Below are 56,608 nucleotides of genomic sequence, written 5' to 3'. Positions count from 1 at the left end.
CGCGCACCGGCACTCCGGCATCGCGCTGGCCGCCGCCGCCATCGAGGCGTACGAGGAGGAGGAGCGCGTCGAGCAGCAGCGGCTGCTGGCCACCGCCTCCGGTGGGCGTCCCCAGGTGCGGCACACCGGCGGCACGCCGTTGGACCTCAAACTGCGGGGCGTGGCGTACCGGATGCGGGTGGCGCGCACCGGCGCGCACCGGTTCCGGGTCGGCATCGAGGCGGGCGGCACGGTGCACACCGCCGACGTCGAGCTGGACCGCTTCGACCGGCACACCGGGCAGATCGTCGTCAACGGTGCCCGGCACCGCCTGCTCACCGGCACCCACGGCCCGGTGCACCTGGTCGAGGTCGACGGGGTGGCGCACCGGGTCAGCCGGGACGAGGGCGGTGTGCTGCGCTCGCCGATGCCGGCGCTCGTCGTCGCCACGCCGCTGACGGTCGGCACCGAGGTCGAGGCGGGCGCGCCGGTGCTGGTGCTGGAGGCGATGAAGATGGAGACGGTGCTGCGGGCGCCGTTCCGGGCCCGACTGAAGGAGTGCGCCGTCTCGGTCGGCAGCCAGGTGGAGGCCGGTGCGGCCCTGCTGCGGCTGGAGCCGCTGACCGACGGGGCCGCCGAGACGGTGCAGGTCCCGGTGGCCGCCGTCGAGTTGGACCTGCCCACCCGGCCCGCCGAGCTCCCGGCCCGTCGGCGCGTCCGGCGTGGCCACGAGGACCTGCGCGGCCTGCTGCTCGGCTTCGACGTCGACCCGCACGACGGCGGGCGGGTGCTCGACGAGTACCTGGCCGCGCGGCAGACCGCCGTCGAGGAGGGGTACCGGCCGCTGGCCGAGGAGCTCGACCTCGTCGACGTCTTCGCCGACCTGGCCGAGCTGAGCCGCAACCGGCCCACCGGCGAGGACGGCGAGGCCGCCCACGTGCACAGCGCCCGGGAGTACTTCCACACCTACCTGCAGAGCCTCGACGTCGAGCGGGCCGGGGTGCCGGACGCCTTCCAGGCCAAGCTGGCCCGGGCGCTCGGGCACTACGGCGTCGCCGAACTGGACCGCGCCCCCGCCCTGGAGGGCGCCGTCTTCCGCATCTTCCTGGCCCAGCAGCGGGCCGCCGCCGACGCCACGGTCATCGCGACGCTGCTGCGTACCTGGCTGCGGGAACCGCCACCGGACGAGGCGCTGCGCGAACCGACCGGCCTCGCGCTGGAGCGGCTGCTGGCCGCGACGCAGGTCCGTTACCCGGTGATCGCCGACCTCGCCCGTGGGGTGGCCTTCGCCTGGTTCGCCCAGCCGCTGCTGCGGCGCAACCGGGCCCGGGTCTACGCCGAGGTCCGCCGCCACCTGCGGCACCTGGACACGCAGCCGGACGCGCCGGACCGTGCCGAGCGCGTCGCCGCGATGGTCCGCAGCACCGAGCCGCTGGTCCGACTGCTCGGCCAGCGGTTGCAGCGCGGACGCCTGGACAACACCGTGATGCTCGAGGTGCTGACCCGGCGCTACTACGGCAACAAGGGGCTGACCGGGGTGACCGGGCGCGAGGCGGCCGGCTGCCGCTTCGTGGTGGCCGGGCGCGCGGACTCCCAACTGGTGTCGGCGGCCGTCGGCTTCGACGCGTTGGGTGACGCGCTGCGCGGGCTCGCCGAGCTGGCCGCCGACGGCTCCGCCGTCGACGCCGACATCTATCTGGCCTGGGAGAACCAGCCGGAGAGCTTCGACGAGATGGCGGCGGCGCTGCTGGCGGTCGTCACCGCGCACCCGTTGCCGCCGCAGGTCCGCCGGTTGACCGCCACGGTCGCCGGCAGCGACGGCGCGGTGATGCACCACCACTTCACGTTCCGGCCGTCCAGCGCCGGGATGGCCGAGGAGCGGCTGATCCGCGGTCTGCACCCGCACATCGCGCAGCGCATGCAGTTGGAGCGGCTGCACAAGTTCGACCTGACCCGGCTGCCGTCGGCGGACGAGGAGGTCTACCTCTTCCAGTGCGTGGCCCGGGAGAACCCGTCCGACGAGCGGCTGGTGGCGTTCGCGCAGATCCGCGACCTGACCGAGCTGCGGGAGCACGACGGTCGGCTGGTCGCGCTGCCCACCACCGAGGACACCGTGGCCGCCTGCCTCGACTCGATCCGCCGGGCGCAGTCCCGCCGGTCGTCGAAGAAGCGCTTCCACACCAACCGGATCGTCATCTACGTCTGGCCGCCGAGCAGCCTGACGCTGGAGGAGATGGAGAACCTCGCCGCCCGGATCCGCCCGACCACGGCCGGCGCGGGTCTGGAGGAGATCCTGTTCATCGGTCGGCAGCGCAACCGCCGTACCGGCGAGCTGACCAAGATCGCGGTGCGGATCTCCTTCGACGCGACCGGTGGTGCCGAGCTGACCGTGGGCGAGCCGCCGGTCGAGCCGGTCGAGCCGCTCGACGACTACCGGCTCAAGGTGCTGGGGGCGAGCAGCCGCAACACGGTCTACCCGTACGAGCTGACCCGCCTGCTCGGTGACTTCGTCGAGTACGACCTGGACGACGCGCACGTGCTGGTGCCGGTGGACCGGCCGAAGGGCCGCAACCGCGCGGCGATCGTGGCCGGAGTGGTCACCACCCCGACCTCCCGCCACCCGCAGGGCGTGACCCGGGTGGTGCTGCTCGGCGACCCGACCAAGTCACTGGGCGCGCTCTCCGAGCCGGAGTGCCGCCGGGTGATCGCCGCCCTGGACCTGGCCGAGCGGATGCGGGTCCCGTTGGAGTGGTACGCGCTCTCCGCCGGTGCCCGGATCTCGATGACCTCCGGCACCGAGAACATGGACTGGGTGGCCGCCGCGCTCAAGCGGATCGTCGAGTTCACCCAGGACGGCGGCGAGATCAACATCGTGGTCGCGGGCATCAACGTGGGCGCGCAGCCGTACTGGAACGCCGAGGCGACGATGCTCATGCACACCAAGGGTGTGCTGGTGATGACGCCGGACTCGGCGATGGTGCTGACCGGCAAGCAGTCGCTGGACTTCTCCGGCGGGGTGTCCGCCGAGGACAACTTCGGCATCGGCGGCTACGACCGGGTGATGGGCCCGAACGGGCAGGCGCAGTACTGGGCGCCGGACCTGCCCGCCGCGCGGGACGTGCTGATGTCGCACTACGAGCACACGTACGTCGCGCCGGGCGAGCAGGGGCCGCGACCGGGCACCACCACCGACCCGGTGGACCGGGACGTCTCCGACTTCCCGCACGTGGTGGCCGGTAGCGACTTCACCACCGTCGGCGAGATCTTCTCCCCGGTGGCGAACCCGGACCGCAAGAAGCCCTTCGACATCCGTACGGTGATGCGGGCGCTGTCCGACCAGGACCACCCGGTGCTGGAGCGGTGGGCCGGGATGGCCGACGCGGAGACCGCGGTGGTGCAGGACGTCCACCTCGGCGGCGTACCGGTCTGCCTGCTCGGCATCGAGTCGCGGGCCGTGCCGCGTCGGGGCTTCCCGCCCACCGACGGCCCGGACACCTACACGGCGGGCACGCTGTTCCCCCGCTCCTCGAAGAAGGCCGCGCGGGCGATCAACGCGGCCAGCGGCAACCGTCCGCTGGTGGTGCTGGCCAACCTGTCGGGCTTCGACGGGTCGCCCGAGTCGATGCGCAAGCTGCAACTGGAGTACGGCGCCGAGATCGGCCGGGCCATCGTGAACTTCCGCGGCCCGATCGTGTTCTGCGTCATCTCGCGGTACCACGGTGGCGCGTTCGTGGTGTTCTCCAAGGCGCTGAACCCCCGCATGACGGTGCTGGCGCTGGAGGGCTCGTACGCCTCGGTGCTCGGTGGTGCCCCGGCCGCCGCCGTGGTGTTCTCCCGCGACGTGGACGCCCGCACCGCGGCCGACCCCCGGGTACGGGACCTGGAGGCCCGCGTGGCGTCCGCGTCCGGTGCCGACCGGGCCACGCTCACCGCCGAACTCGACGAACTCCGCTCGTCGGTGCGGGCGGAGAAGCTCGGCGAGGTGGCCACGGAGTTCGACCGGGTGCACAACATCGCCCGGGCGGTCGAGGTGGGCTCGGTCGACGCGGTGATCCGCGCCGCCGAACTGCGCCCGCGCGTCATCGCGGCGATCGGCGCGGCGGCGACCGAGTAGGTCCGATCGTGGCGCGGACGCCGGTGGCCGGGTTCGGCCGTCGGCGTCCGCCCGTTCGTGGCGTCCACCCGTAGGATCCGGCGGTGACCTCCGTACGCGACCGACTCTCCCGGACCCAACGGGACCTGCTGGACCGGTGGCTCCCCGACGCGACGGTGATCCGGAACCTGGGCTGGGACCTGCTGCCGACCACCGTGCTGGAGGTCGTCCACGACGGGGCACGGTATGTGGTCAAGGCCGGTGGCCCCGAGGACCAGCACATCGCCCGTGAGCTGCGCGCCCACCACCACTGGCTGACCCCGTGGACCAGCCGGGACCGCGCGCCGGTGCTGGTGCACGGCGACGAGTCGGCCAAGCTGCTCGTCACCCGCCACCTCCCCGGTGAGCTGGTGCTCGACACCGCGCACGTCGACGATCCGGACGCCTACCGGCAGGCGGGCGAACTGCTGGCCCTGCTGCACGCACAGACCACGGTCACCGACGACGACTACGAGGCTTGCGAGAACGCCCGGACGGCGGCCTGGCTCGCCGGTCCGCACCGGATCGCACCGGCCACGGTGGAGCGGTTGCGCGCCGAGATCGCCACCTGGCCGACGCCACCGGCCACGCTGGTGCCCACGCACGGTGACTGGCAGCCCCGCAACTGGCTGGTCCACCAGGGACGGGTCAGCATCATCGACTTCGGTCGGGCCGCGTTGCGACCGGCGTACACCGATCTCGGGCGGCTGGCCGTGCAGGACTTCCGCCGCGACCCGACGCTGGAGCGGGCGTTCCTCGACGGGTACGGCACCGATCCGCGCGAGCCGGGAAGCTGGCGTCGGACCCGGGTCCGCGACGCGATCGCCACGGCGGGGTGGGCGTACCGGGTGGGCGACGAACGCTTCGAGGAGCAGGGACACCGGATGATCCGGGACGTGCTCGCGGCGACCGGGTGACCCTCGGCATGCCGCGTGAACCCCGGCCGGGCCGCCACCGCCTCTGGTACGCGCGTCCCGCCACCGACTGGCAGTCCCAGGCGTTGCCGATCGGCAACGGTCGGCTCGGCGCGATGCTGTTCGGCGGGCCGGAGCGGGAACGGATCCAGTTCAACGAGCAGAGCCTGTGGGGTGGGGCGAACGACTACGACAACGCCCTCGCCGGTCGGCCCGACGACGTCTTCGACCTGAGCGACACCGGCTTCGGCTGTTACCGGCCCTTCGGTGACCTGCTGCTCACCTTCGCCCTCCCGAGCGGCCCGGTCGCCGCCGACGTGGCGGGCCGGGGCGGTGACCGGGTCACCGACTACCACCGGAGCCTCGACCTGGAGACCGCGATCCACACCACCGGTTTCGTCGTCGCCGGGCGGCGGGTCCGGCGGGAGGCGTTCGCCAGCCGCGCCGCCGACGTGCTGGTGCTGCGTTACCAGGCCACACACGCCGGACCGCTGGACTGCGACATCGCCCTGACCAGTGCGCAGGACGCGCCGGTGACGGTCGACGCCGGCACGCGTACCGCCGTCTTCCGGGGCCGGTTGGGCAACGGCCTACGGTACGCGGCCGGGTTGCGGCTGGCCGACACCGACGGCGTGGTCAGCGCCGTGGGCGCGCGGCTGCGGGTACGGGCGGCGACCCGGATGACGCTGCTGCTGGACGCCCGCACCGACTACCGGATGGACGCCTGCGCCGGGTGGCGCGGCGGCGCGCCGGAACCGGTCGTCGAGGCCGCGCTCGACGCGGCGACGGCCCGGCCCTACCCGGCGTTGCGCGAGACGCACCGGGCCGACAGCACCGCCGTGGCGCGACGCATCTCGGTGGCCTGGGGACACCCCGACGAGGACCTCCTCGCGCTGCCGACGGACGTCCGGTTGGCCCGCTACCGCGCGGGCGGCGTGGACACCGCGCTCGAACAGACCATGTTCGTCCTCGGCCGCTACCTGCTGCACAGTTCCTCCCGGCCGGACGGGCTGCCCGCCAACCTCCAGGGCCTCTGGAACGACAGCGACCGGCCGCCGTGGGCCTGCGACTACCACACGAACATCAACGTGCAGATGAACTACTGGGCGGCCGAGACGACCGACCTCGGCGACAGCCATCGTGCGCTGGTCGAGTTCGTCCGCCAGGTGGCGGTGCCGAGCCGGGTCGCGACCCGGCACGCCTTCGGTGCCGACACCCGGGGCTGGACGGCCCGGACCAGCCAGAGCATCTTCGGCGGCAACGCCTGGGAGTGGAACACGGTCGCCAGCGCCTGGTACGCGCAGCACCTCTACGAGCACTGGGCCTTCGCCCCGGATCACGGCTTCCTGCGGGACACCGCGTACCCGATGATCAGGGAGATCTGCGAGTTCTGGCAGGACCGGCTGATCGAGCGGGACGGCCGGCTCGTCGCGCCGGACGGCTGGTCACCGGAGCACGGCCCACGCGAGCACGGCGTGACGTACGACCAGCAGATCGTCGCCGACCTCTTCGGCAACTACCTGGACTGTGCCGAGGCACTCGACGTCGACGCCGAGTACCGGACCGTCGTCGCCGACCTGCGGGCCCGGCTCGCGCCGCACCGGATCGGACGGTGGGGCCAACTCCAGGAGTGGCTGACCGACCGGGACGACCCGGACGACGTGCACCGGCACATCTCGCACCTGTTCGCGGTCTTCCCCGGTCGCCAGATCACTCCCACGGCGACACCGGACCTCGCGGCGGCGGCCCTGGTCTCGCTCACCGCCCGCTGCGGCGAGCGCGACGGCGTACCGTTCGACGAGTCCACCGTGCGGGGCGACAGCCGCCGCTCGTGGACGTGGCCGTGGCGGGCCGCCGTCTTCGCCCGGCTCGGCGAGGCGCAGCGGGCCCACCACATGATCCGTGGCCTGCTGCGCCACAACACGCTGGACAACCTGCTCTGCGACCACCCACCGATGCAGCTCGACGGCAACTTCGGCGTCACCGCCGCCGTCGTGGAGATGCTCCTGCAGAGCCACCAGGGCGTCGTCCACCTGCTGCCGGCACTGCCCCGGGAGTGGGCCGACGGGGCGTTCCGGGGCCTGCGCGCCCGGGGCGGCTACCGGGTCGACTGCTCCTGGCGGGACGCTCGGGTGGTCGACTTCACGATCGTGGCCGACCGGGCACCGCACCGCGACCCGGTCCGGGTCCGGGTCGACGGCGCGGACGTGTGGGTCACGCCGACGGCTCCCGGGGCCGGTCCTCCGCCGGGATCAGCCCCTCGCTGACCAGCTCGGTCCAGAGCGCGTCGGGCACCGGTGCGGCGAACCGGGCGGCGTTGTCGGCGACCTGCGTGGCGGTGTGCATCCCGACGACCACCGATGCGACGGCCGGGTGGCGGGCCACGAAGGCCATCGCCACCTGCGGCAGGGTCGTGCCGTGGCGTCGGCACACCCGGGCGATGCGGACGGCCCGGTCACGCAGCGGCGGCGGTACCGGGCCGTAGTCGTAGCTGTCGCCCGGCTCGGCGGTGGCCAGCACGCCGCTGTTGAAGACGGCGGCGGCCAGCACGGACACGCCGCGTTCCCGGCACCGGGGCAGCAGCCGCTCGGCCGCCGTCTGGTCCAGCAGCGTGTAGCGACCGGCGAGCATGACGGTGTCCACGTCGGTCTCGGCGACGAACCGCTCCAGCATCCGGGTCTGGTTCATGCCGACCCCGATCGCGCCCACCACCCCCTGGTCACGCAGCTCGTGCAGCGCCGGGTACGCCTCTGCGACGGCCTGCCGCCAGTGCGCGTCGGGGTCGTGCAGCAGCACCACGTCGACCCGGTCCAGACCGAGCCGGTCCAGACTGGCCGCCAGCGACCGGAGCACCCCGTCGGCGCTGAAGTCCCAGCGTCGGGTGTGGTGCGCGGGCACGTCGAATCCAGCGTCGTCGCGCAGGTGCGTGGTGGTGGGCGAGGGCACCAGCAGCCGACCGACCTTGGTGGAGACGGTGAACTGGTCGCGGGGACGCCCGGCCAGCGCGGCGCCCAGCCGACGCTCGGACAGTCCGAGACCGTAGTGCGGCGCGGTGTCGTAGTACCGGACACCCAGCTCCCAGGCGGTGTCCACCGCGCGTCGTGCCGTCTCGTCGTCCACCGCTCGGTAGAGGTTGCCGATCCCGGCCGCACCGAATCCGAGGGCGCTCACCGGGACCGCCGTACGTCCCAGTCGGGTGTGTCGCATCGCCGCCTCCTCACGAGGGCGTCGCCGTCGGCGACAGGTGGTCAGTTCTCGACGGCGGCGCGCAGCCGTAGGGAGTGCGTCCCACCGTCCACGGCGAGCACGGTCCCGGTGGTCGCGCCGGCCGACGGACCGGCCAGGTACGCGACGGCGGCGGCGACCTCGTCGGCGGTGACCAGCCGTCCGCTGGGCTGCCGGGCGCGCAGGGCGACCAGCTCGGCGGCCGGGTCGTCGGCGGCGTCGACCAGTCGGCGTACCCACGGGGTGTCGACGGTGCCGGGGTTCACGCAGTTGACCCGGATGTTCTCGCCGACGTGGTCGGCCGCCATGGCGAGGGTCAGCGCCTGGACGGCACCCTTCGTCGCGCCGTAGAGGGCCCGGTCGGGCAGGCCGGTGCTCGCCGCGATCGAGCCGATGTTGACGATCGCGGCGTGGGCGGAGTACCGCAGGTGGGGCAGGGCCGCCCGGGTGACCCGGACGATCCCGACCACGTTGACGTCGTACACCCGGTGCCACTGGTCGTCCGGATTGGCCTCGACCGTGCCCCGTGCGCCGATCCCGGCGTTGTTGACCAGCACGTCGATCCCGCCGAGCCGACTCGCGGCCTCGGTCACCGCCTCGGTCACCGAGGCCGCGTCGGTGACGTCGCAGCGAATCCCGAGCAGCGGCGCCGGTACGCCGGAGGGGTCCAGGTCGAGGCAGGCCACCGACGCACCCCGCTGCGCCAGCAGCCGGGCCGTGGCCAGGCCGATGCCCGAGCCGCCGCCGGTGACCACCCCGGCCAGCCCGGCGAACTCGCCGGTCACGACGCCTGCCCGACCGTCTGGCGCTGGGTGCCGAGACCGTCGACCTCGACCTCGATCACGTCGCCGGGACGCAGGTACGGCTTCGGCTCGGGCATTCCGAGCGCCACCCCGGCCGGGGTGCCGGTGTTGATCACGTCGCCCGGTTCGAGCACCATGAACTGGCTGACGTACCGGACCACCTCGGCGACCCCGAAGACCATGTTCTTGGTGCTGCCGTCCTGGCGGCGTATCCCGTTGACGCTCAACCGCAGGCCGAGTTGCTGCGGGTCGGGCACCTCGTCGGCGGTGACCAGCCACGGCCCGAGCGGGTTGAACGTCTCGCAGGACTTGCCCTTGTCCCACTGGCCACCGCGTTCGAGCTGGAACTCCCGCTCGGAGACGTCGTTGGAGACGGTGTACCCGGCGACACAGGCCATCGCCTCGTCGTCGCTGTCCAGATATCGCGCGGTGCGGCCGATGACGACAGCGAGTTCGACCTCCCAGTCGGTCTTGACGCTGCCGCGTGGGATCAGCACCTCGTCGTCCGGGCCGATGACGGTGTTGGGCGCCTTCATGAACAGGATCGGCTCGGTCGGCAGTCGCGCGCCGGTCTCGGCCGCATGGTCGGAGTAGTTCAGCCCGACACACACGATCTTGCCGGGGCGGGCGATCGGCGCTCCGATCCGTGGCGCGGGGTCCGCGAGCGCCGGAAGCCGTCCCTCGGCGAGCGCGGCGCGGACCCGGGCCGGGCCGTCACCGGCGAGGAAGGCTCCGTCGATCTCGGTCACCAGGCCGGAGAGGTCCCGCAACCGGCCGTTCCTTTCACGGACTGCGGGACGTTCCTGACCGACCGCGCCCACTCGAAGTAGCTTCACGCCGCACCCTTCGGACAGAGATCGACCTAGACGCATCGTTATAGAGGAGTCACGACGGTGTCGGCAAGGGGTCGCCGGCCCCGGCGACGCGGGTCAGCCGGTGAAGCGCCGCGCCAGCAGCGCGGCCATCGCCGGATCCGGCTCGACACAGGTCAGCGGTACGCCGAGTCGACGCAGCAACGCACTGCCCTTGCCGGTGCCCGCGCCCGCCTCCACCACGTCGGTCGGTGTGCGGGTGGCGTACCCGGTGATCAGGTCCAGCAGCGCGGCCGGATAGTCCGCCCGGCTCCGCTCGTACGCCTCGGCGACCTCACCGAAAACGGTCCGCTGTTCCCGTGACGTCGTCATGACGCCACCCTAGGGAAGAAGTCCGGCGGCCGTGGGGACCCGACGGGGCGTCGGAGCGGGCTGTCCCAAGGTGCCGTGCAGGCGGGCGGCGTCTTGGCGGGGCGGCAGGCCGAACTGGCGGCGGTACTCGCGGCTGAACTGGGACGGGCTGTCGTAGCCGACCTGGCGGCCGACGCCGGTGACGTCGTCGGGGCGGGTGGCGAGCAGCAGCCGGGCCTCCTGCAACCGGATCTGCTTCTGGAACTGGATCGGACTCATCGCGGTGACCGCCTGGAAGTTGCGGTAGAAGGCGGAGACGCTCATGCCGGAGAGCCGGGCGAGATCCTCGACCCGGAACGCTCGGGCGTAGTGCTCCCGGATCCACCGGACCGCGCGGGCGACGTGACTGAGGCTGCTGTCGGCGAGACCGAGCTGCCGCACGGTGGTCCCGTGCGCGCCGGTCACCAGTCGCCAGAGGATCTCCTGTTTGACCAGTGGCGCCAGCACCGTCGCGTCGCGTGGCCGGTCGAGCAGGCGGACCAGTCGGAGCACCGCGTCGAGCAGCTCCGGCGGCGCGTCGCTGACGGCCAGGCCGGACGGCGTACCGGCACCGACCGGCGGCAGGTCGCCGGTCGCTGCCCGCAACAGCACCTCGGCGACGGCCGCCGGACGCAGGACCAGGCCGACGCCGAGCGCCGGATGGTCGGCGTCGACCCCGAGGAACTGTCCGGTGACCGGCAGGTCCACCGAGGCGACGAGGTACTGCCCGGCGCGGTACTCGTACACCCGGTCGCCGGTCGCGAGTCGTTTCGCGCCCTGGGCGATGAGCGCCAGCACCGTGCCGGACATCGACGGCGACGGCGGTGCCGACCGGTCGACCCGCGAGATCAACAGGTCGTCGATGGCGGTGTGCTGGTCCGGGCGGGCGTGACGGTCGAGCAGGTCACGTAACTCATCGAGGCTCACCCGACCATTGGAACAGAAGACCGATCCTCGCCACAACAAGAGGATCAGGCAAGAGCACCGGAGCATCGTTCTATCGTCCCCGCTGTTCACGATGCTTATATGGGTGAGTCGATATCTCATCGACATCAGCTCACCGGGAGGAATCACCGATATGACCATCGACCACGGCTTCCACGCCACCATGACCGCGCACCCCGGCAAGGGCGACGAGGTGGTGGCGCTCCTGCTCGACGCCCCCGCGCTGACGCACCCGGACTGCGTCGTCTTCCTGGTCGGGCGCTCGGCCGGCGACCCCGACGTCGTCCACCTCACCGAGGGCTGGACCAGCCGGGCGGCGCACGCCGAGTTCTTCACCACCGCCCCGGCGCGCGACCTCGTCACGCGACTCGAACCACTGCTCGCCGCCGAGGCGACCTACACCGACGAGGTGCCGGTCGGCGGTCGCGCCGCCCTCTGAACCGACACCCACCCCGCCGACCCGAGGACCCGCCATGACCCTGCCCCGCCCCGCCCTCGACCCCGAACTGCGGGCCCTGCTCGCCGACCTGCCACTGGTGGCCCGACTCGACCACGACGTGCTCGCACAGATCCGGCCCTACGCCACCACCCCCGTGGAAACCCTGCTCGACGGCGGGTCCGTGGACCGGCAGGAGATCACCGTCCCGGCCGCCGACGGCACCCCGATCCCGCTGTGCGTGCTGCGTCCCGCCGGAAGCACCGGCGGCGCACCGGCACCGTGCGTCTACTGGATCCACGGCGGCGGGATGGTCATGGGCGACCGCTACGCCCAACTCGACATCCCGCTCGAATGGCTGGACCGCTTCGGTGCCGTGGTCGTCTCGGTGGACTACCGGTTGGCGCCCGAGGTGACCGGCACGACCCTGGTCGAGGACTGCTACCAGGGTCTGCTCTGGACCGCCGCGCACGCCGCCGACCTGCACGTCGACCCGGCCCGCCTGGTCGTCGCCGGAGCCAGCGCCGGTGGTGGCCTGGCCGCCGGGGTGACCCTGATGGCCCGTGACCTCGGCACCCCGCCGATCGCCGCCCAGGTGCTCATCGGACCGATGCTGGACCACCGCAACGACACCGTCTCCAGTCGGCAGTACACCGGTGGGCCCGACGTCTGGACCGGTGAGTCGAACGATTTCTGCTGGCGTTGCGTCCTGGGCGAGGACGGCGACCGGCCGGTGTCCGCGTACGTGTCCCCGGCGCTCGCCGACGACCTGTCCGGACTGCCCACCACCTACGTCGACGCCGGCTCGGCGGAGGTCTTCCGGGACGAGAGCGTCGACTACGCCAGCCGGATCTGGGCCGCCGGTGGGCAGGCCGAACTGCACGTCTGGGCGGGCGGCTGCCACGGCTTCGACGCGCTCGCGCCGCAGGCCGCCGTCTCCACCACCGCCCGGCGTGCCCGCACCGACTGGCTCGCCCGGGTGCTGACCTCCGACCACGGCACCAACGAAGGGACCCACTGACCATGCGTATCGCCATCGTCACCGGCGGCAGTTCCGGCATCGGCCAGAGCGCCGCGCTCCAGATCGCCCGACGCGGCACCGGCGTCATCCTGACGTACCAGCACAACCCGACCGGGGCGCACGACACGGTGGCGCGCATCGAACGCGACGGTGGCCGCGCGGTAGCGCTGCCACTCGACCTCGGCGACTCGACGCGCTTCCCGGCCTTCCACGACGCGGTGCTCGCCGCACTGCGTGACACCTGGCAGCGGGATACCTTCGACTACCTGGTCAACAACGCGGGGGCGAGCCGGACGGCGCCGTTCGAGGAGACCACCGAGGAGTTGTTCGACGACCTCATGCGGGTGCTGCTGCGCGGGCCGTACTTCCTCACCCGGACGCTGCTGCCCCGGCTGGCCGACGGCGGCGCGATCGTCAACGTCGCCAGCAACGCCGTCGGCTCCGGCCTGGAACCCGGCTACTCCGCGTACGGCACGATGAAGGGCGGCCTGGTGGTGCTGACCCGCTATCTGGCCAAGGAGTTGAGCGGGCGCGGCGTACGGGTCAACTCGGTCTCCCCCGGCTCCACCCGGACCCGCATCGCCGACGACGCCTTCGCCCGGCACCCGGAGGTGATCCCGCACCTGGCGGCCCGGACCGCACTCGGCCGGGTCGGCGAACCGGACGACATCGGGGCGACCATCGCCGCGCTGCTGGACGACGCGGGTCGGTGGATCACGGCCCAGGACATCGAGGTGTCCGGCGGTTATCGGCTCTGACGCGGGCGGCGGGGCGGACGGCTCGACCGTCCGCCCCGCATCATGGTGGCCGGGACGCGGGTTGGCGACGACGCGGCGTAACGGGCATGATCGTGTTTCGCTGCGAGGAACCGTCCGGGTCGCGAGATCGGGATGGGAGGAGGGACGCCGTCGATGACGCCGGCACAACTACGCGCGTACGTCGCGGTGGTGCGGTTGGGCTCGGTGAAGCAGGCCGCCGCGCAGCTCGACGTCTCCGAGTCGGCCGTCTCGCTGCACATCGCCCAACTGCGCAAGGAGTTCGGCGACAAGTTGTTCTCCCGCACCGCGGTCGGGCTCGCCTTCACGCCCGGTGGGCTGCGGCTGGCCAGCCGCGCCTCCGAGCTGCTCGGCCTCCAGGACCGCACGGTGGTCGAGGTGACCGCCGCGGCGCGGGGACGCCGGATGCTGCGGGTCGCCGCGTGCAGCCTCTTCGCCGAGCTCGCCGCGCCCGGTCTGATCAAGCTGTTCACCAGGCGCGCCGCCGACCTCGACGTGGAACTGAGCGTCCGCGACCCGGGTTCCTTCGAGACGCTGCTGCTGACCCGCGCCGTGGACATCGCGGTCGGACCGCAGCCGCCGGTCGTCGACCCGGCCATCACCTGTCGGCCGGTGATGAACTACCGGCTCGTGACCGTCGTCGGACCGGATCATCCGCTGGCCGGCGTCCGGGCGTCCGCGGCCCAACTGCGCGAGCAGACCTGGCTGCTCGGCCCCTCGGCCACCACCCAGTCGGGTGCGGTGCAGGCGATGCTGCGCCGACTCGCCGTACCCGAGGAGCGGCAGCAGATCTTCCAGAGCCACGCCGCCGCGCTCGGTGAGGCGAAACGGGGCAAGGGCGTCGCGCCCGCGCTGGCGTTCACCGTCGCGCCCGAGGTCCGCAGCGGTGACCTGCTGCTGCTGGCCGGACCGCACACCCCCGTCGAGGACGGCTGGCACTCGCTGTTGTTGTCCAGCCCGGGTACGCCCTCGGCCGCAGCCGAGCTGTGCCGGTTCGCCTCCACCTCCCGCGCCATCCAGGCGATGATGCGCGGCGCGGGCGTCAGCGTGGGTCACTTCAAGCCGGCGGTCCACGTCACGCTCTGGAGCTGACCGGCAGCGTCCAGCAGGTCCTGGAACGTCCCGGCTGGCAACAGCCGGTCGCAGTAGGGCAGCGCGGCGGCCATGCCGGCCACCCGGGGGGCGAAGCCGGGAACCCCGGCACGTGGGTTCAGCCACACGATCCGGTGCGCCCGGCGGCGCAGCCGGGCCATGGCGGCGGCGAGGTCGTCGGGCGGGTCGCTGTCCCAACCGTCCGACCCGATCACCACCACCGCACCCCGGGCGAGGTCGCCGTGGTGGGAGGCGAGCAGCGTACGCACGTTGGTGGCGATCCGGGTCCCGCCGAACCGGTCGGTCACCGCCGCCCCGGCCCGGTCCACCGCCTCCACCGGCGAGGAGTGCCGCAGCACGGTGGTGAGGCGGGTCAACGTCGTCGCGAACGCGAACACCTCGGCGTCGGCGACCGTGGCGAACGCCCGCATCAGGTGCAGGTAGGCGGTCGCCTGGGCGCGCATCGACTCGCTGACGTCGCAGAGCAGCACCACCCGGCGCGGTCGGCGGACCTGTCGCTCGCGGACCACCTCCACCGGCTCCCAGCCGGTGTGGCGGGCCCGGGCCACGGTCGGCCGCAGCGCGATCCGTCGACCCGCCGGGCTGACCCGGTGCCGCCGGGTGCGCCGGGTGGGCCAACGGTGCACGGCGGCCCGCAGCACTTCGCCGAGCAGCGCCACCTGCCGGTCGTCCAGGTCCTCGAACGGTCGGTCGGCGAGCCCGGCGAGGGCGGCCGGACGCCGCTCCGGCAGGCGCAGCGCCGCGTCGGACTCGGCCGTCTCGGCCACCGCCGGAGGCAGCGTCGCCCAGGGCAGCCCGCCGCCCGACCCCGCGCTGTCGGTGTCGGCGGGCAGCGGCACGTGCACCTCGTCGCGGCGGCCCGGCCCGCTCGCGGCCCGGGTCAGCGGCAACGGTGGGGCGTCGGCGAAGACCGCCTCGAAGACGGCGTCGAAGGTGGCCAGGTCGGCGTGCCGGCGCACCAGGCTGATCCGGGCAGACCAGTACAGCGTCGAGCGGTCCGCCGGGGGTGCGGCGACGAGCGCGCGGACGAGGTCGTCGACCTGGGTGAGCCCGGCCGGGACCCCGGCGCGACGCAGCCGGTCGGCCAGTGCCACGGCGAACGCGGCCCGGTCGACGCCGCGCAGCACCCCGGAGGTCACCTGCGGGCGATCAACCAGGCGATCACCGCGCCGACCACGACGAGACCGACCACCAGCGGCACCACGCGCTTGGTGATCGACCCTCCGGCGATGCTGAGCAGGTCCAGCGCCTCGTCGTCGTCGTCGGCACGGGCCGGTGCGGCGGCGCCCCGGGTCACCGGGTCGGTGGGTACCGATGCCGGTTCGGCGATCACGGTCTGCCGCGTGGTCGTGGCGTCCCCGGTGCTCGTCGTCCCGGCGGCGGGGGCAGCGGTCGCGGCCTGCAGGGGATCTCCGCCACCGGCGGTCGCCTCGGTGGAGACGGTCGCTGCGGCAGGGGTGAGGTCCACCGAGTTCGGGTGCGCCCCGGCGGTGACGGTCTCCCCCGCTGCCGGCGCGGCGGTCGCCGCTGCGGCACCGGTCGGGGCGGGCGCGGGGCGCGACGTGGCCGAGGCGGGCGCGGCGTCGGCCGCGACCGGCACGGCATCCACGGTGGCCGGTGCGGCGGCGGACGGTGCCTCGGTGGCGGCGGGTACGGTGGCGGCCTCCTCGGCCGCCAGCTTGGCCTCCAGGTTGGTGACGAACTGGGCGAGCAGCTTGCCCGACACCTCCTTGATCATGCCGCTGCCGAACTGGGCCAGCTTGCCCGAGATCCGCAGGTCGGTGTCGACGCTCACCAGGGTCCGGTCGCCGTCGGGCCGCAGGGCGGCGGTGACCACGGCGGCGGCGTTCGCCGCCGAGCGGGCGTCGCGGCCCTTGGCGTCGATCACCGCGCGGTACGCGGCGTCGTCCTTCTCGACGAACTGCGCGGTGCCGGCGAACTCGGAGACGACCGGGCCCACCTTGACCTTCACCTTGCCCTTGTGGACGTCGCCCTCGACGCCGGTGAGGCGGGCACCCGGCATGCAGGGCGCGATCCCCTCCAGGTCGGTGAGGACCGCCCAGGCCCGATCGATCGGGATGTTGACCACGAAATCATTGTTGAGCTTCACGACTGACTCTCCTGTTAGGTGCCGAGCACTGACCGTCCTGGCGGGTGCCGAGCGCGGCGGCCACGGTGGCACGGTCGTCGGGGGTCTTGGCGATGGTGCCGATGGTCTGTCGGACGTCGTCACCGGCGAGGTCTGCGGCACCGAGCACGGACAGCGCGGCCACCCAGTCGATGGCCTCGGCCATCCCGGGCGCCTTGTCCAGTTCCAGCCCGCGTACGGCGCCGACGAACTCGGTGGCGGTACGGATCAGCGGCTCGGCGGCGGTCGGCACCGCGCGGCGGACGATCTCCGCCGCCCGGTGCGGCTCCGGGAACTCGATCCAGTGGTACAGGCAGCGACGGCGCAGCGCGTCGTGCAGTTCGCGGCTCCGGTTGGAGGTGAGCACCACGATCGGCGGGGTGTGCGCGGTGAACGTGCCGAGTTCCGGGATGGTGACGCCGGCCTCGCCGAGGAACTCGAACAGCAACGCCTCGAACTCGTCGTCGGCCCGGTCGATCTCGTCGATCAGCAGCACCGGCGGCACCGGCCCCGGGTGGCGTACCGCCCGCAGGATCGGCCGTTCCTGGAGGAACTCGGCGCTGAACAGGTCCCCGTCGGCGAGCCGGGAACCCTGCGCCTCGGCGAGCCGGATGGCGAGCAGTTGGCGCTGGTAGTTCCATTCGTAGAGCGCCTCACCGGCGGTCAGGCCCTCGTAGCACTGCAACCGGATGAACGTGGTGTCCAGGGCGCGCGCCAGCGCCTTGGCGGCGGCGGTCTTGCCGACGCCGGGCTCCCCCTCCAGCAGCAGCGGCTTGCCGAGGCGTACCGCCAGGAACAGCGCCATCGCCAGGCCGTCGTCGGTCAGGTAGTCGACGGCGTCGAGGCGACGGGCGACGTCGGACGCGTCCTTCATCGGACCTCACCCGTCAGCAGCCGCTCGTAGTCGGCGCGGGTGTCCACGTCGATCGGCACCGGACCGCCCACCGGCAGCTCGGTCACCGGGTGGCGGCCGGAGTGCAGCAGCTTCCACACCGCCTTGTCGCCGCGCAGGTCGGCCAGGTCGGGGAAGACCGCACGGCCGAACCGGAACGGATGCCCCAGCCCGTCGGCGTACCGGCACACCCCGAGCGGCGTCGGCGTGGCGGCGAGCCGCCGCACGTCGTCGGCGCGTACGCCGGGCTGGTCGCCGAGGAGCAGCACGAGCGCGTCGGCGTGCGGGTCGACCGCCCGCACGGCGGTGCTGATCGACGAGCCGCAGCCGGTGCTGAAGGCCGCGTTCTCCACCACCTCGCACCCGGTCAGGTCGACCCGGTCCCGGACCCGGTCCGCCGCCCCGCCGAGGGTCACCAGGAGTTGCCCGAAGCCGCACGAGCGGGCCAGGTCCAGGGTGGCGTCGAGCAGGGTCCGCCCCCGGTACGGCAGCAGTTGCTTGGCCTCGCCGAGACGCACCGACGCGCCTGCCGCGAGGACCAGACCGGTCACGTTCACGGCTACCCGCCCGTGAACCGGGCGAGGCATCCGGGGCAGCAGAACCAGTGGTCCGCGCCGTCCACCCGGGCGTGCGGGGTGTCCGGACCGACGGTCACCGTCATCCCGCACACCGGGTCCACCGCCTGCTGCGGACGGACCACGGGCGCGCCCGCCGGGGGCCGCAGGTCGTCGCGCCGGACCGCGCGTACCACGTCGGCCATGATCGCCAGGGCGATCTCCGGCGAGGTACGCGCACCGATGTCCAACCCGGCCGGCGCGTGTACCCGGGCCCGTTCGTCGTCGGTCAGGGTCAGCTCGTCCAGCAGCGCGGCGGCCCGCTTACGGCTGGCGACCAGCGCGACGTGCGCCACGCCCGCGTCCAGCGCGGCCCGGATCGCCTCCGGATCGCCCTTGCCGAGACCGGCCACCACCACGGCGGTGGCACCGGAGTAGTCACCGGCCTCGGCGACCTCGAAGTCGAGGAACCGCGCCAGCGTGGCCACGGCCGCGCTGACCGGGGTGTCGCCGGCCACCCCCAGCACCGCCGCGGGCAGCATCGGCCGGAGGAAGATCTCGACCGCGCCGCCGGAGTGGCACGGGTTCACCACCACCCGCGCACCCGGGGTGTCGGGGAAGGTGTCCGTGCCGTCCGGCAGCACCCGCAGCAGCAGGGTGTTGCCGTCGCGCAGGGTGTCGAGCGCGGCGGCGCGCACCGAACTCTCGGCACACGCCCCGCCCACGAAGCCCTCGATCGAACCGTCCGGCAGGATCACCGCGTCGTCACCCGCCCGCGCCGACGTCGGTTCCTGCGCGCGGACCACGGTGGCGTGCACGAACGGCTCCCGGGCGGCGCTCAGCGCACGGGCGCGTTCCGCGATCGTCGTCGACACGTCGCCTCCTCAGATCGGCGGTCGGGCCTGGCCGCGCATGGCGTCCCAGACCCGCGACGGCGTCAGCGGCATGTCGGCGTGCCGGACACCGAACGGCTTGAGGGCGTCCACGACCGCGTTGACGATCGCCGGTGGCGAGCCGACGGTGGCCGACTCCCCCACGCCCTTGGCGCCGATCGGGTGGTGCGGCGACGGGGTGACCGTGTAGCCGGTCTCCCAGTCGGGCACCTCCAGCGCCGTCGGGATGAGGTAGTCCATCATGGACGCGCCGAGGCAGTTGCCGTCCTCGTCGAAGGCGATCATCTCCATCAGCGCCATGCCGACCCCGTCGGTCAGGCCGCCGTGCACCTGCCCCTCGATGATCATCGGGTTGATCCGGGTGCCGCAGTCGTCGACCGCGATGAACCGGCGCACCGTCACCTGGGCCGTGCCCGGGTCGATGTCCACCACGCAGATGTACGCCCCGTGCGGGTAGGTCAGGTTCGACGGGTTGTAGCAGATCTGCGCCTCCAGTCCGCCCTCGATCCCGTCGGGCAGGTCACCGGCGCCGTGCGCGCGCATGGCGATGTCCTGGATCGTGACGGACTTGCCCGGGTCGCCCTTGACGTGGAAGGCGCCCTTCTCCCAGTCGAGGTCGGCGACGGACACCTCCAGCATCGCCGAAGCGATGATCTTGGCCTTGTCCCGGACCTTGCGGGCGACCAGTGCGGCGGCGGCCCCGGACACCGGGGTCGAGCGGCTGCCGTACGTGCCGAGGCCGAACGGCGTGTTGTCGGTGTCGCCGTGCACCACGTCGATGTCGTCCGGCGGGATGCCGATCTCCTCGGCGATGATCTGCGCGAACGTGGTCTCGTGGCCCTGGCCCTGGGACTGCACGCTGAGCCGGACCACCGCCTTGCCGGTCGGGTGCACGCGCAGCTCGCAGCCGTCGGCCATGCCCAGCCCGAGGATGTCCATGTTCTTGCGGGGACCGGCGCCGACCGCCTCGGTGAAGAACGCGATGCCGATGCCCATCAGCTCGCCCCGGGCACGCTTCTCCTCCTGCTCACGGCGCAGCTCGGCGTAGCCGGCCATCTCCATGGCCAGCCGCATGGTCGGCTCGTAGTCGCCGGAGTCGTAGACCCAGCCGGTCTTCGTCGTGTACGGGAACTGCTCGGGCTGGATGAAGTTCTTCAGCCGCAGCTCGGCCGGGTCCATGCCCAACTCGTCGGCGAGGCAGTCGACGATCCGCTCGACCAGGTAGACGGCCTCGGTGATCCGGAACGAGCAGGCGTACGCGACACCGCCGGGCGCCTTGTTGGTGAAGGCCGCCGTCATCTTGCAGTAGGCGGCCTCGATGTCGTAGCTGCCGGTGAAGACGCCGAAGAACCCGGCCGGGTACTTGACCGGCGCGGCGGTGCCGTTGAAGGCGCCGTGGTCGGCCAGCACGTTGGTGCGGATGGCCAGGATCCTGCCGTCCCGGGTCGCCGCGATCTCGCCGCGCATGATGTAGTCACGGGCGAAACCGGTGCTGATCAGGTTCTCCGAGCGGTCCTCCATCCACTTCACCGGCTTGCCGGTGACGATCGAGGCGACGATGGCGCAGACGTACCCGGGGTAGATCGGCACCTTGTTGCCGAACCCGCCGCCGATGTCCGGCGCGATCACCTGGATCTTGTGCTCGGGCAGACCGGCCACGATGGCGTACAGGGTGCGGTGTGCGTGCGGCGCCTGGGTGGTGGACCAGAGGCGCAGCTTGCCCTCGATCGGGTCGAAGTCGGCGAGCGCGCCGCAGGTCTCCATCGGCGCCGGGTGCACCCGGGGGTAGACGATGTCCTCGCTGACCACCACGTCGGCGCGGGCGAACGCGGCCTCGGTGGCCGCCTCGTCGCCGGTCTCCCAGTCGAAGCAGTGGTTGTCCGTCTTGCCCTCGAGGTCGTCGCGGATCACCGGGGCGTCCGGCTCCAGCGCGCGGCGCACGTCGACGACCGGGTCGAGGATGTCGTACTCGACGTCGATCAGTTCCAGCGCGTCGCGGGCGGCGTACCGATCCTCGGCGACCACGAAGGCCACCTCCTGGCCCTGGAAGCGCACCTTGTCGGTGGCGAGCACCGCCTGCACGTCGTTGGAGAGCGTCGGCATCCAGGCCAGGTTCTGCTCGGCCAGCATCGCCCCGGTCACCACCGCCTTGACCCCGGGCGACGCCTCGGCGGCGCTGGTGTCGATGGAGACGATCCGGGCGTGCGCCACCGGCGAGCGCAGGATGGCCAGGTGCAGCATGCCGGGCAGTTGCACGTCGTCGACGTAGCGGCCCCGGCCCCGGACGAAGCGCGGGTCCTCCTTGCGCAGCATCCGGCCGTACCCGACCGGCTTCTGGTCGTTGTCGTGGAACGTCTCCACGGGCTCGTGCACGGTCGTCATGCGGGGCTCCCGGCAGGCTGGCCGGCGTCGGAGATCTCACCGGCGGCGGGTGATTCGGTGGTCTCGGCGACCTGGGCCGCGGCGGCCTGCTCGTGCACGGCGGCCCAGCGCACGGACCGGACGATGGTGGCGTACCCGGTGCAGCGGCAGATCTGGCCCGAGATCGCCTCGCGGATCTCCGACTCGCTCGGGTCGGGGTTGCGGTTGAGCAGCGCCCGCGCGGTCATCATCATGCCCGGCGTACAGAAACCGCACTGGAGGCCGTGGCACTGCATGAAGCCCTGCTGCACCGGGTCCAGCTCGGCGCCCTTCGCCAGCCCCTCGACGGTACGCACCTCGTGGCCGCCGGCCATCGCGGCGAGCACCGTGCACGACTTCACCGGCTCGCCGTCGAGCCAGACCACGCAGGTGCCGCAGTTGCTGGTGTCGCAGCCCCAGTGCGTGCCGGTCAGCCCCAGCACGTCCCGCAGGAAGTGCACGAGCAGCAGCCGACCCTCGATCTCCCGGGTGACCTCGACGCCGTTGACGGTCATGGTGACCTGCATGCTCAGCTCCTCGCCCGCTCGGCGGCCCGGCGCAGGGCCCGCTTGGTCAGCTCGGCGGCCAGATGCCGCTTGTAGTCGACACTGCCACGTTGGTCGGTGACCGGCTCGCACTGGCTCGCCGCGATCTCGCCGGCCCGCGCGAACACGCTCTCGGTGGGCTCCTGCCCGCGCAGCGCGGCGGAGACCTCCGGGATGCCGGTGGTGTTCGGGCCGACCGCGGCCAGCCCCACCCGGGCGTCGGCGATGACGCCGCCGTCCAGCCAGATCGCCGCGCCGGCCGAGACCACGGCCCAGTCGCCGGCCCGACGCTCGACCTTCTCGTACGCGCTGCCGCCGCCGGGGCGTACCGGCAGCCGGACCTCGATCAGCATCTCGGCCTCGCCGACCGCCGTCTCGTACGGTCCGACGTGGAACTCCTCCATCGACACGATCCGCTCGACGCCGCCGGGTCCCCGGATCACGCAGCTCGCGTCCAGCGTGGTGCAGACCGCCGACAGGTCCTCCGACGGGTCCGCCTGGCAGAGCGAGCCGCCCAGGGTGCCCCGGTTGCGCACGATCGGGTCGGCGATCACCCGCTCCGCGTCGGCGAAGATCGGGAACGCGGCGGCCAGCTCGGTGGACTCCAGCAGCTCGCGGTGCCGGGTGAGAGCGCCGATGCGCAACTCGTGGCGGCCGGGCCGGATGTAACCGAGTTCCGGGTGCAGATCGTTGATGTCGATCAGATAGTCGAAATTGGCCAGGCGCAGCTTCATCATCGGCAGCAGACTGTGCCCACCGGCGATCAGCCGAGCCGTTCCGCCCAGCCGTTCCAACAAACCTATTGCCTGGTCCACACTGGTGGCGCGCTCGTACTCGAACGGTGCCGGAACCTGCATGATGTCGCTCCTCCACGGTCCCGCCAGAATCTGGTCGGGGCCGTTTACAAAGTCAACGTCGACCTAAGCAATTGCTTAGGTCGGGTTGACGACGGCACCGGCGGCCACGGATGGTGCAGCCATGCGGGACATCGCGGACGGACTGACGCACTGGCGTACGGTCGGCGTCGCGTTCGCCGTGGCCACCGTCGTGCGTACCTGGCGCTCGGCGCCCCGGCAGCCCGGCGCCACCATGGCGGTCAACGCCGACGGCGAGGTGCTGGGCAGCGTCTCCGGCGGCTGTGTCGAGGGCGCGGTCTTCGAGTTGTGCCGGGAGGCCATCGAGACCGGCAAGGCGCGGACCGAGATCTACGGCGTCAGCGACGACGACGCCTTCGGGGTGGGTCTGACCTGCGGCGGCACCGTCGAGATCCTGGTACAGCCGCAGGCGGCGCTGACCGAGACCGACGCGGTCCTGGCGGCGATCACCGCCGGTCGGCCGGTGGCCACCGCGTCGACCGGGGACGCCCAGCTCGTCGTCTGGCCCGACCGGGTGGCCGGCAGCCTCGGCGATCCCGACCTGGACCGCGCGGTGGCGCAGCAGGCCGCCGGGATGCTGGCCCAGGGCAGCACCGGCACCGTCCACCTCGGTACGCACGGCGAGCAGCGCCGCGACGAGGTGTCGGTCTTCGTCCAGTCGTACGTGCCGCCGCCCCGGATGATCGTCTTCGGCGCGATCGACTACGCCGCCGCGGTCGCGCGGATCGGCCGGTTCCTCGGCCACCACGTGACGCTCTGCGACGCCCGTCCGGTGTTCGCCACCCGCAAACGCTTCCCCGACGTGGACGAACTCGTGGTGCGCTGGCCACACGAGTACCTCGCCGAGACCACTGTCGACGAGCGCACCGTGCTCTGCGTGCTGACCCACGACCCGAAGTTCGACGTCCCGCTGCTCCAGGTCGCCCTGCGCACACCCGCGCGCTACATCGGCGCGATGGGCAGCCGCCGTACCCACGACGACCGGATGCGCCGACTGCGCGAGGCGGGCGTGGACGAGGAGACCCTGGCCCGGCTCCGCTCGCCGATCGGACTCGACCTCGGTGCGCGTACCCCGGAGGAGACGGCGGTGGCCATCGCCGCCGAGATCATCGCCGAGTCCTGGGGCGGCTCGGGTCGTCCGTTGACCGCGCTGGACAGCCCGATCCACCGCGACTGAACCGCGCCGGTACCGCTCAGACGGTGACGACCACCTTGGCGCGGGCGTGCTCGCCCTCCAGATAACGCATCGCCTCGGGCACCTCGGCGAGCGGATAGGTGCGGTCCACGACCGGGGCGACCAGACCGGCCTCGACGAGGTCGCGCAGCCCGGCCAGCAGCTCACGGCTCTGCGGCGTCGTGAGCAGCACCATCCGTTCACCGACGACACGGGCCGCCACCTGTGCCCGGACGAGCAGCGCCATCGGCCCGACCAGGGCGGGCCGGCCCCGGAAGGTCCCACCGCCGGAGAGCACCAGCGTGCCTCCGGGGACCACGGCGCGTCGCAGGTCGGCCAGCGAGCGGTTACCGACCAGGTCGAGCAGGACGTCGTAGCGGCGATCCCCGTGGGCGAAGTCGTGGGTGGTGTAGTCGACGACGTGGTCCGCGCCGAGCGACCGGACCAGGTCGACGTTGCGGGTCCGGCACACCGCCGTCACGGTGGCCCCGAGCGCCTTGCCGATCTGGACGGCGAACGTCCCCACTCCGCCGGAGGCGCCGTTGACCAGCAGGTGCTGCCCGTCGCGCAGCCGCCCCACGTCACGTACGCCGAGCAGGGCGGTGTTGCCGGCCAGCGGCAGCGCGGCGGCCTCCGCGAAGCTGAGCGCGGCCGGTTTCGACTCGACCTGCGCGGCGGACACGCACAGGTACTCGGCGAACGCGCCGTGCAGGTCGCCGGTGTCGCCGTACACCTCGTCGCCGGGGCGGAACCGGACGACGTCAGCGCCGACCGCCTCGACGGTGCCCGCGAAGTCGGTGCCCCGAATGATCCGTCGGGGCCCGCGCAGCCCCATCATCTGCGGCGCGGCCAGCCGAGCCAGGTAGGGGTCGCCGCGCAGGACGTGCCAGTCCCGCGCGTTGAGCGAGGCCGCGTGCACCCGCACCAGCAGTTGGTCGGCGGCCGGGACCGGCCGGTCGACCTCCTGGAGCCGCAGCACGTCGGGTGAGCCGTATCGGTGCGCAACGATCGCCTTCATGACGCCATGGTGGCGTTCACGGCGGGGGCGACTCATCGGCACGTGGGCCGCGACCGCACCGGTCCCCGGCAGGAGGCGGCCCGACCGAAAGTACGACCCGGCCGCGACACGGGTGGCACGACGCCCGCTCCCGCTCAGCGCGGCAGGCCCCGCCACGGCGTGACCGGACCGCTGGGGCGGTCGCCCCGCAGGGTGATCCGGTGCACCACCCGGCGCGCGTCGCCGTAGTCGCGGTTGGCGTAGTGGGCGGTGCTGCGGTTGTCCCACATCGCCACGTCGCCGGTCCGCCAGCGGTGCCGCACCAGGTGCTCGGGCTTGGTGAGGTGGGCGTAGAGCAGATCCAGGATCGCGCGGCTCTCGGCCTCGGAGACGCCGACGACGTGCGAGGTGAAGCCCGGGTTGACGAAGATGCCCCGGCGGCCGGTCTCCGGGTGCACCCGCACCACCGGGTGCTCCACCGGATCGAGCCGGGTGACCACCTCGCCGTCCCAGACGCTGCCCCGACCGCCGCGCCGCTGGGCGAGGTAGTAGCCGAACTCGCGGTTGCCGTCGTGCACCGCGACCAACCCGTCCACCAGCCGCCGCACCGGCTCGGCGAGGGAGTCGTACGCGAGCTGACTGTCCGCCCAGGTCGTGTCACCCCCGGTCGGTGGAAGGGTGACCGCGCGCAGGATCGATCCCAGGGGCGGACGGGCGACGAACGTGACGTCGGTGTGCCAGACGTCGGCGAAGCCGTTGTCGGCGCTGTCCAGCGCGTAGACCTCCGGGTGCGCCTCGTCCACCCCGCCGACCACCGGGTGCGAGGCGGTCAGGTCCCCGAGTCGGCGACCGAGGCGTACCTGTCCGTCGTCGTCGAGGTGCTGGTCGGCGAAGAACAGCACCTTGCGATCCACCAGAGCCGCGCGTACCGCGGCGAGTTCGGCGTCGGTGGCCCGGTCGAGGTCCAGCCCGCGTACCTCCGCGCCGAAGTGCGGTCCGAGCGGGTCCAGAGCCAGGTCGACGAGGGTGTCGGTCATCGTGGTGTCCCTTCGGTTCGGACGGCGGCGGTACGGACGGCGTGGCCGATCGTGGCGCGCAGGGCGGCGTACTCCGGTGAGCCGCGCAGCTCGTCCGGCTCGACACCGGTACGCGGCAGGTCGACGTCCAGGTCGAGTGCGACGCGTCCCGGGCGGCTGGTCAGGACGACCACCCGGCTGCCGAGGAACACCGCCTCGTCCACGCTGTGGGTGACGAACACGCAGGTGCGGCCGGTGTCGGCGCTGACCGTCCGCAGGTCCTCCTGAAGCCGTTCGCGGGTCAACGCGTCGAGGGCCGCGAAGGGTTCGTCGAGCAGCAACAGGGGGTTCTCCACGGCCAGCGCCCGGGCGATGGCGACCCGCTGCTGCTGCCCTCCGGAGAGTTGCCAGGTGCGCCGGTGCGCCACGTTCGGCAGCCCGACCCGGTCCAGCAGCTCGGGCACCCGGCGGGTCCGCTCGGCGCGCGGCACGCCGGCGTACCGCAGCCCGAGACCGACGTTGCCACCGACCGTCCGCCAGGGCAGCAGCCGGGGCTGCTGGAACACCAGACCGGCGTTGCGGCCGGGCACCGGCGTCACGCCCGCCGCGGTGACCGTGCCGCTGGTCGGGCGCTCGAATCCGGCGATCAGCCGCAACAACGTGCTCTTGCCACATCCGGAGGCGCCGACGAGGACCAGGAAGCTGCCCGGCGGAACCCGGAGGTCCACCGGGCCCAGTGCGGTCACCGCGTCGGGGCCGGTGCCGTAGACGTGGGTGACGTCGCGGATCTCGACCGCGTCGTCAGGGCTGGAGGACACCCGGCAGTCCCCTGGTGTAGATCGCCTCGGCGAAGACCGACCGGTCCGGCACCGCGTCGATCTTGTGCTGCGCCTTGAGGAACACGGCGGCGGCGTACAGGTTGTCGGCGAGCCCGCCGACCTTCTCCGGCGTACCGAGCCACTCCGGGCCGGACAGCTCCGCCGGCTTGAGGAACACGCCCTGGCTCAACTGGTGCCGGGCGTCCTCGGCGCTGAGGTTCAGTTCCGCCCCGACGGCGGTGGCGGCGGCGGCCGGGTCGGTCGCGATCAGGTCCAGTGCCTGTGCCTGCACCCTGCGCCAGGCGTCCACCGCGTCGGGGTGGGCCTCGGCGAACGCGGTGGAGACCACGCCGAGGTCCAGCGTCGGCTTGCCCGCGGTGGCCAGTTCCCGGCTGGTGACCAGGACCTGTCCGGTCTTCTTGAGTTCGTCCAGCGACGGCAGCCAGGTGTACGCGGCGTCGAGGTCGCCACGGGTCCAGGCGGCCTGGATGTCCTGCGGCTCCAGGTCGACGAGGGTCACCTCGGACTCCCGCACACCGGCCCGGTCGAGCGCGGCGAGCAGACTGTAGTGCGCGGTCGACGCGAACGGGGTGCCGATCTTCTTGCCACGCAGGTCGGTGACGGCGGCGACGCCGCTCCCGTTGCGCGCCACCAGTGCCTCGTTGTCGCCCGCCACGTCGAGGACGAAGGCGACCTTGTACGGCAGGTTCAGCGGTGCGGAGAGTCCCCGGGCGACCGGGGACGAGCCGATCGCGGCGATGTCCACGCTGCCGGCGGCGAACGCGGTGTTGATGCTCGCTCCGGAGTCGAACTTGGTCCAGGTGATGTCGTAGTCCGGCAGCGCCTTCTCCAGCAGCCCCTGGTTCTTCACCACCAGGTCACCGCTCGGGAACGCCTGGTAGGCGAGCCGGATGGTCCTGTCCTGCGGGTCGCCACCGCCGCTGGCGGCGCCGTCGCCGCAGGCCGCGAGCCCGACGGTGGAGAGCAGCAGCAGGCTCGCGGTGACGGCACGGGTGAAACGTCGGTCCACGGATTGTCCATTCTCGAATCGGGACGGCACGGTCAGCCTCGACCGCGCCAGGGGACGAGCCGGTCCTCGGCGGCGCGCAGCAGCGCGTCGATGAGCAGGCCGGAGAGGCCGATGGCGAACAGGCCGAGCACCACCACGTCGGTCTGCGAGTACCGCTGCGCGTCGCGGACCATGCCGCCGATGCCCGGTACGCCGTTGATGGTCTCGGCGGCGACCACCGACGAGTACGCGATGCCGACGGCGAGCCGGATTCCGGTGAAGATCTCCGGGAGCGCGTGTGGCAGCACCACGTCCCGGGTGACCGCCCAACGTCCACCGCCCAGCGCGCGGGCGGCTTCCACCAGGGGGGCCGGGGCGGCGGTGACGGCCGAGGCGGTGGCGACGGCCACCGGAGGCAGCGCGGCGATCGACAGCAGCCACAGCTTCGGCGTCTCGTCGATGCCGAACCAGATGATGAGCAGACTGAAGTAGGCCAGTGGGGGGAGCGCGCGGACGAACGTGACCACCGGCTCGGCCGCCACGCGTACCCAGGGGACGGTGCCCATGACCAGACCGAGCACCAGCCCGGCGCCGACGCCCACCAGGGAGCCGACGAGGATGCGGCGCAGGCTCACGCCGAGGTGCTCGATCAGCAGGTGTCCGCTGTAGCCCCGGACCCCGTCGTGGGTGCTGGAGGTCTGCACCAGACGGTCCCATACCGCGCCCGGGGACGGGATGAACGTGGGGTTGTCGGTGAGCACCGCGAGCGCCTGCCAGAGTCCGAGCAGGACGAGGAGCGCGACGGCGCGCAGGGCGATCCGGCGCGTCCGGCCCGCACGCCACGAGGGACGGGGTGACCGTGTCGGTGGCGGAGCACCGGCATCGGCACCCGCGGTCGGCACGGCGACGACGGTGCTCACGCGTTCTCTCCCCTCGACGACCACATAGCCTGCTTTTCCTACAGCTTTAGTAGGGCATTAGGCAAGACCTCGCCCACGGCGTGGAACGATCGCCACCGATACCCGCGGCGACGACCGCGCGCCACTCAGTCCGGCAGGTCGGCGATACGGGTGGAGAGGTCGCGGAGCAGCGCCAGCTCGTCGGGGTCGAGGTGGTCGAGCAAGCGGGCGCGCACCGACGCCACGTGCTGCGGCGCGGCGCGTTCCAGCACGCCGAAGCCCTCGTCGGTCAGGCGCAGCAGGCACCCTCGGGCGTCCTGCGGGTCGGGTTCCCGGGTGACGAGCCTCCGGGCCTGCATCCGGGTGGTGTGGTGGGAGAGCCGACTGCGGGACCACTCCATCTTGGCGGCGAGGTCCTTGAGCGCCCAGCGACGGTCCGGCTTCTCCGACAGCGTGCTGAGCACCTCGTAGTCCGCCGGAGAGAGCCCCGAGTCGCGGGCCAGGTCCCGGTCCAGGCGGGCGGGCAGCGCGACGAGCAGACGCCGGAACGCCCGCCAGGCCCGCTCCTCGTCAGCACTGAGCCACGGTGTCGCCATACCACCACCGTACCCGTCGTTGACATGTCATCGAAACGACGGGTACGTTCGTTGACATGTCATCGACTGTTCCGTCCGCACCCCTGCGCGTCCTCGTCATCGTCGCGAGCACCCGGCCCGGCCGACTCGGTCCGGCCGTCGGCGACTGGTTCGTCGCCGCCGTCGCGCCCGACGCCACCCGGCACGGGACCCGGGTGGAGGTCGCGGACCTGGCCGACGTCGGGCTGCCGATGTTCGACGAGCCCGAGCACCCCTCGCGCGGCGAGTACGCCCACGAGCACACCCGCGAGTGGAGTCGCCGGGTCGCCGCCGCCGACGCGTTCGTGGTGGTCACCCCGGAGTACAACTTCGGCATGCCGGCGGTGCTGAAGAACGCCCTCGACTTCCTCTACCAGGAGTGGGCGTGGAAGCCGGTGGCGTTCGTCAGCTACGGCAACACCTCGGCGGGCACCCGCGCGGTGCAGATGGCCAAGCAGGTCGTCACCACGCTGCGGATGGTGCCGATCGGGGCCACCGTCGCGCTGCGCCTCGCCGAGCACACCCGCGACGGACAGGTGGTCGACTCCCCCACGCTGACCGACGGCGCGCGCGCCGTGCTGCGCGAACTCGACCGGGTCGCCCGCTCCCTGCGCCCACTGCGGGCACCCACGCCCCCGACGCTCACCGCCGGGCCGGTCGACGGGCTGACCCTGGCCGAGGTCCGCGACGAGGACCTGGCCGAGTTGTTCGTGCTCCAGCGCTGCTGCTGGGTGCAGGAGGCGATCGTCAACGACACCCTCGACCTGCCGCCGTTGCAGGAGTCGTTCGCGGACCTGGGTGCCTCCACGTCGACCTGGCGGATCTGGTGCCTGCGCCGTGACGGCCGCCTGATCGGGTCGGTGCGGGCCCGCGCCGACGGGGAAGCCTGGCTGGTCGGCCGTCTGATGGTCGCCCCCGACCAGGCCGGTCGGGGGATCGGTTCCTGGCTGCTCGCCCACGCCGAGTCGCAGGCCCCGGAGACCACCACGCACCACGCGCTGTACACCGGTCACCGCAGCACCCGCAACATCGGGGTGTACGAACGGGCCGGCTACACGGTGACCGAGGTCGACGCCGCACAGGGCGTCGTCCACCTGGTCAAGCCCCGCCGCCCGGTCGCCGCACCGGTCTAGCCGACGGTGGGTGCCGCCGTCCGGGCCCGCAGCCGGCGCAGCATCCGGGCGTCGGCGAAACCGACCGCCCGGGCGGCGGCCTCCACCGTGACGCCGTGCCCGATGAGGTGTTCGGCGCGCTCGACCCGCAGCAACTGCTGGTACCGCAGCGGGGTGAGCCCGGTCGAGGCACCGAACAGGCGGGTCAGTGTCCGTTCGCTCACCCCCGCCGCCAGCGCCAGCTCGCCCAGCGGCAGCGGCTCGGTGAACCGTTCGTCGAGTAGGTCCTGGGCCCGGTGCACCACGTCGCTGAGGTGGGCGCGGTGCCGCAGCATGACGCTGTCCTGCCGTTCGTGTCCGTTGCGCCGCGCGTACACCACCATCTCGCGGGCGACGCGCGCGGCCGTGGCGGGCCCGTGCCGCGTCGCCACCAGGTGCAGCGCCAGGTCGATACCGCTGGCGATACCGGCGGAGGTGGCCACCCGCTCGTCGACCACGTAGAGCCGGTCCCGCAGCACGGTGGCCCCCGGATACCGGCGGGCCAGTTCGTCCTGCACCCCGTGGTGGGTGGTGCACCGCCGCCCGTCCAGCAGGCCCGCGCGGCCGAGGGCGTCGGCGCCCGCGCAGACGCTCACCACGGTCCCTCCGGCCGCGTGATGCGCGGTAAGCCGGTCCAGGGTCGCCGCATCCAGCCGCCCGGTGCCGGGCGAGATCGGTGACCGCCAGCCGGGGACGACGACCAGGTCGGCCGGGCCCAGTGCGGGCCAGTCGACGCTGGCGCGCACCGGCAGCCCCTGTGCGGTCACCACCTCGTCCTGCTCGGCGACGTACCGCAGGTCGTACGGGTGCCCCTGAGCCCTCGCAGTGGAGAAGACCTGGGCCGGACCGGCGAGGTCGAGCAGGTGCACCTGCGGCACGAGCAGGAAGACCACCGTGGCCATCGACGACCTCAGCCCGTGGCGAGGGCCACCGCCGCGCCGGTCACCTCGTCGACGGTACGGATGGTGGCGAACCGTCCGGCCAGCGCGTACTCGGTGCGGGCGACGATCTCGTCGGTGCCGAGCGTGCGCGGGTCAGCGAGGATCTCGGTGAGCGGTCGGTCGGCCGGGGCCTCCCGGTGCGCGATCGGGGTGGTGGCGGTCGCGTCGACCACGAACGTGACCGCGTAGCCGAGATCCGCCGCGACCCGGGCGGTGGTCTCGCAGCACTGCTCGGTCCGGATCCCGCAGATCACCAGCTCGCGTATCCCGGCGGCGGTGAGCAGGTAGTGCAGGCGGGTGGTGGTGAAGGCGTTGTGCACGTACTTGGTCAGGACCGGCTCGTCCGCGGCGGGCCGCAGCCCGTCCATCAGCCGGACGAAGCCCCGGTCCGGGTCGAACAGGTTACCGGTACCCGGCTCGGCGTGCAGCGCCCAGAAGACCGGGTCGCCCGCGCTGCGTGCCGCGTCGACCAGGCGGTTCACCTGGCCGACGATGCCCGGATTGGAGGTGGCCGCCCAGATCTCCTGTCGGCGGAAGGACTCCTGTACGTCAATGACGAGAAGTGCGCTGCTCATGACGACCATGGTGGCCCGCCGAATCCGGCCATGACCAGCCACGATCGGGCTCGGCTGCGGAACGATCCGGTCATCCCCGCAAGCCGTGGGCGGCGGTCCGGCATCCGGCCTCCGCCCGCACCTCGGCGGAGTTGCTGGTCACCGGTTGATACGGTCGCCCGCGACGACGATGATCACGTGGCCGACAGGGAGGTACGGGATGGGACTCATGGACCGGCTCCGGGGCGAGTTCGTCGACATCGTGGAGTGGCTGGACGACAGCCGGGACACGATCGTCTGGCGCTTCCCCCGACACCAGAACGAGATCAAGATGGGCGCCAAGCTGATCGTGCGCGAGTCGCAGACGGCGGTGTTCGTCAACGAGGGGCAGATCGCCGACGCCTTCCCGCCCGGCACCTACACCCTGGAAACCCGCAACCTGCCCATCCTGTCCACCCTCAAGGGCTGGAAGTACGGCTTCAACTCGCCGTTCAAGGCCGAGGTGTACTTCGTCAACACCCGGCAGTTCACCGAGATGAAGTGGGGCACCCAGAACCCGGTGATCCTGCGCGACGCCGAGTTCGGCGTGGTCCGGCTGCGCGCGTTCGGCGCGTACGCGGCCCGGGTGGTGGACGCGCAGCGTCTGCTGCGGGAGCTGGTCGGCACCGATCCGCAGTTCCGCACCGAGGAGGTGCAGGAGTACCTGCGGCAGCTCATCGTGGGACGGCTCGGCGGCGCGCTGGCCACGGCCGGCGTACCGCTGCTGGACCTGGCCGCCCACCAGGACGCCATCGGCCGGCGGCTGGCCGGGGTGCTGACGGCGGAACTGGCCGACGTCGGCATCGCGATCCCGACCTTCGTCATCGAGAACATCTCCGTGCCGCCGGAGGTGGAGCGGGCGCTGGACAAGCGCACCAGCATGGGCGCGGTCGGTGACCTGAACCGGTTCACGCAGTTCCAGGCCGCGACCGCGTTGGAGGAGGCGGCGCGCAACCCGGGCGGCGAGGCGGGGGCCGGCGTCGGCCTGGGCATGGGCATGGCGATGGGGCAGCAGATGGCCCGCACGATGGCCGGCGAGACCGCGCCCGCGCAACCCGCACCGGCGGCGCACGCCCCGACACCGCCGAGCGCGGAGCCGCCGCCGCTGCCCACCCAGACCCAGTGGTTCATCGGCGTGGACGGGCAGCGGCAGGGCCCGTTCGACCTCGGTGGGCTGGCCGCCCAGGTGGCCGCCGGCGCGCTGGGCCCGGACACCCTGGCCTGGCGGTCCGGCATGGCACAGTGGCAGCCCGCCGGGCAGCTTCCCGAGCTCGCCTCGGTGCTGGCCAGCGTCCCGCCGCCGCTGCCGCCGCGATGAGCGGCGCGACCGTGCCGCCGACGTTCGGATGCGGCGGCTGTGGCGCCCGGGTCGAGTACGCGCCGGGCGCGGCGGTGCTGCGCTGCCCGTACTGCGGCAGCCAGCAGGAGATCGCCGGGGCCGGTCGGGGGGTCCGCGAGCACGCGTACGCCCAGTTGGCGACACTGGCGCGCAAGCCGGTGGCGCAGGTCGGCGCGTACACCTTCGTCTGTCCGGGTTGTGGCGCCCGGACCGAGAGCGACGCGTTGGCGAAGCGCTGCCAGTTCTGCGCCGCGCCGCTGGTGGCCGACCAGGCGACGGGCAGCCTGATCGCCCCGGAGGGGGTACTGCCGTTCGTGGTGGACCGCTCCGGCGTACGGACGGCACTGGGCACCTGGTGCCGGAGCCGCTGGTTCGCCCCGAACAGCCTCAAGAAGGTCAGCGAGGCGGAGACGCTCAAGGGCACCTACCTGCCGCACTGGACCTTCGACGCGCGGACCGTGTCGCAGTACCGGGGGCAGCGCGGCCAGCACTACTGGGTCACCGAGAACTACACGGTGATCGTCGACGGCAAGACAGAGGTGCGGACCCGGCAGGTACGCCGCACCCGGTGGTATCCGGCCGGTGGCACCGTGCGGCGGGACTTCGACGACGTGCTGGTCCCGGCCACCCGGTATCTGCCGGAGCAGCAACTGGACCGGTTGGCCCCGTGGCCGCTGACCGAGGCGGTCGCGTACCACGGGGACTACCTGGCCGGCTATCACGCGCTGCGCTACGACACCGAGCCGGAGGCGGGGCTGGCCACGGCGAAGACCCGGATGGCGCCGGTCATCACCGCCGACTGCCGCCGCGACATCGGTGGCGACGAACAGCGCGTCGACTCCGTCGACACCAGCTACTCGGACGTGACGTACAAGCTGATGCTGTTGCCGGTCTGGATCGCCGCCTACCTGCACGCCGGGCGGTCGTACCAGATCCTGGTCAACGCCCGCACCGGCGAGGTGATCGGCGAACGTCCGTACAGCAAGGCGAAGATCGCTGCCGCGGTGCTGGCCGCGGTGGCGCTGGTCGCCGCGATCGTGCTGGCGTTCGTGCTGAGTCGCTAGGCCCGGCTCGGATCGGGGACGCTGCCGCGCACCTCATGCGGCGGCGATCTGGATCTTGCGACCGACACCGGCCCGGAACTGCGCCATCGCGTCGGCGTACTTCTCCAGCGGGTACCGGTGGCTGATGAAGACGGCCGGGTCCAGGACCCCGACGGCGAAGAGTTCGGCGGCGCGTTCGAAGCTGTGCAGCACCGCCATCGACCCGGTGACGGTGATCTCCTTGTTGTAGATGCGGTAGGGCTCGACCGGCACCCGGGTGGCGTACTCGGAGACGCCGAACTGGAGGAACGTGCCGGCCGGGGCGACCCGACCGAGGCCGTCTTCGATGGCCGCCTGCACGCCGGTGCAGTCGATCACCACGTCCCAGCCGCGCGCCCGGTCCAGCTCGTCCGCACCCGCCGCGCTCGCCGAACAGCCCAGCGCGACGGCGGTGGCGAGGCGGTCCCGGTTCGGGTCGACCACGCTGACCGTGGCCGCGCCGCACCGTTTGGCGAGTTCGAGCATCATCAGGCCCATCGTGCCCGCGCCGTAGATCAGGTAGTGGTCGGCGAGCCGCCGGGGCAGCACGTCGAAGCCGCGTACCGCGCAGGACAGCGGCTCGATCAGGGCCGCGTCGGCCGGTGCGACGCCCTCGGGCAGCACCACGCAGTTGCGGACCGGGGCGAGGGCGTAGTCGGCCGCGCCCCCGGCGACGGTCACGCCGATGGCGTTCCACCGTTCGCACAGGTTGCCCCGGGCACGCCGGCACTGGTAGCACTCGCCGCAGTGCAGCGACGGGTCCACCGCGACCGGGTCGCCGACCCGGACCTCGGTGACGTCGCCGCCGACCGCGACCACCGTGCCGGCGAACTCGTGGCCCGGCACGATCGGGTACGCGGGCGCGAACTCGCCGTCCATGATGTGCAGGTCGGTGCCGCAGATCCCGCTGCCGGCCACCTCGACGACCACGTCCCGGGGGCCGGGCGTGGGGTCCGGTACGGACTCGACGCTGATCTGACCCGGCGTGACGATGACTGCTGCCTTCACTTGACCGCCCCCATGGAGAGTCCTCGGACGAGTTGTTTCTGGGCGATCCAGCCGGCCAGCACGACCGGCAACGACACGATCGTCGCGGCCGCACAGAGCCGGGCCAGGAACAGCCCTTCGGAGGTGACGAAGCCGACCAGGAAGATCGGCGAGGTGCCGGCCCTGGTGGCGGTGAGGTTGACCGCGAGGAAGAACTCGTTCCAGCTAAAGATGAAGCAGATCAGCGCGGTGGCGGCCAGGCCGGGCGCGACGATCGGCAACAGGATCCGCCGGATGGTGACCGGCAGGCTGGCGCCGTCCATCGCCGCCGCCTCGATCAGGGCGGTCGGCACCTCCAGCATGAACGAGCGCATCATCCAGACCGCCAGCGGCAGGTTCATCGCCGTGTAGAGCACGACCAGGGTCCAGACGTTGTCCAGCATGCCGAGGTTCTGCACCAGCAGGTAGATCGGCAGCAGCGCGGCGACCACCGGCAGCATCTTGGTGCTGATGAAGAAGAACAGCACGTCACGCCACTTGGCGACCGGCCGGATGGACAGCGCGTACGCGGCCGGGGTGGCCAGCAGCAGCACCAGCAGCGTGGACATCACGCTGGCCATCAGCGAGTTGAGCAGGTACGGCATGAGGTCGCGGTCGAAGACCTGCCGGTAGCCGTCGAGCACCGGGGTGAAGAACCAGGCCGGCGGGTTGCTGGCGGCGTCCACCTCGCGTTTGAAGCCGGTGAGCACCATCCAGGCCACCGGCAGGAAGAACAACAGCCCGGCGAGCCAGGCCAGCACGGTCCAGACCGCGCCGGTGAAGCCCGCGCCGCGCCGGACCGGGGCAGCGGTACGCGTCATCGCGCGTCCTCCATCCGGAACAGGCTGGAGAGCAACCGCAGCGCGAAGGTGGCGACGACGATCGTGCCGATCACCACCACCACACCGGCTGCGGCGGCCTCGCCGTACTCGAACTTGCGGAAGGTGGTCAGGTAGATCTCGTACGGCAGGTTGGTGGTGGCCCGCCCGGGACCACCCTGGGTGATCGTGAAGACCGCGTCGAACGTCTGCACCAGGTAGATCGCGCCGAGCAGGGCACCGAGTTCCAGGTAGGGCCGCAGGTAGGGCAGCGTGATCCGGGTGAAGGTCTGCCAGGGTCCGGCACCGTCGACCCGGGCGGCCTCCAACGTCTCCAGGGACTGGCCCTGCAACCCGGCCAGGATGATCAGCATCATGAACGGGGTCCACTGCCAGACCAGCGAGGCGACCACGGCCACCATCGGGTACTGCGACACCCAGTCGGTGCTGCCGCCGAAGATGCCGTTGATCAGGCCGTACGACGGGTTGTAGATGGCGTGTTTCCAGAGCAGCGCCGCCGCCATCGGCATCACCAGGAACGGGGTGATGAGCAGCGTCCGCACGATGCCCCGGCCGGGGAACCTCCGGTCCAGCAGGATCGCCAGGCCGAGGCCGAGCAGCACCGAGACGATCACCGACGAGGCGGTGAGCACCACGGTGTTGACCAGGGCGGCCCGCAGCCGGGCGTCGCTGAGCACGGTCGCGTAGTTGGCCAGCCCGATGAACTCCTGGCTGCCCGGGCGCAACGCGTTCCAGCTCTGGGTGGACAGGTAGAGGGTGAACAGGAACGGGAGCTGGGTCACCACGATGGCGAAGACCAGTGCGGGCAGCAGCGGGGCGCGGCGGGCCCAGCGCTGTTTACGGTCCGGCCGGGTGGGACGGACGGCGGGACGCGCGCTCGCGTCCGGGTCGGTGGTGGTGGTCGTGGTCATCGATCCGCCTCACAGGGCAGGGTCGGGGCCGGCCGGTCGACCGGCCCCGACGCGCGGCTACCGGTGTTTGCTGGCGGCTTCCTCGGCCAACCGCTGGCCGTCGGCGAGCGCCCGTTCGACGGTGCTCTGGCCGGCGATCGCCGCCGACACCTCCTGGGAGACCTTGGTGCCGAGGTCGGCGAACTCGGGGATGCCGACGAACTGCACCCCGAGCGCGGGCCGGGGCTGCACGCCCGGGTCGACCGGGTCGGCCTCCTGGATGGACTTGAGCGTGATGTCGGCGAAGGCGCCGGCCGATTCGCGGTACTCGGCGATCTCGTAGGTGGACTGCCGCTTGCCGGCCGGCACCCGGGACCAGCCGAGCGAGCCGCCGATCAGCCGCTCGTACTCCTTGCCGGTGGCCCAGGAGATGAACTTCCAGGCGGCGTCGGCGTTCTTGGTGGTCTTCGGCATCGCCAACGCCCACGCCCACAACCAGCCGGACGAGTCGGTCTTCTCCACCGGCGCGTACACGTAGCCGACCTTGCCGGCGACGGTGCTGGAGTTCGGGTCCTCCAGGGTGCCGGCGGCGGAGGTGGCGTCGTACCACATGGCCGCCTTGCCCTGGCCGAACGTGTTCAGGCACTCGGTGAACCCAGACTGCGGTGCGCCCGGCTGCCCGTGCGCGCGGAGCAGGTCGACGTAGAACTTGGTGGCCTCGGTGAACTCCGGCGCGTTGACCTTCGGCGTCCAGTCCTTCTCGAACCAGGTGCCGCCGAACGTGTTCACCACGGTGGTCAGCGGCGCGAACAGCTCGCCCCAGCCGGGCAGCCCGCGCAGGCAGATGCCGGAGATCCCCTTGTCCTTGTCGTCGAGTTGGGCGGCGAACCCGGCGACCTGCTGCCAAGTCGGGCGCTCCGGCATGGTGATGTTCTTGGCCGCGAAGAGTTCCTTGTTGTACATCAGGAACGACGACTCGCCGTAGAACGGTGCGGCGTAGAGCTTGCCGTCCTGGCCGGAGAGCGAGGCGACCATCGGTTCGAGCAGGTCGCCCTTGTCGTAGCCGGTGTCCCCGTCGGCGTACGAGCTGAGTTCGTGCAGCCAGTCGTTCTGCGCCCAGATGGGCGCCTCGTACGCGCCGATGGTGGCCACGTCGTACTGGCCGCCCTGGGTGGCGACGTCCTGGGTGACCCGGTCGCGCAGCTCGTTCTCGGGCAGGATGGTGAACCGGACGGTGATCCCGGTGTCCTTGGTGAAGTTCTCGGCGGTGACCTTGGCCAGGTCCTCCATCTGCGGGTTGCCGACCATCAGCACCGTGATGGCCGTGCCGTCGCCGGACGACCCACCGCCGGCTCCGGAGCAGGCGGTCGAGACCAGCGCGACGGCGAGACCGACGGCGAGCGTGCCGCGCCATCGGCGAGGAGATCGTGTTCTGGGCACAGCGAACCTCCGTGCGTGGTGGTGAGGTGAGGGTGAGGGGACGTCTCGGCCGGGGCGCTCAGACGCGCAGCACCACCGGGCCGAGCAGTGAGTAGCGGTGCGCCTCGGAGGCCGGCAGCGCGGTGTCCGTGACGACGGTGTCGAGGTCCGCCACGTCGGCGAACCGGCAGAAGCTGTGCCCGCCGAACTTGGTGTGCACCCCGGCGAACACCACTCGCCGGGCCACCGACATCACCTGGGCCTTGACCGCGGCCACGGCCGGGTCGGGTGTGGTCAGCCCGTGCTTGCGGGAGATGCCGTTGGCCCCGACGTAGGCCAGGTCGATGACGAAGCCGGCGAGCATCCGGGTGGCCCAGTGGTCGACGGTGGCCAGCGTGCGTCCGCGCACCCGGCCGCCGAGCAACAGCACCGTGACCGACGGGTACGCGGCCAGCGTCGCCGCGGTGTGCAGCGAGGCGGTGACCACGGTCAGTTGCCGGTGGGTGGGCAGCGCCTCGGCGATGAGCTGCGGGGTGTAGCCCTCGTCGATGAAGATCGACTCGGCGTCGCCGAGGTGTTCCACGGCTGCGGTGGCGATCCGCCGCTTCTCCACGACCATCCGGGTGGCCCGGGTCTCCAGGGTCGTCTCGAAGCGGGCGGTCTCCATCGGGTAGGCCCCGCCGTGCGTCCGGCGGACCAGGCCCTGCTGCGCCAGCAGGCTCAGGTCGCGACGGATGGTCTCCGGCGCGACGCTCAGCTCGACGGCGAGGTCACGGACGTCGACGTCACCCTGCCGGCGTGCCACGGCGAGGATGTGGTGGCGGCGCTGGTTCGCGTCCACTGTGCACCTCCCGTCGGCGTGTGTGTCTTTTTGTACCACCGTGGACCGTGAGGTGACTCCGGTCACATGCGGGTGATTCTGGTGGGTTTGTTGCCCGCTAGCCAGCCCGAACGGGCAACACATAACGGGCATGGAATCTTTACCACGCATAACGACCGCCCGTTTGGTGCCCCCGGTTGCCCGATAAGTACCCGCTGCGCCCGGTCGGGCGTCGCCTCGTCAGTTCGGCGCAGGCCCGTTGTCGACCAGCCGGAAGTGGGTGCCCAGCGACGCGTCCCCCAGTTCCTCCAGGATCAGCCCCCGGGTCGGCGAGTGCTGGAGGTACGCGGACAGGTTGCTGATCGCGTACGCGGGCGCGCCACCGCGCTGCCCGTCCCGCACGATCGAGAACCGCTGCCTCGGCGCGTCCGGGTCACAGGCGGCGCCCACCACCCGCAGCGCCGCACTGCCCGAGGAGCGCGACTCCCAGCAGGTGTCACCCGCCCCGGCGACCCGGACCAGATAGGTGTCGCCGCCCTGCGGCACGAAGACGAACAGTTGGTCGCCCTCGTCCCCGTCGACCTCGCCGAGACCGCCCTCGGCGCGCAGCGACACCCCGCCGATCCCGTCGACCCGGACGACGGTGGCCCGCCGCTGCCCGGACAGCACCCCTCCGCCGCCCGCCGACGGGGAACCGGAGGCGCCCGAGACGGGACGGGACGGGTCCGTCCCGGACGGCCGGGTGCCGTTCGGCGCGGGGCGCGACGACACGGTGGAGGGACTCGACGAGCCAGTGGAGGGATCGACCACGTCGGGACCCGGCGTGACCTCGGGAGGCGCGGTGGCCGGCACCGGGGTCGGTCCGGCCGGCCCGACCGGGATGGTGTGCGGCGGCCCGGCGAGGCGGATGGCGGCGGTGCCCGCACCGAGCGCGGCGACCAGGAGGACTCCGACCGTGACGGTCGCGACGTGTCGACGGCGACGGCGGAGGTCCCCCCGACGCCGGATCTCGGCGGCGGCGTGGACCCGGCCCCGCCCGCCGTGCCGGGCCAACCCGCGCAGGGCGTCGTCCAGCTCACGGTCAGCGGTCATGTCCCCTCCCTCCGCTGGTCACCTGCTGCTCGTCGTCGCCCAGATGGGCGGCGAGCGCGCGTCGCCCCCGGGCGAGCCGCGTCTTGACGGTGTTCACGTTCGTGCCCGCCTCGGTGGCGATCTCCGCCACGCTGAGGCCCACCAGATGGTGCAGGACCACCACCCGGCGCTGTTCTGCGGGGATGCGGCGCAGCGCGGCCACGATCGCCACGTGGTCGACCGAGCTGCCCTCGACCTGTTCCTCGGCGGCCTGCCGTCGGTGCGCGGTGAGCCGATTGACCGCCTTACGCCAGGCGCTCACCGCCACCCGGTACGCGACGCTGCGCACCCACGCCTCCGGGCTGTCGCACTCGCGGACGGTCGCCCACCGGTCCCAGGCCCGGGCGTACGCCTCCGCCACCGCGTCCTCGGCCTCGGCCCGACGGCCGATCATCGCGTAGAGGTGGCCCAGCACCCGCTGGGCCGACGCGGAGTAGAAGGCGTCGAACTCGTCAGCGTCGCGCATCGATCACAGTCTCCAGCCGATCCGGTCGCTCCTGGTCATGCCGCATCCCCGCCGAACGTCAGCCGTGCCGAGGCGCGGGCCCGGTGTCGTTGAAGCGGAAGCTGTCGAACGGCGACGCGTCGCCCAACTCCTCCAGGATCAGCCCGTTGCGCGCGGTCGTCCGCAGGTAGGCCCAACTGTTGCTGATCACGAACTCGCGCGCGCCGCCGCCCTGTGCCCCGGTGATGACGAACCGCTGGAGCGGGTCACCGGCCCGACAGGTGGCACCCCGCACCACGAGCGGCCGACTGTCGCCCGGGTTGTACGTCTGCCAGCAGAGCGGCTGCCCGGTGCCGCCGCCGTGGTACGACTTGATCAGGAACTCCTGCCCGCCCACCGGGGTCGGCACGAACACCTGCCGCCCCCGGTCGTCGTCCACCTCTGTCAGCCGCCCGCCGTCGAGCAACGACAGCCCGGACTCGAACGCGCCGACCCGGACGATCGTGACCCGACGTGTGCCGGAGAGTACCGGCTCCACGGACGGCGTCGGCGTCGGCTTCGGCGCGACGAACGGCGCCGCCATCGACAACGGCCCGACCGCCGGTGGCGCACTCTCGGACGCCGACGCCACCCCGTACACCCCCACCGCGGCGGCGACCAGCGCCACCAGGCCCGTACCGGCGAGCCACCTACCCGTCACCATCATGGCCTCCCACCTTCCGGTCATCGCCCCGAGCCCGTCCGACCGGTCCGGGTGTCGGTCCGTACAGCCTGATGACGCCTGGGGCACGACGGTGGTTTCACCACGACGCACGATCACTCATCCGCGCCGCCCGAGAGCGGTATGCTCCCCATCACCGTCCACCTTGGAGCCAGCCATGTCATCGACGCGTCGCGTACGGCTGATCAGCCACCTGCTCGCTCTCACTCTCGTCGGCACCGTGTTGTCCGCCGCACCGGCCGCCGCCGCCCCGGCACCGACGTCGTCACCCCCGGGCTGGACGGCCGTGCCCGGAAGCGCCCCGGTGCTGTCCCGGCCGGCGGCCGCCGTCTACGGCGGCGAGGTGCACCTGGTCGCCGAAGGCCCCGACGACAGCGTGGTGCACAACCGGTACTCCCTGCAGACCGAGGCCTGGTCGGGTTGGCAGACCGTGCCGGGTCCGGCCCGGGCGGCCTCCGCCCCGGCGGTCGTCCTCTACGGCGGCGAGCTGCACCTCTTCGTCCGGGGACCGGCGGGCACCATCCGGACCTCCCGGTACTCGCTGACGACCGCGACCTGGTCGGCCTGGTCGCCGGTGCCCGGGTCGGGCGCCGCCACGTCGGAGCCGGCCGTCGCGGTGTACGGCGGTCACCTGCACCTGTTCGTCCGGGCAACGGCGGGTGCCCTGCGCACCACCCGGTACGACCTCTCCACCGGCACCTGGTCGGCCTGGTCGACGCTGGCGGGTCTGCAGGCCGCGACCTCCGCGCCGGCCACCGCGGTCTACGGGGGCTGGCTGTGGGTGTTCGTCCGTGGCCCGGTCGGCAGTCTCCGCACCGTCCGGTACGACCTGTCCACCGGCACCTGGACGAACTGGTCCACGGTGCCCGGCTCGGCGGGCGCTCCGTCCGGCCCGGCCGCCGAGGTGTACGGCGGCGACCTGCGGCTGTACGTCAGCGACGTCGCCGCCGGGACGGTCCGCACCGTCGCGTACACGCTGAACACCTCCGCCTGGTCGCGGTGGTCGACGGCGACCGGCCCGGTCGACCTGGTCTCGGCACCCGGCACCACTGTCTACGGCGGTCACGTTCACCTCTTCGTGCAGGGTGCAGACCAGCAGGTCCACCGGTCGTTGATCGGGTCGTGACGACCCGCGGGCGGGCCGTCCGCGCGACAGCCCGCCCGCACCCGACGACCGGGCGGTCACCCACGCCCGACCGGCTGTGAGTTGCGTTACCAATACGTCGACCGGGAATCAGCTCGCCGGTTGCGGGTTGGAGCCAGATATGACCGTCGCACCACTGCCTGCTCAGCGTCCGGACCGGCCGGAGATCCTCCGATGAGCGCCCCGCCGCCGGGCGCGCTGATGCCGGGCGACCTGATGAGTCCCCGGCAACGCGTACGGCTCATCCTCGTCCTCGGCTCCCTGATCGCGGTGGGGCCGCTCACCATCGACATGTATCTTCCGGCGCTGCCGGCCATCGCCGAGGACCTCGGCACCAGCTCGGCGGCGGTCCAGTTGACCCTCACCGGCACGCTGGTCGGGCTCGCCCTGGGCCAACTGCTGATCGGCCCGCTCTCCGACGCCGTCGGTCGACGCAAGCCGCTGATCGCCGGCACCGGGCTGCACATCGTCGCCTCGGTGCTGTGTGCGCTCGCCCCGAACGTCGCCGTGCTCGGCGCGCTGCGGGTGGTCCAGGGCCTGGGCGCGGCAGCCGCCGCCGTGATCGCCATGGCCGTGGTCCGCGACCTGTTCAGCGGTACGGCCTTCGCGCAGGTGCTGTCCCGCCTGCTGCTGGTGATGGGGGCCGCGCCGGTCCTCGCCCCGACGCTCGGCAGCGAACTGCTGCGCTGGACCCGGTGGCAGGGCGTGTTCGCCGCGCTCGCCGTCTTCGGCGTCCTGCTGACGCTGGTCGCCGTGTTCGGTCTGCGGGAGACGTTGCCGCCGGCCCGCCGTCAGCGCGGCGGTGTGGTCCCCACCGCGCGTCTCTACCGCTCGCTGCTGCGCGACCGACCCTACGTCGGGCTGGTGCTCGTGGCCGGGCTGGCGATGTCGTCGATCTTCGCCTACGTCAGCGGCTCCTCGTTCGTCCTCCAGGAGCAGTACGGCCTCGACGAGCAGCAGTTCGGGTTCGCCTTCGGGGCGGGCGCGATCGGCCTGATCGCGGCCACCCAGGCCAACGTCCGCCTGCTGCGTCGCCATCCGCCGCAGCGGATCCTGGCCGGAGCCCTGCTGGTCGGCACCGTCGCCGGTCTGGCGCTGCTCGGTCTCGCCGCGACCGGGCTCGGCGGCCTGCCGGCACTGCTCGCCGCGCTGTGGGTGGTGCTCGCCGCCGCCGGCCTGGCCCTGCCGAACGCCCCGGCCGTGGCGCTGACCCGGCACGGCGAGGCCGCCGGCACCGCCTCCGCGCTGCTCGGCGCGGTGCAGTTCGGTGTCGGCGCGGTGGCCGCGCCGATGGTCGGGGTCCTCGGCAACGGGGCGGTGGCGATGGCCGTGGTGGTGGCCGGTGGCATGGGGTCGGCGCTGGTCGTGCTGCACCTCGTGGTGCGGCCGAGGCAGCTCGACGCCCCGGAGCCCGACGCGAAGCCGCTGGCCGTCGCGCTCCACTGACCGCCGGTCCCGTTCCGGCTATCGGGGGTCCTCGCCCGCCTCGACCAGGCGGGCGAGGTTCGCCGGTGACGTCCGCGACCGCGTCGCGGTCCAGCAGGACCCGGTAGACCCCCGGGCGGGGTGCCCGCACGTGCGCGGTGATCCCGGTCGTGTACATGGGCGGACGGTACCGACCACCGGTGACGAAAGGAGCGCGTGCCGACTCGTGTCGCAGGGGTGCTCTACCGTCCGACGGCGTGAACGCAGTGCAGACGTACCGGTATCTCGCCCCCTCCGCGCTCGGCGACGGCGCGCTCGCCCTCCAGACCAGCGGTGGTCCGGCCCCGAACCCCCGTTTCTTCCGTGGCTTCCTGACCACGCCGCAGGCGGCGGCCGTCGGCCTGCTGGCGGTCGCCGAAGTGGCCCGCACCCGATATCACCGGCCGGTCGACCCGGCCAGCCTCGACCCGGTGGTCACCGGCAGCCGTGACCGGCTGCGTTTCGAGTCCTTCTCCGGCTGCTGCGGCGTGTACGCGCGCCTCGACGCGCTGCCCGAGGGCCTCGACGGTGACGTGGTCGAGCACGGCACCACCAACGTGGACGTCAACACGCCGCTTCGGGAGGCGTTGTCCCGGGTCGGCGGGCTGGACCCGCTGCACATGTCGGTCGGCCCCGACGACCTGACCGTCTCGACGATGGACGGCGAGGTGGTCGAGAAGAAGGTCCCGCTGCCGGTGCGCTGGCTGCGCGGCTTCGCCGAGGTGCAGGTGCTCGCCGCCCGCTTCGAGCCCCGCGCGGAGCTGTCGGCGGCCGAGGCCACCGCGTTCCTGCGGCGGCTGCCGAAGGGCGGCAGCCGCTCGGTGCTGTGGGTGGTGCCGGCCGGCCGGTCGCTGCGGTTGACCTCCCGTCCGGTCCCCGGCGCGGTCTGCCTGGCCGGGCCGAGCCGGTTGGTCGCGCTGCACCCGATGCTGCGCTTCGCGAAGACCCTCCGGGTGTACGGTCCGACGGTGCGGGCCGGTTCCGCGCCGCTGCCCAGCGTGTGGGAGCTGGACACCGGGGCGCTGCGGCTGTCGTTAACCCTCTCCCCCGAGCCCTACCGTGGCTTCTCCGGCGAGGGCGCGGCGCTGACCGCGCTCGCCGGTGACGACGTGGTCGACGACGCCGAACTGGTTTCCGCGCTGCTGTCCTGGGACCCGACCGTCGACGTGGACCGGCTGGCCGGCGAGGCGGGTATCGATGCCGACCGGGTACGGGGCGCGTTGGCGCAACTCGGCACCGCCGGCCGCGTCGGGTACGACGTCTCCGAGGCGGCGTACTTCCACCGGGTCATGCCGTACGACGCGGGCCGGGCCGAACGCGACAATCCCCGGCTGGTCGGCGCGCGGGCGTTGCTCGACGCCGGAGCGGTGCAGGTGGACGGGGCGTCGGCCACCATCCGCAGCGGCGACCAGGTGTACCGGGTCCGGCTGCTGCCCGACGGCGCGCTGACCTGCACCTGCCCCTGGTGGGCCAAGCACCGGGGGGAACGGGGGCCGTGCCGGCACGCCCTGGCCGCCCGCATGATGGTCACCAACCGGGTCGAGGAGCGGGTATGAGGCGTCCCACGCAGGTCGACATCATCACGAGCATGGCGCGACGTCGGCGGGAGCTGGCCGAAGGCGGCACCAGCGACCTGTTCGACCTGGTCGGCAACGGCTCCGCCGAACAGGTCGCGGAGGCGCTGGCCGGGCTGCCCGAGCAGCGCCGCCGGGAGATCGGCCCGGAACTGACCGCGTGGTTCAAGAAGCGGGACAGGGAGACCTGGTGGACCTCCGGGCCGGGCACCGCGCTCGCGGTCGCCGTCGTCGGTTGCCTGCCGACCGCCGCCCAGGCCGCCGCGATCATCGGGCGCGCCTCGGTGCCGGTGGACGGCAAACGCGCGGCCAGACTGGTCCTCGCCGTCGCCGAGGAACGCGGCGTCACCTGGCTCGGTGACCTGGCCTACCGGGTGGCCGCGCGGTTCAACGATCGGTCCGGGGCCGACCGGTGGCAGTTCGTCGCCGCGTTGTTGCAGGCCGAGGGGGCGCCGCCGCCCGCCGACGACCGTTCGGTGCAGCAGTGGCTGACCGCCGTGCAGTTCCCCGACCGGGGCCGCCGGGGCAGCCCGACCCCGGTGGCGGACCGCCTGCGCGACGACCCGTTCCTGCCGGCCATGCTGCCCCGGCTGTTCGAGGTGGACGGCATCGGCACGCAGATGATGTTCGACGTGGTCTGGAAGAGGTGGGCCGACCGGGAACGGCACGCCCTGCCGACCGCGCTGGTGCAACTCGCCGCCGAGGGGGTGATCGACCGGGCGGCACTCGTCGACGGTGCGCTCGGCCGCCTGCTGCGGGGTGACCGACCGGCCGCGCTGCGTGCCTTCACCACCCTGCTCGGCCTGCTCGCGCTGAGCACCGCCGAGATCGCCGCGCACGCCACCGACTACCTGCGCCTGCTCACCGACGCGCCCGCACCGGTCGCCACCATGGCGCAGAAGGCGCTGCGTCAGGTGCCCGACCTGGAGCTGGAGTCGGTCCTCGACGCCTCCCGCCAGGTACTCACCCGCCCCGACAAGGCGCTGGTCCGCACCCAGCTCACCTGGCTCGACAAGCTGGCCCGCCGACACCCCGACCGGGCCGCCGGGATCGCCGAGGTGATCGCGCTCGGCGCCGACCATCCCGCCATCGAGCTGCGCGACCGCGCCACCACCCTGGCCGCCCGCCACGGCGTCGCGCCGGTCCCACCCGACCTCGGCGCGGCGGTCACCGGCCCGCGCGGCGACGACCTGCCCGCCCCGACGCCACCCGCCCCGGCCCCCGAGCCGATCACCGATGTCGACGAGCTGGCCGAGGAGGTCGCCGCGCTGCTCGGCACCCGGTACGAAGGCGCGTCGCTGGAACGGATCCTGGACGGGTTGGTCCGGCTCACCGCCACCGACGCCGTGCGGGTACGCGCCGCCCTCGACCCGGTGATCGAACGCCAACACTGGTCCTGGGCGAACGAACACCGGTACGACCCGCTCTGCCTCTGCCAGGTGCTGGTCGACGTGTTCTCCAGCGCCGGAGTGGAGCAGCCCGCCCAACCCCGGTCCCGATGGCAGGCGCTGCTCGCCGCGCTCCGCCGCAGCGAACCGTCGGCGCCGGAGCTGGTCGGCACGGGCCCCCGGGTGCCCCCGGTGCACCGGCTGCTGCGCGCCCGGCTCGCCGAGATCGGCGCACACGTCACCGACCGGGGCGACACCGGCCTGCTGGCGCTGCCCACGTCCGCCAACGGCGCCCTCGACCCGATGGTCCTGGTGGAACGGCTCGCCGCGCTCGGTGGGCGTACGCCCGGACACTGGGACCTGACCCAGGCGTTGCTGCGGCTGCCGACCGGGGCCGACGAGGCGGTCGCCGGGAAGGCGGCGGCGCTGGGCACCCCGGCCGGTGACCGCCTCGCCGCCTGGTTGCGCGACGGTGGCCTGCCGCAACCGGTGATGCGGCAGAGCACCCTGCACCGCAAGCGGAAGGGCCAGTACAACTGGGACCATCCGTACATGCCGCCGGAGCGGCTCCTGGTCGAGCTGAGCCCACCCGACGGCCACACCGACCCCCACGGCCTGCTCACCCTGCCCCCGTCCTCGATCGGCGTGGAGCACACCGGCTGGGTGAACCTGTGGCCCTCGCTGCTGCCCGGCCACCGGGGCGTCGTCGCCGCCTCCGTCCTCCCCCTCGTCGCGAACACCGCCGACCTGGACCAACGGGACGGCACGGCGGTGCTGCCGCTGCTCGCGGAGACCACCGGTCCCGGCGGGATCGCCCTCGCCCTGGCGATGGCGTACGGCCTCGGCGCCCGACACGCCACCGACCGCGTCGCCACCCTGGACGCCCTGCTCACGCTCGCCGCCGCCGACCAGTTCGACGCGACGGGCACCGGCACGGCGCTCGGCACCCTGGTCACCGGGGAAAGGGTCAAACTGTCGCGGGTCGTCGAGCCCCTCCGCGACGCGGCCCAGGCCGGCGCACCGTTGACCGTGTGGCGGCTGCTGGCCGCCACACTGCCCGCACTGCTCACCCCACCCGCCCCGCCACGCGGCACCATCGACATGCTGACCCTGGCCACCGAGACCGCCACCGCCACCGGGGTACGCCTCGACGTGCCCGGTCTCGCCGAGGTGGCCGCCCGAGGTGGATCCAGCCGCCTGGTCACCGAGTCCCGCCGCCTGCACCAGGCGCTGGGGAACCTGTGAGCGAACCACCGCCGACGACGGAGACCGCCCGGGCCGCACCCGGGCGGTCTCCCGCCGACAACTGGCGGCGCTTCTGGCGACGCTCTCCGGACGTCCACCCCGAGCCGGCCGACCTTCCCTACGTGGTCGCCTTCGGCCTGTCGGGCCTGGCCGTCGGGGCGGTCGTCGGTGTCGCCCTGGTGCTGCTGATCCCCTACCACCCGCCGACACTCATCCTCCTGGCCACACTGTCGCCCGCCCTCCACCAGCACGCGGAGGGCGTACGGCACCGCTGGTGGGCCCTTGCCGCCGGCCTGGCGACAGGAGTCGCGGCCGGTCTCGGCCTCGACGCCCTGCTGGAGACCGTCGTCGGCTCGGAGTGGGCGACGTTGGGGGGCCTGCTGTTCGGCAGTGCGGTCGGCATCCTGACGCACGCAGGGACGACCCACCTCCCGGTCCGCGCCCTGCGATGACCACCGCACACCATCGCCGATGGCGACGCGATTCCTCGGCACGATGATCGCCGCAACCGTCGCCCCGGCCAGGTGCGCCCACCGGCCGACGAGCAGACGGCCGATCCCGAGCCCGGCACCACTGTGGACGCTCCCGCACGCCGGCCGGAATCCGATGGTCGCCCAGACGTCGCGCGCTCTGCGTACGAGATGCTGCTGTCTCGACGTCGGCAGAGGCAGCAGCATCCCCGAAGTTGTGTCTGGAGCCGGCCACGACCCTGCGATTCCGCGCGACCGGCGCAAGGGGCGGGCGCGATCCGTCTGTGCTGTCAGCTCGACAGGGGCCGAGGCCATGGGGGGCCACCACTGGCGCGCCGCGCACCATCGGCTGAGCACGGCCGGGCCGACTGGCGGGCGCGGGGTAGCGTCGACTCGCATGGGGATCTTGGGAAGGGGCGCGGGGGACGTCGGGCGACCGGTGCGACCGGCGGATACGGGCCGATGGGTGGTACCCGTGCTGGTGCCGCTCGTGGTGGTCTTCGTCGCGTACGCGTGGGTCGTTCCCGACGGGCTGGGTGCGGCCACCCGGAGCGTCGCGGTGGCGACGGCCTGGGGGGCGGCCCTGATCGGGACGCTGCTCGTGACGCTTCTCGTCCTCTTCGCGGTCACCGCGGTCCGACGCGGTGCCGACGCGGCGCGGCAGGTCGCGCGGACACCCGGCACCTGGCTCGCGGTCGGCGTGGTCGGCTACCTCGTGCTGCTCACCGCCGTCTCCGGGCGGATGGCACCGCTCCCGGTGTTCGACGCGCTCGATCGACACTGGCAGGGCAAGGTGCTCGACCTGCTCTGGCTGGCCATCCTGTTCGGCATGATGCACCGGTGGGCGCGGACCGAGGCGGGCCTGCGGCTGGGCATCACGCCCGGCTCGGCCCGGCCGGCGCTGCTCACCATCGCCGTCGTCTTCGGGGGTTTCGTCGGGCTCACCGCGCTGGCGGTCGCGCTGGATCCCTCGGCCGCCACGACCGTGAACGCCGAGCAGGTGGCCTACGACGCCACGATCCCGAACCTGACCGAGGAGTTGATCTGGCGGGCCGCGATGATCGCGGTGCTCGACCGGGCCTTCGGTACGCCCTGGATGCTGCTCGGCGCGCCGGTCGGCTGGGGCATCGTGCTGACCAGCGTGGTCTTCGGCGCCGGCCACGGCATCCTCGTCGACCTGGACGGCGTCTGGGGGTTCAACGTCGCCGGTGGCCTCTTCGCGACCGTGATGGGATTGGCGCTCGGCTGGATCTGGGCGCGTACCGGCAGCGTGTGGCCGGCGTTCCTGCTGCACTGCGCGCCGGAGCTGGGGGTTGACGTCGGCATGCTGGTCGCCGGTTGAGTCGGCGTGGGCCCCCGTCGGCGTACCGGCGGGAGCCCACCGGCTCAGACGGCGTGGCGCTGGGCCCAGTCGAGCGCGTAGTCGGCGACCTGCTCCCAGCCGGGCTCCGCGCACGTCCAGTGTGAGCGCTCGGGGAACTCGTGGAAGTCGGTGACGGTGCCGGCCGCCTTGTAGTGGTGGGCGTTGGAGCGGTTCACCGAGGCGGGCATGATGTGGTCCTTGCCGCCGGCGATGAACAGCAGCGGGGCGCGCTCCTCGTTGCGGAAGTTCACCCAGGTCTCCTGCTTGCCGGGGGTGAAGTTGGCGAGCAGGCCGTAGGACCAGACCCAGCTACCCGGCGCGGGGATCGCGTACCGGTCGTAGGCGGCGCGGGCCTCGTCCTCGGGCAGCGTGTTGGTGAACGCGTAGTGGAACTGCTCCGGGGTGAAGCCGGCCGCGCGGTGCCGCTTGGCCGGGTTGTTGAGGATCGGGAAGAGCGACTTGATCTGCGAGGGCGGGTTGACCCGGATGCCCTCGGGCGGCGCCGAGTCGATCACGACACCGGCCGCGCCGTGTCCCCGGTCGAGCAGGAGCTGGGTCAGCGTGCCGCCGAAGGAGTGACCCATGATGATCGGCTTCTCCGGCAGCGCGGTGATGACCTTCTCCAGGTGCGCCACGGTCTCCGGGACGGTCACCGTGGCGATCGGCGTCGGGTCGGCACGCAGCGCCTCCACCTCCACCTCGAAACCCGGGTAGGTCGGCGTCAACACCGTGTGTCCCTGCGCCTCGAAGTACGGCACCCAGTGTTCCCAACTGCGCGAGGTGACCCAGAGTCCGTGCACCAGGACGATCGTGCTCATGCGTCGTACTCCTTCAGGAAGGCCAGCAGGTCCTGGCCGAGCTGCTCCTTGTGAGTGTCGGTGATGCCGTGCGGCGCGCCCGGGTAAACGACCAGAGTCGCGTCCTTGACCAGGGCGGCGGACGCCTTGCCGCCGACGTCGAAGGGCACGACCTGGTCGTCGTCGCCGTGGATGACCAGCGTCGGCACGTCGAACCGGGCGAGATCGCCCCGAAAGTCGGTGGCCGAGAAGGCCGCGATGCTCTCGTACGCGTTGCGGTGCCCGGCCTGCACGCTCTGCCGCCAGAACGCGTCCCGGATCCCGGCGGATATCTCCACCCCGGGCCGGTTGTTGCCGAAGAACGGACCGTCGGCGAGGTCCCGGTAGAGCTGCGACCGGTCCGCCAGCGACCCGGCCCGCAGACCGTCGAAGACCTCCCCGGGTACGCCGTCCGGGTTGTCGTCGGTGCGCAGCATGAGCGGGGGTACGGCGGAGACCAGCACCGCCTGGGCCACCCGGGAGGTGCCGTGCCGGCCGATGTACCGGGTGATCTCTCCCCCGCCGGTCGAGAACCCGACGAGGGTCACGTCGCGCAGGTCCAGCGTGTCGACCAGGCTGGCCAGGTCGTCGGCGTACGTGTCCATATCGTTGCCGTGCCAGGTCTGGGTGGAGCGACCGTGCCCGCGTCGGTCGTGCGCGATCACCCGGTAGCCCTGCCCGGCGAGGAACAGCGCCTGCGCCTCCCAACTGTCGGAGTTCAGCGGCCAGCCGTGGCTGAGCACGACCGGCCGCCCCGCACCCCAGTCCTTGTAGAAGATCTCCGCGCCGTCCGCGGTCGTGACGAAGGGCATCCTGCCGTCCTTTCGCTGCCTGGGCGAGAGAATCGCACCGATCGCGCGGACCGGGTCTCGGATCGAAACCTAACGTCGGCCCGACGGGCCGGGGAGGGCTGTGAGTGCACGGGCGCGACCGACAGTGCACGGATGCGGGGGCGGCCCGTCGCCGTGCGACGGACCGCCCCACAGGACCGGTCGGTGGGTCAGCCGACCGTGGCGGGGAACCGTTCCCAGACCCGGTGGTCGGCCATCAGCCGGTGCACTCCGGTGAAGACCTCCTCGCCGGAGTCGCCGGTGACGACGCCGGGCGTACCGGCGACCCCCACCTGCTCCAGCACGGCGACGCCGGAGCCCCAGGCGCCGACCGCCTTGGCGTGCCGCCAGCACTCCTCGACCATGAGCAGCACCCGGGGGTCCACCGGGCGGGTCGCGGGAGCCGCGCCGGCCCTGGCGTCACGGGCGGGCAGCGCGTCCGGGGCCGGGGCCGGGGCGGTGGCGACCAGCAGCGCGTCGAACTCGACCGACCGGCCGGTGGCGAAGCTGCGCTGCGCGGGCAGGTCACCGATCAGACCGCCGTGCGGGGCGATCAGCAGCGGCACCATGTCGGCGGCGAAGACCGCCCGGCGTACGTCGCGGACCATGTCCAGGTCGACCTCCGGGTCCACGACGATGCCGACCGTCCGCCCGTCGGCCGGCCACTGCCGCCCCACCTGGGACAGCACGGCGCTGGGCGTGACGTCGGCGAGCGGCACCGTCGGTTCCGGCGTGGGCAGCCCGAGCCCGGTGGCGACCCGGGCGCAGAGCACCGGGTCGATGGTGGCCAGGCACTGGAGCTGCCGTTCCTTGATCTCCTGGTGGTAGCACTTGCCCAACTCGAAGGTGTAGGCGCGGATGATGTGTTCCCGCTCCACCGGGGACATGCTCAGCCAGAACAGTCGCGCCTGGCTGAAGTGGTCGTCGAAGGAGACCGGGTTGGCCCGGATCTTCGGCGCCTCGGCCACCCGTACCGGCACGTCGAGGAAGGCGTTCTCGGCGTCACCGGCCGGGAACGGGTTGCCGCCGTCGAGCGAGTTCGGCCGGTACGGTGCCACCCCGGCGTGCACGGCGTGCTGGTGGAAGCCGTCGCGCAGCATGTCGTTGACGGCCGCGTGCGGCCGGTTGATCGGGATCTGTGCGAAGTTCGGGCCACCCAGGCGGGTGAGCTGGGTGTCGACGTAGGAGAAGAGGCGGCCCTGCAACAGCGGGTCGTTGGTGACGTCGATGCCGGGCGGCAGGTGGCCGACGTGGAAGGCGACCTGCTCGGTCTCGGCGAAGAAGTTCGTCGGCGTACGGTTCAGCGTCAGGCTGCCGACCAACTGCACCGGGGCGAGTTCCTCCGGCACGATCTTCGTCGGGTCGAGCAGGTCGATGCCGGCGAACGTCTCCTCCGGCGTGTCCGGGAAGACCTGGAGGCCGAGTTCCCACTCCGGGAAGGCGCCCGCCTCGATGGCGTCGTACAGGTCGCGCCGGTGGAAGTCCGGGTCGATGCCGGCGAGCATCTGGGCCTCCTCCCACACCAGGGAGTGCACGCCCAGCTTCGGCTTCCAGTGGAACTTGGCCAACACCGTCTCGCCCGCCTCGTTCACCAGACGGAAGGTGTGTACGCCGAAGCCCTCCATGGTCCGGTACGAGCGCGGGATGCCCCGGTCGGACATGTTCCACATGGTGTGGTGCTGCGCCTCGGTGTGCAACGAGACGAAGTCCCAGAACGTGTCGTGCGCGCTCTGCGCCTGTGGGATCTCCCGGTCCGGGTGCGGCTTGCCGGCGTGGATGATGTCCGGGAACTTGATCGCGTCCTGGATGAAGAAGACCGGCATGTTGTTGCCGACGAGGTCGAAGGTGCCCTCGTCGGTGTAGAACTTCGTGGCGAAGCCCCGGGTATCGCGCACGGTGTCCGCCGAGCCGCGTGACCCGAGGACGGTGGAGAACCTGACGAACACCTCGGTCGTACGGCCTTTGCGCAGGAAGCCCGCCCTGGTCACCGCCTCGGCCGCGCCGTACGCGGTGAACACGCCGTGCGCTCCCGCGCCTCGGGCGTGCACCACCCGCTCCGGGATGCGCTCGTGGTCGAAATGCGTGATCTTTTCGCGTAGGTGGTGGTCCTGGAGCAGGGTGGGTCCACGTGGCCCCGCCTTGAGCGAGTGGTCCGTGTCGCGCAGCCGCGCCCCCTGTGCCGTGGTCAGGTAGGCACCCTGCTGACCGTTCGCGCTGGCCGGCGCACCGGTGCGTGCGCCGGTCGGCGTACGGGTCTGCGGGCTGCCCTGCTCCGGCTTGGGCGGCAGCGGGTCCTGCGGTGTGGTCGGCTCGGCCACGGTCGGTGGTGCGCTGCCCGGCTTGCCGGGCACGTCCGGCGTGAGGGCGTCGGTGACCTTCTCGGCGGCGGACTCCACCGCGTCCTTGACCACCTTCGCGGGATTGCGGGCATCCATATCGGCGACTACCTCCTGAGCACGAGGACCAGATGCCATCGCGGTACCCTGGCCGGAGTCGGCAAAACAGGGCGAACGGTACGAGTCTGTGATCCCTGTCCCCGGCCCAGGCCCGGCTACGGTCGGCGCGCGTGGACGCGTTCGATCGCGCCGTAGCTGAGACGTTCGGCGGCGAGCACCTCGACGTCGAGCTGCCGCAGGGTGTGCAGCGGGCGGCGGGTGTAGTGCTCACCCCGCAACGGCACGCTCACCAGGTCGACGACATGCTGCGCGGCGCGCAGCAGCGGGTGGGAGGCGGGGACTGAAGTCGACGCCGCGCAGCCGCACGTCGGCCGGGCAGTGCGGCAGGTTGAGGCCGGTGCCGACGGCCACCTCCAGGGTGTGCCCGGTGGCGCGTCGGCACACCGACCGGCGACTGGCCCCGAGCAGTCGGCGTCCCGCCGAGGCAGTCCTCCGGTCGCACCCGCCGGCCCGGTCGTCCCAGTAGTGGACGAGTCGGTCACGCCGTCGCAGGCACTGCCCCCACTCCCACTCACCCGCTCGCCCCCACCCACCCACCCCCCGCCACCGACAGCCGGTTGATCAAGAGGTTTTGGCGCTCAGCGTCGAGGTGTCGTCACCAAACTTCTTGATCAACGCTCCGGGGCGGGGAGGGTGGGGGGTGGGGGTGGGGGGGTCAGGGGTGGGGGGGGTAGGCGGCCTTCGGCGCGGAGTCGGGCGAAGTGGACCTCGGGGGGTGGTTCGGGGTCGGGGTCGGAGGGACGGGGTCCTTCCGGGCCGTCGGCGGAGAAGCGCAGCAGCGTCTCGACCCGGGTGATCCGGAACCGGCGGCCCAGCACGGTCACCTCGTGCGTCCGGGTGGCATCGATCCGGTCGGCGGCCCGCCGGTACTCCGCCGCCTCCGCCTCGGTCGGATCGGCCAGCCGGGGCACGAGCCAGCGGAACTCGAAGGTGATCAGGTCACGGGCCTCCTGCGGGGTGGCCACCGCCCGGCTCGTCGGATGCCATCCGGCCCCGACCTGTTCGGCCACCGCGAAGCGGGTCGGCAGCAACACGCCGTCGGGATGCGAGCGCACCGCGGCGACGCTGTCGGCGTACACGTCGGCGGGCACCTGGGCACGCGGATAGCGGGCCGGCAGCAGCTCGACCTTCAGCACCGCCGCGCCGACGCCGGTCGGTTCGGCCGGGTCGGCGACCAGGTCGGCGCCGCCGAGGAAGCTGTCCGAGGTGTCGGCGTCACGCGGGTCCGGGTCGGTGGGGCGAGGCGGCTCCGGCCCGTCCGGGCCGAAGCGGGCGAAGGTGTCCGCCCGGATCACCCGGTGTCGACGGCCGCCGACGGTCACCTCGTCGACCTTCTGCCAGTCCAGGACGGTACGCACCGAGGTCAGCTCGGCCAGCAGGTCCGCGTCGGCGGTCTCGGCGATCCGGTCCCGCAGCCGGTGCGCCAACGCGTCCCGCGCGGCCTGCGGGGTCTCCTCGACGAGTTCGTGCACCTGCCAGCGTCCACCGCCGAGGTCCACCGCGTAGCCGAAGATCGGGGCGCCGAGCCGCAGCGTCGGGTACGCGCCGGCTCGCTCGACCGCGTCGTGCTCGGTGACCAGCTCCACCGGGTCGTCCCGGTGCCGAATCCGGATCACCGCGTCCGGCGGCTGCTCACCGTGATGCATAGCTTCACATTGTGTAACGACAGTCGTCGACGCGCCAGAGGCGTCACCGGATTCCCTGGCGCGGGACCGTCGCCGCCGGACTCACCGCCCGGACGACCGGCGGCGACGCAGCTCGGCCACCACCGGGACGAGCACCGCGAGGGCGAGCAGCCCGGCCAGCCCCCACGGCTGGTGGTCGGTGGTCGCCTCGACCCGGCGCGCCGAGCCGGAGGTGACCAGCTCACCGTGGATCCGGTAGTCGCCGACGGCCGGGGCCGGCAGACTGATCGGGATCCGGACGACGCGTTCCTCCCCAGCGGCCAGATCCGGCACGTCGGGGGACGCGACGAAGCCGGTCGGCTCCGGTCCCCGGCCGACGCTGAACGACAACGCCACCGCCACCGGAGCCGACTCGTCGTTGCGCAGCCGCAGCACCACGGTCCGCTGCGCGGAGGC

General features: G+C 72.7%; 52 protein-coding genes (2 of these 52 only partly in view). 18 read left to right on the top strand and 34 right to left on the bottom strand.

The annotated features are described in order from the left end of the window. The 3 genes from ACQVFL_RS13195 to ACQVFL_RS13185 form a co-directional block, all read left to right on the top strand. Positions 1-4,093: the 3' portion of a carboxyl transferase domain-containing protein gene (locus ACQVFL_RS13195; protein WP_431729479.1), read on the top strand. The gene continues 1,370 nt to the left of window position 1, outside the view; only the last 4,093 of its 5,463 coding nucleotides appear in the window; its start codon lies beyond the left edge, outside the window; the stop codon is at positions 4,091-4,093. Between the two features lie 83 nt (positions 4,094-4,176). Beyond that, entirely contained in the window at positions 4,177-5,028 is an 852-nt protein-coding gene (locus ACQVFL_RS13190; RefSeq protein ID WP_431729478.1) for a phosphotransferase family protein, read from the top strand. Between the two features lie 8 nt (positions 5,029-5,036). Further along, positions 5,037-7,292: a glycosyl hydrolase family 95 catalytic domain-containing protein gene (locus ACQVFL_RS13185; RefSeq protein WP_431729477.1), complete on the top strand. Its 2,256-nt coding sequence runs from the start codon at positions 5,037-5,039 to the stop codon at positions 7,290-7,292. Here the strand turns inward: ACQVFL_RS13185 and ACQVFL_RS13180 are convergent. From ACQVFL_RS13180 to ACQVFL_RS13160, 5 genes are all read right to left on the bottom strand, one after another. Then, entirely contained in the window at positions 7,240-8,232 is a 993-nt protein-coding gene (locus ACQVFL_RS13180; RefSeq protein ID WP_396693834.1) for an aldo/keto reductase, read from the bottom strand. The genes ACQVFL_RS13185 and ACQVFL_RS13180 overlap by 53 nt on opposite strands. A 41-nt stretch (positions 8,233-8,273) precedes the next feature. After that, positions 8,274-9,035, bottom strand: coding sequence for an SDR family NAD(P)-dependent oxidoreductase (locus ACQVFL_RS13175; protein ID WP_431729476.1), 762 nt, complete (start codon positions 9,033-9,035; stop codon positions 8,274-8,276). Next, positions 9,032-9,889, bottom strand: coding sequence for a fumarylacetoacetate hydrolase family protein (locus ACQVFL_RS13170; RefSeq protein ID WP_396693838.1), 858 nt, complete (start codon positions 9,887-9,889; stop codon positions 9,032-9,034). The genes ACQVFL_RS13175 and ACQVFL_RS13170 overlap by 4 nt, the downstream gene beginning before the upstream one ends. A 93-nt stretch (positions 9,890-9,982) precedes the next feature. Beyond that, positions 9,983-10,237, bottom strand: coding sequence for a hypothetical protein (locus ACQVFL_RS13165; protein WP_396693839.1), 255 nt, complete (start codon positions 10,235-10,237; stop codon positions 9,983-9,985). Between the two features lie 9 nt (positions 10,238-10,246). Then, positions 10,247-11,182, bottom strand: coding sequence for an AraC family transcriptional regulator (locus ACQVFL_RS13160; RefSeq protein WP_431729475.1), 936 nt, complete (start codon positions 11,180-11,182; stop codon positions 10,247-10,249). 151 nt (positions 11,183-11,333) lie between these two features. Here ACQVFL_RS13160 and ACQVFL_RS13155 point away from each other — a divergent pair, with 151 nt between their 5' ends. The 4 genes from ACQVFL_RS13155 (at position 11,334) to ACQVFL_RS13140 (ending at position 14,525) form a co-directional block, all read left to right on the top strand. Further along, complete coding sequence (locus tag ACQVFL_RS13155; protein WP_396693843.1) at positions 11,334-11,639, top strand: putative quinol monooxygenase; 306 nt, start codon at positions 11,334-11,336, stop codon at positions 11,637-11,639. Between the two features lie 34 nt (positions 11,640-11,673). Beyond that, positions 11,674-12,657, top strand: a complete 984-nt coding sequence (locus tag ACQVFL_RS13150) for an alpha/beta hydrolase (RefSeq protein WP_396693845.1) — start codon at positions 11,674-11,676, stop codon at positions 12,655-12,657. Between the two features lie 2 nt (positions 12,658-12,659). Next, positions 12,660-13,415, top strand: coding sequence for an SDR family NAD(P)-dependent oxidoreductase (locus ACQVFL_RS13145; protein WP_396693847.1), 756 nt, complete (start codon positions 12,660-12,662; stop codon positions 13,413-13,415). Between the two features lie 153 nt (positions 13,416-13,568). Beyond that, positions 13,569-14,525 carry a LysR family transcriptional regulator gene (locus tag ACQVFL_RS13140; RefSeq protein WP_396693849.1) on the top strand — a complete coding sequence of 319 codons (957 nt, stop codon included), beginning with the start codon at positions 13,569-13,571 and terminating at the stop codon, positions 14,523-14,525. Here the strand turns inward: ACQVFL_RS13140 and ACQVFL_RS13135 are convergent. Genes ACQVFL_RS13135 through ACQVFL_RS13100 form a run of 8 tightly spaced genes read right to left on the bottom strand, consistent with a single transcriptional unit; the run spans position 14,486 to position 22,815 of the window. Next, positions 14,486-15,685 (bottom strand): vWA domain-containing protein, encoded by a 1,200-nt coding sequence (locus ACQVFL_RS13135; protein ID WP_431729474.1) that lies wholly within the window; start codon positions 15,683-15,685, stop codon positions 14,486-14,488. The two genes, ACQVFL_RS13140 and ACQVFL_RS13135, sit on opposite strands and share 40 nt — an antisense overlap. After that, positions 15,682-16,656 carry an SRPBCC family protein gene (locus ACQVFL_RS13130; RefSeq protein ID WP_431729473.1) on the bottom strand — a complete coding sequence of 325 codons (975 nt, stop codon included), beginning with the start codon at positions 16,654-16,656 and terminating at the stop codon, positions 15,682-15,684. Before ACQVFL_RS13130 ends, ACQVFL_RS13135 begins: the two co-directional genes overlap by 4 nt. Further along, complete coding sequence (locus ACQVFL_RS13125) at positions 16,640-17,548, bottom strand: AAA family ATPase (protein WP_396693854.1); 909 nt, start codon at positions 17,546-17,548, stop codon at positions 16,640-16,642. Before ACQVFL_RS13125 ends, ACQVFL_RS13130 begins: the two co-directional genes overlap by 17 nt. Beyond that, a complete protein-coding gene (locus ACQVFL_RS13120) occupies positions 17,545-18,123 on the bottom strand; it encodes a nucleotidyltransferase family protein (RefSeq protein ID WP_431729472.1) in 579 nt (192 codons plus the stop codon). The genes ACQVFL_RS13125 and ACQVFL_RS13120 overlap by 4 nt, the downstream gene beginning before the upstream one ends. Positions 18,124-18,125: 2 nt before the next feature. Then, positions 18,126-18,995, bottom strand: a complete 870-nt coding sequence (locus ACQVFL_RS13115) for an XdhC family protein (RefSeq protein ID WP_431729471.1) — start codon at positions 18,993-18,995, stop codon at positions 18,126-18,128. Between the two features lie 9 nt (positions 18,996-19,004). Further along, positions 19,005-21,395, bottom strand: a complete 2,391-nt coding sequence (locus tag ACQVFL_RS13110; RefSeq protein ID WP_396693860.1) for an aerobic carbon-monoxide dehydrogenase large subunit — start codon at positions 21,393-21,395, stop codon at positions 19,005-19,007. After that, positions 21,392-21,940, bottom strand: coding sequence for a (2Fe-2S)-binding protein (locus ACQVFL_RS13105; protein WP_396693862.1), 549 nt, complete (start codon positions 21,938-21,940; stop codon positions 21,392-21,394). The genes ACQVFL_RS13110 and ACQVFL_RS13105 overlap by 4 nt, the downstream gene beginning before the upstream one ends. Positions 21,941-21,942: 2 nt before the next feature. Next, positions 21,943-22,815, bottom strand: coding sequence for an FAD binding domain-containing protein (locus ACQVFL_RS13100; protein ID WP_431729470.1), 873 nt, complete (start codon positions 22,813-22,815; stop codon positions 21,943-21,945). 121 nt (positions 22,816-22,936) lie between these two features. On the opposite strand from ACQVFL_RS13100, the gene ACQVFL_RS13095 reads away from it, so the two are divergent. Beyond that, the gene (locus tag ACQVFL_RS13095; protein ID WP_396693866.1) at positions 22,937-24,010 is read left to right on the top strand and encodes an XdhC family protein; all 1,074 of its coding nucleotides are present in this window, start codon (positions 22,937-22,939) and stop codon (positions 24,008-24,010) included. 16 nt (positions 24,011-24,026) lie between these two features. On the opposite strand, the gene ACQVFL_RS13090 is transcribed toward ACQVFL_RS13095, so the two are convergent. The 6 genes from ACQVFL_RS13090 to ACQVFL_RS13065 all read right to left on the bottom strand — a co-directional run bounded on the left by ACQVFL_RS13090 (position 24,027) and on the right by ACQVFL_RS13065 (position 29,342). Beyond that, entirely contained in the window at positions 24,027-25,025 is a 999-nt protein-coding gene (locus ACQVFL_RS13090) for an NAD(P)-dependent alcohol dehydrogenase (RefSeq protein ID WP_431729469.1), read from the bottom strand. Between the two features lie 134 nt (positions 25,026-25,159). Then, a complete protein-coding gene (locus ACQVFL_RS13085) occupies positions 25,160-26,041 on the bottom strand; it encodes a TauD/TfdA dioxygenase family protein (protein ID WP_431729468.1) in 882 nt (293 codons plus the stop codon). Next, positions 26,038-26,838 (bottom strand): ABC transporter ATP-binding protein, encoded by an 801-nt coding sequence (locus ACQVFL_RS13080; RefSeq protein WP_396693872.1) that lies wholly within the window; start codon positions 26,836-26,838, stop codon positions 26,038-26,040. Before ACQVFL_RS13080 ends, ACQVFL_RS13085 begins: the two co-directional genes overlap by 4 nt. Further along, on the bottom strand, positions 26,822-27,868 hold the full coding sequence (locus ACQVFL_RS13075) for a glycine betaine ABC transporter substrate-binding protein (RefSeq protein WP_396693874.1): 1,047 nt from the start codon (positions 27,866-27,868) through the stop codon (positions 26,822-26,824). The genes ACQVFL_RS13080 and ACQVFL_RS13075 overlap by 17 nt, the downstream gene beginning before the upstream one ends. Before the next feature lie 32 nt (positions 27,869-27,900). Further along, complete coding sequence (locus tag ACQVFL_RS13070; protein WP_431729467.1) at positions 27,901-28,767, bottom strand: ABC transporter permease; 867 nt, start codon at positions 28,765-28,767, stop codon at positions 27,901-27,903. Between the two features lie 125 nt (positions 28,768-28,892). After that, complete coding sequence (locus ACQVFL_RS13065) at positions 28,893-29,342, bottom strand: MarR family winged helix-turn-helix transcriptional regulator (RefSeq protein ID WP_396693878.1); 450 nt, start codon at positions 29,340-29,342, stop codon at positions 28,893-28,895. Between the two features lie 56 nt (positions 29,343-29,398). Here ACQVFL_RS13065 and ACQVFL_RS13060 point away from each other — a divergent pair, with 56 nt between their 5' ends. Further along, entirely contained in the window at positions 29,399-30,493 is a 1,095-nt protein-coding gene (locus ACQVFL_RS13060; protein WP_431729466.1) for a GNAT family N-acetyltransferase, read from the top strand. Here ACQVFL_RS13060 and ACQVFL_RS13055 read toward each other — a convergent pair. After that, entirely contained in the window at positions 30,490-31,413 is a 924-nt protein-coding gene (locus ACQVFL_RS13055; RefSeq protein WP_431729465.1) for a GlxA family transcriptional regulator, read from the bottom strand. The genes ACQVFL_RS13060 and ACQVFL_RS13055 overlap by 4 nt on opposite strands. Positions 31,414-31,421: 8 nt before the next feature. Next, complete coding sequence (locus ACQVFL_RS13050; RefSeq protein WP_431729464.1) at positions 31,422-32,027, bottom strand: cysteine hydrolase family protein; 606 nt, start codon at positions 32,025-32,027, stop codon at positions 31,422-31,424. A gap of 199 nt (positions 32,028-32,226) precedes the next feature. Here ACQVFL_RS13050 and ACQVFL_RS13045 point away from each other — a divergent pair, with 199 nt between their 5' ends. Together ACQVFL_RS13045 and ACQVFL_RS13040 are read left to right on the top strand one after the other, a co-directional pair. Continuing rightward, the gene (locus tag ACQVFL_RS13045; protein WP_396693886.1) at positions 32,227-33,363 is read left to right on the top strand and encodes an SPFH domain-containing protein; all 1,137 of its coding nucleotides are present in this window, start codon (positions 32,227-32,229) and stop codon (positions 33,361-33,363) included. Beyond that, positions 33,360-34,448 (top strand): hypothetical protein, encoded by a 1,089-nt coding sequence (locus ACQVFL_RS13040; RefSeq protein WP_396693888.1) that lies wholly within the window; start codon positions 33,360-33,362, stop codon positions 34,446-34,448. The genes ACQVFL_RS13045 and ACQVFL_RS13040 overlap by 4 nt, the downstream gene beginning before the upstream one ends. A gap of 33 nt (positions 34,449-34,481) precedes the next feature. Here ACQVFL_RS13040 and ACQVFL_RS13035 read toward each other — a convergent pair whose 3' ends face one another. The 8 genes from ACQVFL_RS13035 to ACQVFL_RS13000 form a co-directional block, all read right to left on the bottom strand. Then, a complete protein-coding gene (locus ACQVFL_RS13035) occupies positions 34,482-35,474 on the bottom strand; it encodes a zinc-dependent alcohol dehydrogenase family protein (RefSeq protein WP_396693890.1) in 993 nt (330 codons plus the stop codon). Further along, complete coding sequence (locus ACQVFL_RS13030) at positions 35,471-36,313, bottom strand: carbohydrate ABC transporter permease (RefSeq protein WP_396693892.1); 843 nt, start codon at positions 36,311-36,313, stop codon at positions 35,471-35,473. Before ACQVFL_RS13030 ends, ACQVFL_RS13035 begins: the two co-directional genes overlap by 4 nt. Continuing rightward, positions 36,310-37,242 carry a carbohydrate ABC transporter permease gene (locus tag ACQVFL_RS13025; RefSeq protein WP_396693893.1) on the bottom strand — a complete coding sequence of 311 codons (933 nt, stop codon included), beginning with the start codon at positions 37,240-37,242 and terminating at the stop codon, positions 36,310-36,312. Before ACQVFL_RS13025 ends, ACQVFL_RS13030 begins: the two co-directional genes overlap by 4 nt. A gap of 57 nt (positions 37,243-37,299) precedes the next feature. Then, complete coding sequence (locus ACQVFL_RS13020; protein ID WP_396693895.1) at positions 37,300-38,661, bottom strand: ABC transporter substrate-binding protein; 1,362 nt, start codon at positions 38,659-38,661, stop codon at positions 37,300-37,302. A 58-nt stretch (positions 38,662-38,719) separates the two neighbouring features. Beyond that, positions 38,720-39,481, bottom strand: a complete 762-nt coding sequence (locus ACQVFL_RS13015; RefSeq protein ID WP_396693897.1) for a DeoR/GlpR family DNA-binding transcription regulator — start codon at positions 39,479-39,481, stop codon at positions 38,720-38,722. A 219-nt stretch (positions 39,482-39,700) separates the two neighbouring features. Continuing rightward, positions 39,701-40,552 (bottom strand): hypothetical protein, encoded by an 852-nt coding sequence (locus tag ACQVFL_RS13010; protein ID WP_396693899.1) that lies wholly within the window; start codon positions 40,550-40,552, stop codon positions 39,701-39,703. Beyond that, a complete protein-coding gene (locus ACQVFL_RS13005; protein ID WP_396693901.1) occupies positions 40,542-41,057 on the bottom strand; it encodes a sigma-70 family RNA polymerase sigma factor in 516 nt (171 codons plus the stop codon). Before ACQVFL_RS13005 ends, ACQVFL_RS13010 begins: the two co-directional genes overlap by 11 nt. Before the next feature lie 58 nt (positions 41,058-41,115). Continuing rightward, entirely contained in the window at positions 41,116-41,742 is a 627-nt protein-coding gene (locus ACQVFL_RS13000) for a hypothetical protein (protein ID WP_396693903.1), read from the bottom strand. Positions 41,743-41,914: 172 nt separating this feature from the next. Here ACQVFL_RS13000 and ACQVFL_RS12995 point away from each other — a divergent pair, with 172 nt between their 5' ends. The 6 genes from ACQVFL_RS12995 (at position 41,915) to ACQVFL_RS12970 (ending at position 50,384) form a co-directional block, all read left to right on the top strand. Further along, positions 41,915-42,883, top strand: coding sequence for a hypothetical protein (locus tag ACQVFL_RS12995; RefSeq protein WP_396693905.1), 969 nt, complete (start codon positions 41,915-41,917; stop codon positions 42,881-42,883). Positions 42,884-43,117: 234 nt separating this feature from the next. After that, positions 43,118-44,347, top strand: a complete 1,230-nt coding sequence (locus ACQVFL_RS12990) for a multidrug effflux MFS transporter (protein WP_396694175.1) — start codon at positions 43,118-43,120, stop codon at positions 44,345-44,347. A gap of 236 nt (positions 44,348-44,583) precedes the next feature. After that, positions 44,584-45,921: an SWIM zinc finger family protein gene (locus ACQVFL_RS12985; protein WP_396693907.1), complete on the top strand. Its 1,338-nt coding sequence runs from the start codon at positions 44,584-44,586 to the stop codon at positions 45,919-45,921. Next, positions 45,918-48,572: a DUF6493 family protein gene (locus tag ACQVFL_RS12980; protein WP_431729463.1), complete on the top strand. Its 2,655-nt coding sequence runs from the start codon at positions 45,918-45,920 to the stop codon at positions 48,570-48,572. Before ACQVFL_RS12985 ends, ACQVFL_RS12980 begins: the two co-directional genes overlap by 4 nt. Continuing rightward, positions 48,569-49,024 carry a hypothetical protein gene (locus tag ACQVFL_RS12975; RefSeq protein WP_396693911.1) on the top strand — a complete coding sequence of 152 codons (456 nt, stop codon included), beginning with the start codon at positions 48,569-48,571 and terminating at the stop codon, positions 49,022-49,024. The genes ACQVFL_RS12980 and ACQVFL_RS12975 overlap by 4 nt, the downstream gene beginning before the upstream one ends. A 493-nt stretch (positions 49,025-49,517) precedes the next feature. Then, positions 49,518-50,384: a CPBP family intramembrane glutamic endopeptidase gene (locus tag ACQVFL_RS12970; RefSeq protein WP_431729462.1), complete on the top strand. Its 867-nt coding sequence runs from the start codon at positions 49,518-49,520 to the stop codon at positions 50,382-50,384. A 44-nt stretch (positions 50,385-50,428) separates the two neighbouring features. On the opposite strand, the gene ACQVFL_RS12965 is transcribed toward ACQVFL_RS12970, so the two are convergent. From ACQVFL_RS12965 to ACQVFL_RS12955, 3 genes are all read right to left on the bottom strand, one after another. Then, positions 50,429-51,223, bottom strand: a complete 795-nt coding sequence (locus ACQVFL_RS12965; RefSeq protein WP_396693915.1) for an alpha/beta hydrolase — start codon at positions 51,221-51,223, stop codon at positions 50,429-50,431. Next, positions 51,220-52,053 carry an alpha/beta fold hydrolase gene (locus ACQVFL_RS12960; protein WP_431729461.1) on the bottom strand — a complete coding sequence of 278 codons (834 nt, stop codon included), beginning with the start codon at positions 52,051-52,053 and terminating at the stop codon, positions 51,220-51,222. The genes ACQVFL_RS12965 and ACQVFL_RS12960 overlap by 4 nt, the downstream gene beginning before the upstream one ends. A gap of 188 nt (positions 52,054-52,241) precedes the next feature. Further along, positions 52,242-54,506 carry a catalase gene (locus ACQVFL_RS12955; RefSeq protein ID WP_431729460.1) on the bottom strand — a complete coding sequence of 755 codons (2,265 nt, stop codon included), beginning with the start codon at positions 54,504-54,506 and terminating at the stop codon, positions 52,242-52,244. Between the two features lie 131 nt (positions 54,507-54,637). On the opposite strand from ACQVFL_RS12955, the gene ACQVFL_RS12950 reads away from it, so the two are divergent. Further along, positions 54,638-54,811 carry a hypothetical protein gene (locus ACQVFL_RS12950; protein WP_431729459.1) on the top strand — a complete coding sequence of 58 codons (174 nt, stop codon included), beginning with the start codon at positions 54,638-54,640 and terminating at the stop codon, positions 54,809-54,811. A gap of 327 nt (positions 54,812-55,138) precedes the next feature. On the opposite strand, the gene ACQVFL_RS12945 is transcribed toward ACQVFL_RS12950, so the two are convergent. Both ACQVFL_RS12945 and ACQVFL_RS12940 read right to left on the bottom strand, forming a co-directional pair. Next, positions 55,139-56,173 carry a DUF5954 family protein gene (locus ACQVFL_RS12945; protein ID WP_431729458.1) on the bottom strand — a complete coding sequence of 345 codons (1,035 nt, stop codon included), beginning with the start codon at positions 56,171-56,173 and terminating at the stop codon, positions 55,139-55,141. A gap of 81 nt (positions 56,174-56,254) precedes the next feature. After that, on the bottom strand, positions 56,255-56,608 hold the 3' portion of the coding sequence (locus ACQVFL_RS12940) for a hypothetical protein (protein WP_431729457.1). 456 nt of this gene lie beyond the right edge of the window; 354 of the gene's 810 nt are visible here — the last part of the coding sequence; its start codon lies off the right edge, out of view — the gene reads right to left on this strand; it ends in the stop codon at positions 56,255-56,257.

It is taken from the genome of Verrucosispora sp. TAA-831, from assembly GCF_050780145.1.
Taxonomy (GTDB): Bacteria; Actinomycetota; Actinomycetes; order Mycobacteriales; family Micromonosporaceae; genus Micromonospora.
Note: the sequence above shows the minus strand (reverse complement) of the source record. Positions and strands in the feature narration are given on the sequence as shown.

What these genes read in the sequence shown, in the direction of transcription:
- ACQVFL_RS13185 (WP_431729477.1), top strand. Translation starts at nt 5,037, where the DNA reads ATGCCGCGTGAACCCCGGCCGGGCCGCCACCGCCTCTGGTACGCGCGT.
- ACQVFL_RS13180 (WP_396693834.1), bottom strand. Translation starts at nt 8,232, where the DNA reads ATGCGACACACCCGACTGGGACGTACGGCGGTCCCGGTGAGCGCCCTC.
- ACQVFL_RS13165 (WP_396693839.1), bottom strand. Translation starts at nt 10,237, where the DNA reads ATGACGACGTCACGGGAACAGCGGACCGTTTTCGGTGAGGTCGCCGAG.
- ACQVFL_RS13155 (WP_396693843.1), top strand. Translation starts at nt 11,334, where the DNA reads ATGACCATCGACCACGGCTTCCACGCCACCATGACCGCGCACCCCGGC.
- ACQVFL_RS13150 (WP_396693845.1), top strand. Translation starts at nt 11,674, where the DNA reads ATGACCCTGCCCCGCCCCGCCCTCGACCCCGAACTGCGGGCCCTGCTC.
- ACQVFL_RS13145 (WP_396693847.1), top strand. Translation starts at nt 12,660, where the DNA reads ATGCGTATCGCCATCGTCACCGGCGGCAGTTCCGGCATCGGCCAGAGC.
- ACQVFL_RS13140 (WP_396693849.1), top strand. Translation starts at nt 13,569, where the DNA reads ATGACGCCGGCACAACTACGCGCGTACGTCGCGGTGGTGCGGTTGGGC.
- ACQVFL_RS13125 (WP_396693854.1), bottom strand. Translation starts at nt 17,548, where the DNA reads ATGAAGGACGCGTCCGACGTCGCCCGTCGCCTCGACGCCGTCGACTAC.
- ACQVFL_RS13110 (WP_396693860.1), bottom strand. Translation starts at nt 21,395, where the DNA reads ATGACGACCGTGCACGAGCCCGTGGAGACGTTCCACGACAACGACCAG.
- ACQVFL_RS13105 (WP_396693862.1), bottom strand. Translation starts at nt 21,940, where the DNA reads ATGCAGGTCACCATGACCGTCAACGGCGTCGAGGTCACCCGGGAGATC.
- ACQVFL_RS13100 (WP_431729470.1), bottom strand. Translation starts at nt 22,815, where the DNA reads ATGCAGGTTCCGGCACCGTTCGAGTACGAGCGCGCCACCAGTGTGGAC.
- ACQVFL_RS13095 (WP_396693866.1), top strand. Translation starts at nt 22,937, where the DNA reads ATGCGGGACATCGCGGACGGACTGACGCACTGGCGTACGGTCGGCGTC.
- ACQVFL_RS13090 (WP_431729469.1), bottom strand. Translation starts at nt 25,025, where the DNA reads ATGAAGGCGATCGTTGCGCACCGATACGGCTCACCCGACGTGCTGCGG.
- ACQVFL_RS13085 (WP_431729468.1), bottom strand. Translation starts at nt 26,041, where the DNA reads ATGACCGACACCCTCGTCGACCTGGCTCTGGACCCGCTCGGACCGCAC.
- ACQVFL_RS13065 (WP_396693878.1), bottom strand. Translation starts at nt 29,342, where the DNA reads ATGGCGACACCGTGGCTCAGTGCTGACGAGGAGCGGGCCTGGCGGGCG.
- ACQVFL_RS13060 (WP_431729466.1), top strand. Translation starts at nt 29,399, where the DNA reads ATGTCATCGACTGTTCCGTCCGCACCCCTGCGCGTCCTCGTCATCGTC.
- ACQVFL_RS13055 (WP_431729465.1), bottom strand. Translation starts at nt 31,413, where the DNA reads ATGGCCACGGTGGTCTTCCTGCTCGTGCCGCAGGTGCACCTGCTCGAC.
- ACQVFL_RS13050 (WP_431729464.1), bottom strand. Translation starts at nt 32,027, where the DNA reads ATGAGCAGCGCACTTCTCGTCATTGACGTACAGGAGTCCTTCCGCCGA.
- ACQVFL_RS13045 (WP_396693886.1), top strand. Translation starts at nt 32,227, where the DNA reads ATGGGACTCATGGACCGGCTCCGGGGCGAGTTCGTCGACATCGTGGAG.
- ACQVFL_RS13040 (WP_396693888.1), top strand. Translation starts at nt 33,360, where the DNA reads ATGAGCGGCGCGACCGTGCCGCCGACGTTCGGATGCGGCGGCTGTGGC.
- ACQVFL_RS13030 (WP_396693892.1), bottom strand. Translation starts at nt 36,313, where the DNA reads ATGACGCGTACCGCTGCCCCGGTCCGGCGCGGCGCGGGCTTCACCGGC.
- ACQVFL_RS13025 (WP_396693893.1), bottom strand. Translation starts at nt 37,242, where the DNA reads ATGACCACGACCACCACCACCGACCCGGACGCGAGCGCGCGTCCCGCC.
- ACQVFL_RS13010 (WP_396693899.1), bottom strand. Translation starts at nt 40,552, where the DNA reads ATGACCGCTGACCGTGAGCTGGACGACGCCCTGCGCGGGTTGGCCCGG.
- ACQVFL_RS13005 (WP_396693901.1), bottom strand. Translation starts at nt 41,057, where the DNA reads ATGCGCGACGCTGACGAGTTCGACGCCTTCTACTCCGCGTCGGCCCAG.
- ACQVFL_RS13000 (WP_396693903.1), bottom strand. Translation starts at nt 41,742, where the DNA reads ATGATGGTGACGGGTAGGTGGCTCGCCGGTACGGGCCTGGTGGCGCTG.
- ACQVFL_RS12995 (WP_396693905.1), top strand. Translation starts at nt 41,915, where the DNA reads ATGTCATCGACGCGTCGCGTACGGCTGATCAGCCACCTGCTCGCTCTC.
- ACQVFL_RS12990 (WP_396694175.1), top strand. Translation starts at nt 43,118, where the DNA reads ATGAGTCCCCGGCAACGCGTACGGCTCATCCTCGTCCTCGGCTCCCTG.
- ACQVFL_RS12980 (WP_431729463.1), top strand. Translation starts at nt 45,918, where the DNA reads ATGAGGCGTCCCACGCAGGTCGACATCATCACGAGCATGGCGCGACGT.
- ACQVFL_RS12965 (WP_396693915.1), bottom strand. Translation starts at nt 51,223, where the DNA reads ATGAGCACGATCGTCCTGGTGCACGGACTCTGGGTCACCTCGCGCAGT.
- ACQVFL_RS12960 (WP_431729461.1), bottom strand. Translation starts at nt 52,053, where the DNA reads ATGCCCTTCGTCACGACCGCGGACGGCGCGGAGATCTTCTACAAGGAC.
- ACQVFL_RS12955 (WP_431729460.1), bottom strand. Translation starts at nt 54,506, where the DNA reads ATGGATGCCCGCAATCCCGCGAAGGTGGTCAAGGACGCGGTGGAGTCC.
- ACQVFL_RS12945 (WP_431729458.1), bottom strand. Translation starts at nt 56,173, where the DNA reads ATGCATCACGGTGAGCAGCCGCCGGACGCGGTGATCCGGATTCGGCAC.